A 57,671-nucleotide genomic window follows, 5' to 3' on the forward strand; every position below is an offset into this window, starting at 1 on the left:
TGGTCAAGCTGGGCCGCACGTACGGGAACAAGATGATCGAGATGTCGGCCATGAACAGCAAGCTCGCCGGGCGGGCCATGCGCATCGTCGCCGACATCACCGGGGCCGACCGCGAGACGGCGGGCGCGGCGCTGGACGCGGCCGGGGGCCAGGCGAAGGTCGCGGTGCTGATGATCCAGCACGGGCTCGACGCCGACGGCGCCAGGGCGCTGCTGGAGTCGCACGGCGAACGCCTCAGCGACGCGCTCAGCGGCTGACCGCCCGGGGTACGGGTTCGAGCGACGGGATGGGGCGACGGGGTGAGGGGGACGGGCTGGAGACCATCGGCGAGGGGACCGGGCTGGAGGCCGTCGCGGCCGGCGGGGCGATGAGCGGCCCGCCGGAGGCGATGAGCGGCCCGCCGGGGGAGATGAGCGGCCCGCTGGAGGCGATCCTGGCGGGCGCGGTGCCGCGGGTGTGCGCCGCCGCGGTCGCGACGATCGCCGTGGACGGGGCCGTGGTGGCCACGGCCGCCGCCGGGGAGCTCGTCCGCTACGCCGACGCCCGCGGGAGCCTCGCGCCGGAACGCCCGCCCGCGAACGCCGGCTCGATCTTCGACCTGGCCTCGATCAGCAAGCTCTTCACCACGGTGGTGCTGCTGTCGCTGGCCGAGGAGGGGCGGCTGGGCCTCGACGAGCCGGTCGCCCGCTGGATCGGCGGGACCGATCCGCGCATCACGCCGCGCCGCCTGCTCACCCACACGGCGGGCCTGCCCCCGACCCGCCGGATCGACCGGGAGCTGCCCGACGCGGACGCCGCGACCCGGATGGCGGCCATGGTGCGCACGCCGATCACCCACCCGGTCGGCGGGCCGTACCTGTACAGCGACGTCGGCATGGTGATGGCGGGCCGGCTGGCCGAACTGGCGGGCGGCGCGCCGCTGGACGAACTGGTCCGCACCAGGATCACCGAGGTGCTCGGGCTCGCGGACACGTGCTACCGTCCCGCCGCGAACCGCGCGGCAGCCTCCGGGCGGAGGGCTGCCGTCGTGGATCGTGTCGCGGCGACCGAGTGGAAGGCCGAACGGCCCGGCGCCGAGCAGGGCTGTGTGCGGGGCGAGGTGCACGACGAGACCGCGTACGCGCTGGGCGGCGTCGCCGGGCACGCCGGGGTGTTCGCCACCGCCGCGGACCTCCTGACGTTCGGCGAGACGCTGCGGCGCGGCGGCGGGCCCGTGCTGAGCCCGGCCGGCGTGGCCGAGATGACCCGCGACCAGGGGGCGCGGGGCGCGCCCTTCCGGCACGGGCTGGGCGTGCGCATCGGCGACCCCGGCCTCGTCGGGCCGCTGGACGGCGCGTACGGCCACTCGGGTTTCACCGGCACGTCCCTGGTGATCGATCCCGCCCATCGCCTCACCGTGGTGCTGCTGACGAACGCCGTGCATCCCGTACGGGGCCGCGACGGCATCAGGGACCTCCGGCACGCGGTGGCTTCCGAGGCGCTGCGGCTGGTTGACCTCACCCGTTGACGGCTGGTAATTGCCGCACCACAAATAGCTTATTGCTCGCGCTCGAAACTGTGTGTGAAGGTAAAAGTGAGGCGGCCGTGAGAAACGGGGCGTCGTCTCGCAGGTTCCTTTTACTCAGAAGGGCCTCGGGCACCTATGGGCGAACCTTCAGCGTCCCAGAAAACAGGCTTTTTCCAGCGGTTCGCTGGAATGGGCAGATTCGGCTTGGTGTGGTGCGGCCAGGTCGTCACGCTGATCGGTAATTCCGTTCTCCGCTTTTCCCTCGTCATTCAGGCGTGGACCGTCGATCATCAGGCCACGCAGGTCGTCGCGCTCTCGCTGTGCGCGCTGCTCCCGCAGATGTTGCTGAGCCCCACGGCGGGCGCCCTCGTGGACCGCTGCCGCAAGCGCACCGCGCTGCAACTGGCCGACCTGGGCGGGCTGGTGGCCGTGGCCGCGATGGCGGCCGTGTACTTCCTCGGCGACCTGCGCCTGTGGCAGGTGTACGTGACGGTCGCGCTGCTCGGGGCCTGCGCCGCCTTCCAGTTCCCCGCCCTGTCGTCGGCGGTGCCGCTGCTGGTCGGCAAGGAGCAGTTGCAGCGGGCCAACGGGCTGCTGGCCACCGCCAAGAGCGTGGCCGACGTGGGCGGGCCCGCGCTGGCGGGGCTGCTCGTGGTGACCGGAGGGCTCGGCGCGGTGCTCTGGATCGACCTGGTCAGCTTCGCCTTCGCGCTCGTCACCGTACGACTGGTGCGCATGCCGGGCGACCGGCCGGGCGAGGCGGGCACGCGCAAACGGCTCGGCGCCGACTCCCTGGAGGGCCTGCGCTACCTGTTCGCCCAGCCCAGCCTGCGCGGCCTGATCCTGGTGTTCTTCGCGGTCAACCTGGTGATGGTGTTCGGGTTCGCCGTCGTGCAGCCCATGATCCTGGCCAGGACGGGCAGCGACGTCTCCGCCCTGGCCAGTGTCAACGCGGGCATCGGCGCCGGCGGCATCGCGGGCGGGCTGCTCCTGGCGGCCTGGGGCGGCCCGAAGAACCGGGTGCGCGGCATGATGCTCGGCGTCGTCGGCATGTGCGTGAGCGCGCAGATCGTCATGTCCGTGGTGCACGGCGTGGTCGCGTGGACCGCCGCCATCCTCGCCGGGGCGCTCATCATGCCGATCGTGAACGGCTCGATGCAGTCGATCATCCAGACCAAGGTGCCGGAGGAGCGGCAGGGGCGGGTGTTCGGGGCCGTCATGTTCGTCTCGCAGATCTCCTCACCGGTCGCGATGGCCTGCTCCGGGCCGCTCGCCGACCACCTCTTCGAGCCCCAGGCGGCGGCCGGCACCGGCCTGCCCGGCCTGCTGCGTCCCCTCGTGGGGACGGGGCCCGGCAGCGGCATGGCCACCATGCTGCTGCTCGCCGGCCTGCTCGGCGCCGGCGCCGCCCTGTGGGGGCTGGCCCGCCGCACCGTACGCCACCTCGACGTGCTCACGCCCGACCTCGAGAGACAACCCGCGGGAGGCTGACATGACGACCAACCCCTTCGAGGACGACAACGGCGCCTACCTGGTGCTCGTGAACGACGAGAACCAGCACTCGCTCTGGCCGTCTGACCTCGACGTGCCCGCGGGCTGGCGGGTCGCGCTGGAGGCCGCACCGCGGGCCGTGTGCCTGGAGCACATCGAGACCCATTGGACGGACCTGCGCCCGGCGAGCCTCACCCGGGCGTGACCGTGACCGTGAGCGGGGACGCCGATCGCGTACACGAGGCCTTCGCCGCCCAGGCGGCCCGCACCCCCGGCAGGACGGCGCTCATCTGCGGCGCCGACCGCCTCACCTACGCCGAACTGGACGCGCGCGCCGGCGAGCGGGCGGCCGAGCTCGGCGACGTGACCGGCCGGCTCGTCGGGGTCCGCATGGAACGCGGCGTGAACCTGGTGGTCGCACTGCTCGCGGTCCTCAAGGCGGGCGCCGGCTACCTGGTGCTCGACCCGGCCTTCCCCGCCGAACGGCTGCGCGTCATGGTCACCGGCACCGGCGCCACCGCCGTCCTCTCTCCCACCGGCCTGGAACACCCACCTGGCGTCGCGGCCCGGCAGCACGACGGGATCGCGTGCGTGATGTTCACCTCGGGCTCCACCGGCGCCCCCAAGGGCGTCGCCGCCCCGCACCGGGCGATCACCGCCACGGTCACCGGGCAGCAGTACGCACCCTTCGACACGGTATGGCTCCAGACCTCCCCGACCTCCTGGGACGCGTTCGCCCTGGAGCTGTGGGGTCCGCTGCTGTCCGGCGGAACGTGCGTCCTCTACCCCGGGCCGCGCCCCGACCCGGTCGTGCTCGCGCGGCTGGCCGCCGAGCACGGGGTGAGCGCCATGTACCTGTCGGCCGGCCTCTTCAACGTCATCGTGGACGAGTACCCGGACGCGCTGACCGGGCTCCGCCACCTGATCGTCGGCGGCGAGGCCCTGTCGCCCGCGCACGCCCGCCGCGCCCTCGACCGGCATCCCGGGCTGCGGCTGCGCAACGGCTACGGCCCCGTCGAAGGCATGATCTTCCTGACCACCCACCCGGTGACCCGCGCGGACGGGCCCGTCCCCATCGGCACGCCGCTGCGGGGCAAGCGCGTGCACGTCCTGGACGCCCGCCTCCGGCCCGTCGCCGACGGCGAGACCGGGGAGCTGTACGCGGCAGGGGACGGGCTGGCCCTCTACTACGCCGGCCGCCCGGGGCTCACGGCCGAACGCTTCGTGGCCGACCCCTTCGGCGCGCCGGGCGAACGCATGTACCGGACCGGGGACCTGGTGCGGCGGGGTCCGGGCGGGGTGCTGGAGTTCGTGGGGCGGGCCGATGAGCAGGTGAAGGTCCGCGGGTTCAGGATCGAGCCCGCGGAGGTCGAGGCCGTGCTGGCGCGGCATCCCGGGGTCGCGCAGGCGTGCGTGGTGGCCAGGGAGGACGCGGCCGGGGAGCGGCGGCTGGTCGCGTACGTGGTGGCGCGGGCCGGGGGCGGCGTCGAGCCTGAGGCGTTGCGCGGGCAGGTGGCCGCTGTGCTGCCCGAGTTCATGGTGCCGTCGGCGGTCGTGGTGCTGGAGTCCCTGCCGCTCACCGGCACGGGGAAGCTCGACCGGGCCGCGCTGCCCACGCCCACGCTCGGGCGGGGTGGGGTGAGTGAGCCGCGTTCGCCGGTGGAGGAGGTGCTGTGCGGGCTGTTCGCGGAGGTGCTGGGGGTGGCCGGGGTCGGGGTGCGGGACGACTTCTTCGCTCTGGGCGGGGATTCGCTCCGGGTGGCGCGGCTGATCAGCCGGATCCATGTCGAGATGGGGGTGGAGGTGGGGGTCAGGACGTTGTTCGAGACGCCGACCGTGGCGGGCGTCGCCAATCACCTCGCACGCTCCGCCGCGCCACCGCCGGGGGGTGATGAGCCGCAGGCCGTGGGGACCACTGCGCTCTCAGCGGGCGACGGCGCGCCGCTGTCGGCGGCGCAGCGCAGGCTGTGGTTCCTCGACCAGGTGGACGCGGGCGTGGCCTACAACATGCCCATGCTGGTACGCCTGCGCGGCCCCGTGGACGTACCCGCGCTGCGCGGCGCGCTCGAAGACGTGGTGGCCCGGCACGAGCCCCTGCGAACGGTCTTCACCGTGCACGACGGCGAGCCCGGCCAGCGAGTGCTGCCCCTCACCGAGATCACCTCCACCGGCCTGCCCGCCTTCACGGCCGTCGACGTCCCGGCCGCCGAGCTGGACGAGCGGGTCACCGAAGCGGCGCGGCACCGATTCGACCTGAGTGCGGAGCCGCCCATCCACGCCGTGCTGTTCACGACGGCGCCGCACGAGCACGCGCTGCTCCTGGTCATGCACCACATCGCCACCGACGGCTGGTCGCTGCCCCCGTTCATGCGCGACCTCTCCCTGGCCTACCGCGCACGACTCGACGGCACACCCTCCGCCTGGCCACCCCTCCCCCTCCAGTACACCGAGTACGCCGCCCGCCACCGGGAGCGGGTGAGCGCGATCGCCGGCGCGGAGCTGACGTACTGGCGCAAGGCCCTGAAGGGCATGCCGGAGCGCCTGGCGCTCCCCCGCTCCTCCCACCCGCCCTCGGGCGCCACCGCGGACACCGTGATCCGGCACATCGGCGCCGAGCTGCACGCGCGGCTGGTGGAGCTGGGGAGGCGGCGCGGGGCCACGCTGTTCATGGTGCTGCACGCGGCGCTCGCCGTCGTGCTGGAACGGGCGGGCGCGGGCACCGACGTGGCCATCGGAGCACCCGTCGCCGGGCGATCCGCCGCGTTCCTGCCGGGCGGCTCCACGCCCGGCGGCGCCGCGTCCGGCAATGCCACGCCCGGCGGCTCCGTGTCCGGTGGCTTCGTGTCCGGTGGCTTCGTGTCCGGTGGCTTCGTGTCCGGTGGCTTCGTGTCCGGTGGCTCGGTGGACGACCTCGTGGGGTTCTTCGTCAACCTGCTCGTGCTCCGTACCGACCTGTCGGGCGACCCGGCCGCCGGGGAGCTGGTGGAGCGGGTGCGGGAGGCCGACCTGGAGGCGTTCTCGCATCAGGAGGTGCCGTTCGAGCGGGTCGTGCACGAGCTGAACCCGGCCCGGCACCCGGGGCGGCATCCGCTGGTGGACGTGGTGCTGGCGCTGCAGAACAACCTGCGGGCCGAGCTGGCGCTGCCGGGGGTCGAGTCGCGGGTGGAGGTGGTCAGGACCGGGGCCGCGCGGTTCGAGCTGCTGGTGGACGTGACCGACGACTACCTGCCCGGCGGGGTTCCTGCCGGGGTCGTGGTGACGCTGGAGTACCGGGTGGACGCCTTCGAGCGGGGGGTGGTGGAGTGGCTGGGCGACGCGCTGGTGCGGGTGCTGGAAGGCATGACGGCGTCACCCGGCACGCCCGTCTCCCTGATCGCGCGCGATGCCTCGCCGCCCGAGGCTGCGGCACGGCCGCTGACCGGCACCGCGCCGTCCCCACACGAGGCCGTCCCGGTCGCGGACGGAGCGCCGTCCTGCGACGACGAGCTCGAACGGCGGATCGCCGCCGTCTGGGCCGACGTGCTCGGCGTGGCGCGGGTGGGGCGGGACGACGGCTTCTTCGCGCTGGGTGGCAACTCGCTGAGCGCCGTACGGGTCGCGGCCCGCCTGTCCGCCCAGGGCCTCCCCGCCACCGCCACCCACCTCTTCGCCTCCCCCACCGTCGCCACGCTGGCCGCCACGCTCGCCACCGAACACCCCGCAGAGCCCCCAAAACCCGTCGCACAGCCGGCCATCACCCGCCTGCCCAGAACCCCGCGCGCCCACCCCCGGTGAGGAGCACGCCCATGGACCTCAGCGTGATGTTCTTCGGCGCCGACGACGCCAGCGCCGGACACGCCGCGAAATATGCCGACATCCTGGCCATCGCACAAGCCGCCGACCAGCTCGGTTTCACCGCCGTCTGGACCCCCGAACGCCACTTCCAGCAGGTGGGCCAGCTCTTCCCGAACCCGGCCCTGCTCAGCGCCGCCCTGGCCACCGCCACCGAGCGCATCCACCTGCGCGCGGGCAGCCTGGTGCTCCCCCTGCACCACCCACTCCGGGTCGCCGAGGACTGGGCCGTCGTGGACAACCTGTCGCGCGGCCGGATCGGCGTGTCGGTGGCCACCGGCTGGCATTCCAGGGACTTCGTGCTCGCCCCCGCCGCGTACGAGGACCGCAGGGAACGCGCGTTCCGCGACCTGGCGCTGCTCCGGCGGCTGTGGGCGGGCGAGGCCGTGGAGTTCACCGACGGCACCGGCGGGCGGGTCGCGGTGACGTCCCAGCCGAGGCCGTACTCCGCGACCCTGCCGCTGTGGACGACCACCTCCGGCAGCCCCCGGACGTGGGAGGCGGCGGGACGCATGCGGACGAACATCCTCGGCGCCACCATCGGACAGACGCGCGACGAGCTGGCCGCGAAGATCCGCCTCTACCGCGACGCCTACGCCGCCGCCCCTGACCAGCCCGGCGCCCCGCCCGAAGGCACGGTCACGCTCATGGCCCACACGTTGGTGGCCGCCACCGATGAGCTGGCCAGGGAGCAGGCCGGTGGGCCGCTCATGGCGTACCTGAGGTCGTACGTGGCGCAGACCGCCGCGAACAAACAGAGCGGCGCGGACAGGCAGGGGACGCGCATGGCGCGGGGCGTCGCGGACGACAAGGGGACGCGGGTGGCCGCGCTGAATGAGGAGCAGCTCGGCGCGCTGACCGCGTTCGCCTTCCAGCGGTACCTGACCTGGGGCAGCCTCATCGGCTCCCCTGAGACGTGCCGCAAGAGCCTGGCGGACCTGGCCGACCTGGGCTGCGACGAGGTGGCCTGCTTCGTCGACTTCGGGCTCGGCGCCGACGACGTCCTGACGAGCCTGACACGACTGGCCGACCTGAGCCGGGAGGACCGATGACGAGCCTGACACGGCCGGCCGACCTGAGCCGGGAGGACCGATGACGAGCCTGACACGGCCGGCCGACCTGAGCCGGGAGGACCGATGAGCGCCGTTGACCGACCGGTTCGCCGCGCTGAGCCCGGAGGGCCGGTGAGTGCCGCTGACCGGTTCGCCGCGCTGAGTGCCGGGCGCCGGGTGGAGTTGCTGCGCCGCCTGGTCGAGGCGGGCCGGCTGGAGGCGATTCCCGACATCGTGCCCCCGCGCGACCCCACCGCCCCGGTGCGGCTCAGCCCGGCACAGGAGGACCTGTGGGTGTACGAGTCGCTCTATCCGGACACCGCCGCCCTGAACCTGTGCTGTTCCTACCACTTCGACACCCCGGTGGACCCGGCCGACCTGGAGGCGGCGCTGACCATCGTCCAGGGGCACCATGACAGCCTGCGCATGCGCATCACGGGCGAGGTGGGCGGGCTGCGGGTGGAGTCCGCGCCGGCGGAGCCGTTCAAGCTGGAGCGCCTGGACCTGCGCGGCACCGGCGTCGGCCTGCGCGAGGCGCTGCACGCCTTCAGCCGCCGCACGTTCGAGCTGGACGGCGGGCCGCTGATCAGGGGCCAGTACATCACCGTGGACAGCACGCGGGCCACGCTCGTGCTGGCGCTGCACCACATCGCGACGGACTGGTGGTCGTTCGACGTGCTGCACGGCGAGCTGACCGAGGCCTACCGGGCGGTGCGCGACGGGGTCCCGCCGCGTTCGCGCAGGCCCGCCCTCCAGTACGCCGACTTCGCGTGCTGGCAGCGGGAGCTGGAGGCGGCCGGGGTGTTCGAGGCCCAGTTGGGCTGGTGGCGCGACTACCTGGCGAACCCGCCCCGCCCCCTCACCGTCGGTCCTGCGGTCAACCCTCCCGCATGCTGCACGACATCGGGCTTCGGTGTCGAGCAGGTGGTCTTCCGGGTCGGCGCGCGCGTGGAGGCCGCCGTGCGCGCGCTGGCCAAGGAGCGCGGCGCCACCGTGTACGGGGTGCTGATGACGGCGTTCGCGGTGTTCGCGCACCGCCTGTCCGGCGAGCCGGACCTGATCACCGGCACGCCCGTCGCCAACAGGTCCGCCAGGGGCCTGGACCGGGTCATCGGGTACGTGATGAACTCCGTGCCGGTCCGCTGGCGCTTCGACGGCCGCACCACGTTCGCCGAGTCGCTGGCCCGCTTCACCGCCGGCTTCCCGCAGGTGCTCGCGCACGCCGACGTGCCCGTGGGCCGGATCGTGCGGGCGGTGGACCCGGAGCGGGTGGCGGGGCGGTCGCCGTTGTTCCAGTGGGTGTTCATGCATCTGCCGCGCCAGGAGAGCGTGGCCGGGCTGCGGGAGATCGCCGATCCCGAACGGGTGCACACCGGCGGGGAGCACGACCTGATCGGGATCGTGCGTGACGCGGACGACGGGTTCGAGGCGAGCCTGGAGTTCCGTACCGACGTGTACGCGCCCGAGGTGGTGCGGGCGTGGGCCGCCGCCTTCACGACGCTGCTCGGCTCGCTGGTCGCCGAGCCGGACGAGCCCGTGTCCCGGGCCCTGCTGCTGGCCGGGGAGCCGCCGGTTTCGCGGGGCTCCTCGGCCGGGGTGCCCGCGACCACGCTGTACGGGCTGGTGGCGCGGCAGGCCGAGTGCAGGCCAGGGGCGGTGGCCGTCGAGGCCGAGGACGGGCGGCTCACGTACGGGGAGTTGCTGGGGCGGGCCGACACACTGGCCGGGGCGTTGGTGGAGCGGGGGGCGGGGCCTGAGCGGGTGGTGGCGCTGGGGCTGGGGCGGTCCATGGCCATGGTGGTGGCGATGCTGGCGGTGCAGCGGGCGGGTGGGGCGTACCTGCCGGTGGATCCGGACGATCCGGTGGAGAGGGTGGCCTACCTGATCCGGGACGCCGGAGCTCACCTGCTCGTCGCGGAACGAGGCACGCTGCCGGGGCTCGGTGTGGAGCGCGTTTCGCCTGATGCCACCCCCACCTCCATCCCGAAATTTCCGGATATCGACCCGCTCAGCGCGGCATGGGTGATCTACACCTCAGGCTCCAGCGGCCACCCCAAAGGCGTCGTGGTGAGCCACACGGGCGTCGCCTGCCTCGCACACTCCCTGGTGACGTCGTTCGGCCTCACCGAGGACAGCCGCGTCCTGCAGCTCGGCGCGCCCACGTTCGACATCTCGGTGGGCGAGCTGTGCCTGGCGTTCGGCTCCGGCGGCACCCTCGTCATCCCGCCCACCGGCCCCCTGGCCGGGGACGAGCTGGGGCGGGTGCTGCGGGAGCGGCGGGTCACGTTCGGGCTGATCCCGCCGGCGGTGCTGGCCACCGTGCCGCCCGGCGACTACCCCGGCCTGCGCGGCGTCTGCGCCGGGGCCGACGTGTGCCCGCCGGAGCTGGCCGCGAGATGGGCGGACAGGGGCTTCTGGAACGCGTACGGCCCGACCGAGACCACCGTCGGCTCCAGCGTCAGCGACCCGCTCCCCCCGGACGTGGCCCTCCCGCCGATCGGCCGCCCGATCACCGGCACCCGCCTGTACGTCCTGGACGCCCGCCTGCGCCCGGTGCCTGTGGGGGTGCCCGGGGAGCTGTACGTCGGGGGCGCGGGGGTGGCGCGCGGTTACCTCGGCCGGCCGGGGCTGACGGCGGAGCGGTTCGTGGCGGACCCGTTCGCGGCGGGTGAGCGGATGTACCGGACGGGCGATCTCGTGCACCGGCGTCCCGACGGCCAGCTCCAGTTCCTCGGCCGGGCCGACGACCAGGTCAAGGTGCGCGGGTTCCGCATCGAGCCGGGCGAGGTCGAGTCGGTGCTGGCGGGGCACCGGGCGGTCGCGCGGGCGGCGGTCGCGAAGCACGGCGACCGCCTCGTCGCCTACCTCGTGCCGCGCCCGGCCAGCAAGATCGACATCGCCGACGTGCTCGCGCACGCGATGGCCGGGTTGCCGGCGCACATGGTGCCGGGCGAGTACGTGGTGCTCGACGCGTTGCCGCTCACGCCGCGCGGCAAGCTGGACCGGGCCGCGCTCCCCGCGCTCCCCGCGCCCCGCGTGCCCGCCGGGGTGCCGCGGGAGCCGGTCACCGAACGCGAGTCCGCCCTGTGCTCGCTCTTCGCCGAGCTGCTCGGCCTGCCCGGGGTGGGCGCCGAGGACGACTTCTTCCGGCTGGGCGGTGACAGCGTCGCGGCGATCCGGCTGGTCAGCCGGGCACGGGAGCTGGGGATCGGGCTCACGCCGCGCGAGGTGTTCGTCGCCAGGACCCCGGCGGCGCTGGGCGCGCTGGCTCGCGTGGCGGCGCGTGCCGTCGCCGACGTCCCGGCCGGGCGGTTCCCGCTGACGCCGATCATGCACTGGTGGCGCGAGCGCGGCGGCCCGCTGGACGGCTTCACCCAGTCGCTGGTGGTGACCGTCCCCGAGGGGTGCGGTGAGGAGCGCGTCAGGGCGGCGCTGCGCACGCTGACGGCGCGGCACGCCGCCCTGCGGATGCGCCTGCTGCGGCACTCGGAGGACGACTGGGAGCTGGAGGTGCTGGAGGACGCGGCGGAGGTCCCGTTCAGCCGATCCACACCCCAGGAGCCCGACCCGGACCGGGACCGGGCCGCGCCGCCCCCGAAGCCCGACCCGGAGCGTGGCCAGATGCTCACCGCCACCTGGACGCCCCCGGACCGGCTGCTGCTCACCGCCCACCACCTCGCCGTGGACGCCGTCTCCTGGCGCATCCTCGGCCCCGAGCTGACCGCCCTCCTCAACGCCCCCGCCCCCGCTCCACCCCGGGGCACGTCGTTCGCCCGATGGTGCCGCCTCCTGACCGCCGAGGCGCGGCGGCAGGAACGGGTGGCGGCGGAGCTGCCGCTGTGGGAACGCATGGCGACACAGGGGCAGCCCCTCCTCCCCCCGACCGGGCACAAGAGCTACGGCAAGCGCGCCGTCCTCACCAGAACCCTCCCCCAAGACCTCACAGAACAGGCCATCACCCACCTCCCCGCCGCCTTCCACTGCGGCCCGCAGGAGGTGCTGCTCACCGCGCTGGCCATCGCCGTGACGAGGTGGCGCGGCGGCACGAGCATCCTCATGGAGGTCGAAGGCCACGGCCGCGAACCCTTCACGGACGACATCGACGTCTCCGCCACGGTCGGCTGGTTCACCACTCAGTACCCCGTGAGCCTCGACACCTCAGGCACCCCCGCCGCCGCGCTCGAACGCACCAGGGAAACCCTCCGTTCCCTCCCCGGATCAGGCCTCGGCCACGGCCTCCTGCGCTACCTCAACCGGGAGACGGCCGCCGAGCTCGCCCGGCTCCCCATCCCCGACCTGCGCTTCAACTATCTGGGCAGGTTCGAGGGCGACCTGGTGGGCACGCCCGACGCCCCGATGGCGTACGCGCTGGAACTCGACGCCGTGGCTCTGCCGGGCCCCCGCCTGACGGCAAGCTGGTCCCACGCCGCGAACCTCCTCGCACCCCGCCACGTCACGGAGCTGGCCGACCACTGGGAGGCGGCGCTCGCCGAGCTGGCCGCCCAGCACCACGAGGGCGGCGCGACCAGCTCCGGCTTCCCCCTGGTCGACCTGACCCAGGCACAGCTCGAAGAGCTCGAAGCGGACCTGGACGGCGACTGGTGACCGGCAGGCTGGCCGACGTGCTGCCGCTCTCCCCCGCCCAGGAGGGCCTGCTCTTCCACGCCCTGTACGGCGGCGGCGACGTCTACGTGGTGCAGGCCAGGTTCACCGTCGAAGGTGAGGCGGACCCGGCCAGGCTGCGCACGGCCGTGGAGTCCCTGCTCGAACGCCACCCCAACCTGCGCGCCTGCTTCCGCCACAAGGGCCTCGACCGTCCGGTGCAGCTCGTCCCGCGCCGCGTCCGCCTGCCCTGGACGGAGGTGGAGCCGCCGTCGGACGCCGACCTGGAGCGGATGCTGGAGGCGGACCTGCTGCGCCCGTTCGACGTGACGAGGCCGCCGCTGGTGCGCGCCACGCTCGTGCGGCGCCGCGAGCTGGTGCTGACGATGCACCATCTGCTGGTGGACGGCTGGTCGATGCCGATCCTGGCCCGCGAGCTGGCCACCCTGTACGCGGGCGGCCCCGCGCTGCCTCCCGCGCCCCCGTTCCGCGACTACCTGGCGTGGCTGCGCTCCCAGGACGGCGCCCAGGCCCTGGACGCGTGGCGCGAGGCCCTCGCGGACCTGCCGGGATCCACGCTCCTCAGGCCGGGTGCGGGCGTGGCGAGCCCACGGCAGGAGGCGGTGGAGCGCGAGCTGTCGCCGGAGGCGGGCGAGGCCGTGCGGCGGCGGGCGCGGGCCGCCGGGGTGACGGTCAACACCGTGGTGCAGGCGGCGTGGGGGCTGGTGCTGGCGCGGATGACCGGGCGGGACGACGTGGTGTTCGGGGCGGTGGTGTCGGGGCGTCCGCCGGAGGTGGCGGGCGTGGAGTCGATGGTGGGGCTGTTCGCCAACACCCTTCCTGTACGTGTCCGCACCGGGTCCCCCGAGCCGCTGCGGCGGTTGCAGGACGAGCAGGCGCGGCTGTCGCCCCACCACCAGGTACGGCTGGCGGACGTGCGGCGCGACGCCGGGGAGCTGTTCGACACCCTGGTCGCCTTCGAGAACTATCCGCGCGACGGGCTCGACGCCGCGGGCGGGCTGCGGCTGACCGGCGTGCACGACGCCACCCACTACCCGGTGACGGTGACGGTGGTGGCGGGCGAGCGGCTCTGGCTGCGTCTCGGCTACCGTCCCGACCTGGTGAGCCGCGCCGAGGCCGAGGCGATCATCGCCCGGTTCGCGCGGGCGCTGGAGGGGGCCGGCGATCTGCCGTCCGAAGAGCACCGGCTGCTGACGGACTGGGGCGGGCCGCGGAGGGCGGGGGCCCTCGGGTCGGTGCCGGAGCGGTTCGCGGCGCAGGTGGCGCGGACGCCGGACGCGGTGGCGGTCGAGCACGGCGGGCACCCGCTCACCTACGCCGAGCTGGACGCCCGCTCCGACCGGGTGGCCGCGCGCTTGGGCCTGGCGCCGGAGACGCGGGTCGCGCTGCTCATGGAGCGCTCACCCGACCTGGTGGTGGCGCAGCTCGCGGTGCTCAAGGCGGGCGGCTGTTACGTGCCGCTGGACCCGGGCCTGCCGCGGGCCCGGCTGGCGTGGCTGCTGGAGGACAGCGGCGCGCAGGTCGTCCTGACGAAACCGGACGACAGCGAGCCGGACGACCGCGAGCCGGACGACAGCGAGCCGGACGACAGCGGGCCGGACGACAGCGGGCCGGACGGCAGCCCGGCCGCCGCCGTGCACCCGCACGCCGCCGCGTACGTCATGTACACCTCCGGCTCCACCGGCACCCCCAAGGGCGTCGTCGTCACCCACGCCGGCATCCTCGATCTGGCCACCGACCGGCGCTTCTCCGGGCACCGCCGGGTCCTGCTGCACAGCCCGCACACGTTCGACGCGGCCACGTACGAGCTGTGGGCCCCGCTGCTCAACGGCGGCACCGTCGTCATCGCGCCGCCCGGCCCCCTGCGCCCGGACACCGTAGAGCGGTCCCGGCTCAGCGCGATGTGGCTGACGGCCGAGCTGTTCCGCACGCTGGCCGACCTCGCGCCGGACGCGCTCGCCCGCGTCCCCGAGATCTGGGCGGGAGGCGACGTGCTCGCGCCGGAGCCGGTGCGGCGGCTGGCGCGGCGCGGGGTGCGCGTCGTGAACGGGTACGGGCCCACGGAGACCACGACGTTCGCCACCAGCCACCACGCAGGGCCTGAGCCGGGGAGCGGGCCCGTCCCGATCGGCCGCCCGCTGGACGGCACGCGCGTGTACGTCCTGGACGCCCGCCTGCGCGTCGCCCCGATCGGCACCGTCGGCGAGCTGTACATCGCCGGGGACGGGCTGGCGCGCGGCTACCTGGGGCGGCCGGGGCTGACGGCTGAGCGGTTCGTGGCGGACCCGTTCGCGGCGGGTGAGCGGATGTACCGGACCGGGGATCTGGCGCGGTGGACGTTCGGCGGGGAGCTGGAGTTCGCGGGGCGGGCGGACGGCCAGGTGAAGATCCGGGGGTATCGCGTCGAGCCGGGGGAGGTCGAGAGCGTCCTGGAGTCCTGCCCTGACGTGGAACGCGCCGTGGTCAGCGCCGTCCGTGGTGAACGAGGGGGATGGAGGCTGGTCGCCCACGTCGTCCCGCGCGGCGGCGGGGCGCCGGCACGGGTGCGCGAGCACGCCGCGTCCCGCCTGCCGAAACACCTGCTGCCCGCCCAGTACGTCCTCCTCGACCGCCTCCCCCTCACCCCGCACGGCAAGCTGGACCGCGCCGCGCTCCCCGCCCCGGCGGCCCCGCCGGCCCGCCGCCCGGCCGCCGCACCGGGGACGCCTCGCGAGAAGGAGCTGTGTGACCTGTTCACCGAGGTCCTGAGCAGCAGCGCGGGAGCGGACACGGACTTCTTCGAGTCAGGTGGCGACTCGCTGCTCGCCATGCGCCTGACGGCCGCCATCGAGTCCAGGCTCGGCCTGCGCACCTCCATCGCCGCCCTGTTCGAGGCCCCCACCCCGGCGGCGCTGGCCGTCCGCCTCGACAGGGCGGCGCCGGAGCTGGACCTGTCGCCGCTGCTGACCCTGCGCGCCGAGGGCGACGGGCCGCCGCTGTTCTGCGTGCATCCTGGACGGGGCATCGGCTGGTCGTACACCGCGCTGCTGCCGCACCTGGCGCCGGGACGGCCGGTGCACGCGCTGCAGTCGCCCGTGCTCCAGGACCCCCGCCACAGGACGCCGGAGAGCATGCGGGAGATGGCGGACGACTACCTGACGCGGGTGCGGGCCGTCCGTCCCGAGGGGCCGTACCTGCTGCTGGGGCACTCGTTCGGCGGGCTGCTGGCGTACGAGATGGCCGCCCGCCTGCGCGCCGGCGGGCAGGAGGTCGGGCTGGTCGCCTCGCTGGACGCGGTCCCGTGGCCGGCCGGGACGCGGGCCGGCCCTGCGGACGCCGAGCAGGAGGCCCTGACCATCCTGCTGCGCACCCGCACCCTGCACCCGTACGCCCAGCCGGGGCCGCTGGAGCGGGCGCGGGTGTTCGCCGCCGTGCGCGGGAGCGAGGGGCCGCTGTCCGGGCTGGACGACGAACGGCTGTCGGCGGTCGCGGACGCGGTGGCCGGGCATCTGCGGCTGGCCGTCACGTACCGGCCGCCGGCGTTCGACGGGACGGTGGTGCTGTTCTCGGCCACCGCCCAGCCCGGCGGGCTCGCGTCGGCGGTCAAGGCGGAGCGGTGGGCGCCGGCCCGAGTGCGGGTGCACGACCTGGACTGCGGCCACAGCGACCTGCTCAGGCCCGGCCCGGCCGCCGCGATCGCGCGGGTCCTCGAACCGATCCTGGGGAGTGTGTGATGGCGCCGGTCGTCGAGTACGAGTTCCCCCTGTCGCCGGCGCAGGCCAGACTGCTGGTGCTGGACCGGCTCAACCCGGGCACCGCCCAGTACAACGTGCCCGTGGCCTTCGCCGTGCGCGGGCCGTTCGACGTTGCCGCCTTCCGCGCGGCGCTGGACGTGGTGGTGGCGCGGCACGAGTCGCTGCGGACGGTGTTCCGGCCGGGCGACGGCGCGTACGTGCAGGTCGTGGCCGAACAGGCGCGGGCGGCGCTGCGGGTGGCGGAGCGGGACGTGCCGGTGGACGGCGCGGACGAGGTGCTGCGGGCGGAGGCGGCGGCGCCGTTCGACGTGGAGGCGGGACCGCTGCTGCGGTGTGCCGTGTTCAAGGTCGAGGACGGCAGCCATCGGGTGCTGCTCACGGCGCATCACCTGGTGTGCGACGGGTGGTCGCTGGGGCTCCTCCTCCAGGAGCTCTCCGCCGCCTACCGGCCCGGCGCCACCGTCCCAAGCCCTGGCGCCGCCGCGGCTGAGCCGCCCCCGATCCAGTACGCCGACTACGCCGCCTGGCAGCGGGAGCGCCTCGACGCGCACGCCCTGGACGCGGCCATCGCCTACTGGGCGGACACGCTGGCCGACGCGCCCGGGACGCTCGCCCTCCCCACCGACCACCCCCGTCCCGCCGTGCAGTCCACGGCGGGCGGCGTGCACCGGCTGAGCCTCCCTCCGGACACCGGGGCCCGTCTCGCCAAGGTCGCCGCCGAACGCGACGCGACCCCGTTCACCGCCATGTTCGCCGCGTTCGCCGCGTTCCTGTCCAGGATCACCGGCCGGCGCGACCTCCTCGTGGGCGTGCCGGTCTCCGGCCGCGACCACCCCGACGTGCAGAACCTCATCGGCCTGCTGGCCAACACGCTCGCGTTGCGCGCCGACGTGACCGGCGAGCCGTCGTTCCTGGACCTCGTGACCCGCGTGCGCGACCACCTCCTGGAGTCCCGGCCCCACCACGAGGCCCCGTTCGAGGCGGTGGTCGAGGCGCTGGCCCCCGGCAGGGAGCTCAGCCACGACCCGCTCGTGCAGGTCATGCTGGCCTACGACGACGACACCCGGCTCGCGCTCGGCCTGGACGGCTGCGTCACGGAACGCGTGGAGCTGCTGCTGGACGACGCCAAGTTCGACCTGCTGCTGAACGTGCAGCGGGACGGCGACGGCCTGGCCGCCCACTTCGTGCACCGGACGGACCTGTTCGAGCCGGCCACCGTCCGCCACTGGGCGCGCGCGTTCGAGACGCTGCTGGACGGCCTGCTCGACCGCCCCGGCCTGCCCGTCACCGCCCACGACCTGCTCCCGCCCGGCGAGCGCCACCGCGTCCTGCACGACTGGAACGACACCTTCGCCCCCACCCCTGCCGGGCTCGTCCCCGACCTGGTGGCCGAACGCGCCGCCGAGCGGCCCGATGCGACGGCGCTGGTCTGCGGCTCGACCAGGCTCACCTACCGCGAGCTGCTGGAACGCGCGGACCGGCTGGCCGCGCAGTTGCGGGCGGCGGGCGTGGGCCCCGAGGTGCCCGTCGGACTGTGCCTGGCGAGGGGGGTGGAGATGGTGGTGGGCGCGCTGGCGGTGCTGCGGGCGGGGGGCGCGTACGTGCCGCTGGATCCCGGTCATCCGGAGGCGCGGCTGCGGTTCATGGCCGAGGACGCGGGGGTGCGGCTGCTGATCGCCGACGAGCCTCGGGACCTCGGGGTGCCGGTGGCCACGGCCGGCGGGCCGATCCCTGTCGTCGGGGCCCCGCTGGACGCCCGGCCCGCCCTCGCCGACACGGCGTACATCCTTTACACCTCCGGCTCCACGGGCACCCCCAAGGGCGTCGCGGTCGAGCACCGGGCGCTGCTGAACCTCGCGACCGCCGTCCGGCCGCGGTTCCCCGTGACCGGGGAGGATCGGGTGCTGCAGTACGTGTCGTTCGGGTTCGACGTGGCCGTGTCGGACCTGTTCTTCGCGTTCGTGGCGGGGGCGGAGCTGCACGTGGCGGGCGAGTGGGAGCGGCTCGGGGACGATCTGTACGCCCGGCTGCGCGACTCCCGGATCACCTACGCGTTCCTGCCGCCGTCGGCCGCCATGTCGCTACCGCTGGAAGCGCTGCCGGATGCCCTGCCGGAAGCGCTGCCGGAAGCGCTGCCGGAAGCGCTGCCGGAAGCGCTGCCGGAAGCGCTGCCGGAAGCGCTGCCCGACCTGCGCACGCTGGCCATCGGCGGGGAGGCGTGCCCGCCGGAGCTGGTGGACCGCTGGTGGGCGCCGGGGCGGCGGGTGGTGGACGCGTACGGGCCGAGCGAGAACACCGTCTATGCCACCACGGCCGACCTCCAGCCCGGACGCCCTGTGGTGATCGGCCGCCCGGTGGCCAACACCCGCGCCTACGTCCTGGACGAGCGGCTGCGCCCGGTGCCGGTCGGCGTGACGGGCGAGATCTACCTGGCGGGGTCGAGCCTGGCACGCGGGTACGTCAACCGCCCCGCCCTGACCGCCGAACGGTTCGTGGCCGACCCGTTCGGGCCGCCGGGCGAGCGCATGTACCGGACCGGCGACCTGGGCCGGTACGACGCCGACGGGGTGCTGTCGTACCTGGGGCGGGTGGACACGCAGGTCAAGCTGCGCGGGTTCCGCGTCGAGCTGGGCGAGATCGAGACCGTGCTGGCCGCGCACCCGGGTGTGACGGTGGCGGCGGCGGCCGTGCGCGGCGGCCGCCTGACCGTCTACGCGCAACCCGGCGAGCGGCGCCCCACCGTGGCGGAGCTGCGCTCGTGGCTGGCGGCGCGGCTGCCCGGTTACATGGTGCCCGACGCGATCGTGTTCGTCCCCGGGCTGCCCCTCAGCAAGTCCGGCAAGCTGGACCGGGGACGCCTGCCCGACCCGCCCCTCACCCGTCCCGAGCTGGACAGCCCGTACGCGCCCCCGTCCACCCCCACGCAGCGACGAATCGCCGCGATCTGGGCGGCGGCGCTGGACCTGACCCAGGTGGGCCTGCACGACAACTTCTTCGACCTGGGCGGCAACTCCATCCGCCTGCTGTCCGTCCTGACGGCGCTGCGCGGCAGCGGCCTGAGGCTGGTGGACCTGTTCCGGCACCCCACGGTCGCCGCGCTGGCCGCCTACCTGGACGGCACGGTCCCGGACACGGAGCGGGACGAGCCAGGGCAACGGGGGCGGAGCAGACGCGAACGGCTGGCCGCTCGCAGGAGCGCGCAGAGAGGCGAGATGCGATGAACGACGTACCGGCGGCGGCGATCGTGGGGATGAGCGGCCGTTTCCCCGGGGCCCGCGACGTGGGCGAGTTCTGGCGCAACCTCCTCGACGGCGTCTGCTCGATCATCGACTTCACCGAGGAGGAGCTGCTGGCGGCCGGGGTGGACGCGGCCGAGCTGCGCGGCCCCGGGTACGTGGCGTCGAAGGGGTTCCTGGCGGAGGCGGACCGGTTCGAGCACGAGCTGTTCGGGTTCAACTCCACGGAGGCGGCGGCGCTGGACCCGCAGCACCGGCAGCTCCTGGAGACGGCCTGGTCGGCGCTGGAGGACGCCGGGTACGACCCGCGCCGCACCGGCCTGCGCACCGGCGTGTACGTGGGCGGCGGGCCGAGCGAGCACGCGGTCGCGGCCCAGGTGGACGGGCGGTTACGGGCCCGGCTGGGGCCGATGCGGGTGCGGGTGTTCACCGATCGGGAGTTCCTGGCGGGCTGGCTGTCGTACCGGCTGGGGCTGACCGGGCCGAGCCTGACCGTGCAGACGGGCTGCTCCACGTCCCTGGCCACGGTGCACGTGGCCGTGCAGGCGCTGCTGAGCGGGGAGTGCGATCTGGCGCTGGCGGGCGGCGTGTCGATCGACTCGCCGTACCCGCGCGGCTACCTGTACGAGCCCGGCGGCATTTCCTCCCCCGACGGGCGGTGCCGCCCGTTCGACGAGAAGGCGGCGGGCACGGTCGGCGGGGACGGGGTCGGGCTGGTGGTGCTCAGACGCCTGGAGGACGCCGTGGCGGACGGCGACCCGATCCACGCCGTCATCCGGGGCACCGCGGCGGGGAACGACGGGGCCGGGCGGGTGGGGTTCACCGCGCCCGGGGTGGACGGGCAGGTCTCCACCATCGTGGAGGCCTGGGCGGCGGCGGGGCTGGACCCGGCGTCCGCGCAGTTCCTCGAGGCGCACGGGACGGGCACGGACCTCGGCGACCGCATCGAGGTCGCGGCCGCCACGGAGGCCTTCCGCGGGGCTCGGCGGTGTGCGATCGGGTCGGTGAAGTCCAACGTCGGGCATCTGAACGCGGCTGCGGGCGTGGCGGGGCTGATCAAGGCGGTGTTGATGCTGCGGCACCGCACGATGGTGCCCACGGTGAACGTCACCCGCCCGCACCCGGAGCTCCGCCTGGACGCCACCCCGTTCCGGCTGCTCACCGGGGTGGAGGAGTGGGAGCGTCCGGCTTGGGGGCCGCGGCTGGCGGGGGTGTCGTCGCTGGGCATCGGCGGCACGAACGTGCACGTCGTCCTGGAGGAGCCGCCGTCGCCACCGATCGCCACGGGTGGCGCCCGCGAGGCGGTCCTGCCCCTGTCGGCGCGGACCGGCGCGCAGCTCGCCACCGCCGCCCGGCGCCTGGCCGCCGCGCTGCGAGCGCCCGGCGCGCCGCCACTGGCCGACGTCGCCCACACCCTCGCCCACGGCCGCGCCGCCCTGGAGGCCCGCGCCTGCGTGACCGCCACCACCCGCGAGGACGCCGCCACCGCCCTGGAAGCCCTCGCCACCGACCTCGCCACCGGCGGCACGGCCGGATCGGCGTGGGCGGCAGGTGAGGAGGTCGCCTGGCCCGGCACCGGCGGCCACCGCGCCCACCTCCCCACGTACCCCTTCGCAGGCGACCCCCACGAAGCCCTGACCCTGACCGCCCGGCCGGAACCACCGCCCCCCACGCCCCAGCCCTCGGAAGCGGCCGTGACGGCCCTGTTCCTCTCCACCCTCGCCCTGACCACCGACCAGGACCTCGACCGCACCTACTTCGCGGCCGGCGGCGACTCCCTGACCGCCGTCTTCCTGGTCAGCGAACTACGCGACCGCTTCGCCCTGGACGTCCCCATCGACCTGTTCCTGACCGAACTCCCCTTACGCGAGCTGATCGCGAGAGCCGTCCAAGGCGAGGACGACGACCTGCTCACCGGCCTCCTCGACGAGCTGGAACCATGACCCGCCCCCACCCGGACCCCGCCCGGCTCGACACCCTGAACCTCCTCGACCCGCACCTGCACGCCACCACCGACCTGACCCCCCTCTGGCGCCACCTGCGCACCACCGACCCGGTACGCAGGCACGACCGCTTCTGGAGCGTCACCCGCCACGCCGACGTCCTGCACGTCATCCGCGACCCGGCCACCTACACCTCCCTGCACGGCAACATGCTCCGCACCCTCCTGCGCGGCCACGACCCGGGGGCGGGCAAGATGATCGTGGTCACGGACGGCCCCCGCCACGCCGCCCTGCGCCGCCTGCTCACCCCCGGCTTCGGCCCCCGCGCCCTCGGCCCCGTCACCCACTCGATCACCGAAGCCACCAGGGACCTGCTCAAGGCGTTCGTCCGCGAGGGCGGCGGCGACTTCGTCGCGGGGGTGGCCGCCCAGGTGCCGCTGCGCGCGATCTGCGAGCTGCTGGGCGTGCCGGAGCGTGACCGTCAGCGCGTCCTGGAGCTGACCGCGCAGGCCATGCTCGGCGAGGAGGACACCGATCTGGCCGCCAGGATCGCGCAGAGCGAGATCCTGCTCTACTACACCCGCCTGGCGGCCGGACGCAGGTCCGCCCCCGGCGACGACGTCGTCAGCCTGCTCGTCTCGGCGGACCTCACCGAGGAGGAGGTGCTCCTCAACTGCTACAACCTGATCATCGGCGGGGACGAGACGGCCAGGCTGGCGATGGCCGGCGGGCTGCTGGCGCTGGCCACGTACGAGACGGAATGGGCGCGCCTGCGCGCGGACCCCGGCCTGGCCGGGACGGCCGTCGAGGAGGTGCTGCGCTGGACCACGCCGGCCGCGCACGTCGGCCGGGTCGCCACCCGCGCGGCCGGGCTGGGCGGGCGGCGCGTCGAGGCGGGCGACGTGGTGGCGCTGTGGACGGTGTCGGCCAACCGCGACGAGGCGGTCTTCGGCGACCCGGACCGCTTCGACGTGGGCAGGCGGCCGAACAGGCACCTGACGTTCGGCCACGGCCCGCACTTCTGCCTGGGCGCGCAGCTCGCCCGCGCCGAGATCGGGGCGCTGCTGGCGGAGCTGCGCGCGACGGTGACCACCATCGAGGTGACGGGCCCGGTGACGTGGCTGCCGTCGAGCTTCGTCAACGGCGTCGCGACGCTCCCCGTCGCGCTGGCGTAGCCTGCGGGTATGTCCGTCCACTTGAACCACACCATCATGCCGGCCAGGGACAGGGACGCGACCGCCGCCTTCCTCGTCGAGCTCCTCGGCCTGGAGCCGGCGCCCGAGTACGGCCCGTTCCGCGTCGTCTCGCTCGGCAACGACGTGTCGATCGACGTCGTGCAGGCGGGCGAGGAGCTGCCGTCGCTGCACTACGCGTTCCTGGTCGGTGAGGATGAGTTCGACCAGATCTGGGGCCGGATCAAGGAGCGCGGGCTGACGTACTGGGCCGATCCATACCACCGGCACGCGGGGCAGATCAACACCAACGACGGCGGGCGCGGCCTCTACTGGTCCGACCCCAACGGGCACAACCTGGAGATCATCACGGTGCCGTACGGCGGCGGTTAGGGCGCGAGGGCCTCCAGCGCCTCCTCGGCCCGGCGCATCGCCTCCTTCGCGTCGGACGCGGGGATCTCGCGGTCGAAGTTCAGGTCGTGGAAGACCTCGGTGACGCCCCGCTCCGCCAGCGCCCGCACGTCCCGCCTGATCTTCTCGTACGTGCCGGTCAGCGGACGTTCCTCGTCGTGCGCCCGCACCTGCGTGGAGCCGCGGCACACGAACCGGAACGTGCCCGCGTCCCGCCCCGCCCCGGCCAGCTCCGCCTTGATCAGCTCGATCCTGGCGGCGATGGACGCCAGGTCCTCCCTGCTGGAGCTGACCCACCCGTCGGCCAGCCGGGCGGCGCGGCGCAACGCGACCTCGGCCGTGCCGCCGAGCAGGAGCTGCGGCGGCCCTGGCACCGGCTTGGGGTCGATGTGCGCGGGCGGCACGCGGTAGAACTCGCCGTCGTGCCGCACCGGGTCGTCGCGCCACACCTTGCGCAGCACCTCGACGAACTCCTCGCCCCTGCGCCCGCGCCGCGCCATGTCCACGCCGGTCGCCTCGAACTCCTCGGGCAGCCAGCCCAGCCCGATCCCGGCGGTCAGCCTGCCGCCCGACAGCGTCTGCAGGGTGGCGAGCTGCTTGGCCAGCGGCACGGGCTGCACGTACGCGTTGATCACCGCGACGCCGAGCCGGATGCGGCTGGTCACGGCCGACACGTGGGCCAGCGTGATGAGCGGGTCGTGCACGGCGCGGTAGGTGGGCCCCATGTCGTGGCCGACCGGGTAGAGGAGCCGCTGGAACGTCCACAGTTCGTGATAGCCGAGCTCCTCGGCCCGGACGGCGATGCGACGCAGATTCTCGGGCGTGGCCCAGGGGCCTGATACGGGTACGGCGAAACCGACTCTCATGCCACTCAGTCTGACGGACACGATCTCGTCACGGTGTGCCCGGCCCGCGTGCACGTCACACTCCGCGCGGCCACTTCTTGCAGGAGGACGCGGGGCCGGAACTCGCGGCGGTGATCGACCGTTTCATCCGGTCCTCCGTCGTCTGAAGGGGCCGGGCCGACGCCGGGCGGCACTCGCCCCGAATACCCTGTACGGGTGGGTCTTGAAGCGGAGCTGGCGGTCATCGCCTCGGCGTACGGCGGCACGGGCGAGCCGGTGTTACATCCGACGCGGACGGACGTCGTGGTGTTACGCATGGGCGAGGTCGTCGTCAAGGCCCATTCGGCGCGCGACGAGGCCGGGGAGCTGCGGCCGAGGTTGCGGGCCGCCGCGTCGGCCGCGGTGAGCGGGGTGATGCTGACCCCGCTGGAGCGTGAGGTGCTGTCGGCGGGCGGGCGGGCGGTGACGGTGTGGCCGGCGGGCCGGCCGGTGTCGCACGACGACCCCGGCTCCGCGCCGTGGGAGGAGGGCGCGAGGCTGCTGGCCAGGCTGCACGCGACCCCCCTCACGGTGGTGCCCGCGCTGCCGCCCGCCGGTGGGCCGGCGAGGGCGCTCAGGGCGGTGGGGAGGATGACCGGCGACGGGCCGGTGGAGCAGCTCGTGCGGCGGGCGTTCAAGGAGCTGCCCGAGCCGCCGCCGCTGCCCGCCCTGCTCACGCACGGCGACTGGCATCTGGGGCAGCTCGTGCACCGTGACCGGTGGCTGCTGATCGACGTGGACGATCTGGGCGTCGGCGATCCGGCGTGGGATCTGGCGAGGCCGGCCGCCTGGTACGCGGCCGGGCTGCTGGAACCGGCCGTGTGGGAGCGGTTCCTGGGCGCCTATCTGGCGTCCGGCGGTCCGGCGCTCGGGCAGGGCGACGACCCGTGGGAGCGGCTGGACCTGCCCGCCCGCGCGCTGACCGTCCAGCTCGCCGCCGTGGCCGTGGTGAACGCCGATGGCGAGGGACGGGAACTCGACGAGGTCGAGCACTCGTTAATCGAGTCGTGCAACAGAATCGTCCGAGCATGACGGGGGTTGCGCGCGGTAGGTTTCACCCTGAGACCTCGAAGTCAAGGAGAGCGACTTAGATGCAGTGCCCCAAGTGCCGCGGGAACATGCGGACCTATGAGCGCAACGGCGTGCACATCGAACAGTGCGACAACTGCCGTGGGATCTTCCTCGACTACGGTGAGCTGGAGACGCTGACCCGGATGGAGACGCAGTACCACGCGGCTCCCCCGCCTCCCCCTGCCGCCCCCGGCCCGGCCTGGGGCGCTCCGCACCACGGCGGCGGCCACTACGGCGGCCACCACCGTCAGCGCAGCTGGGTGGGCATGCTGTTCTCGACCTGATCTGACGAGGGCCGCGCACCGGCGGGGTGCGCGGCCTTCTCCGCTCATTCCGGCGGGGTTCAGCCCGGGAAGTCGTCCGGGTCCACGGGTGAGGTGCGGACGTTGCCGCCCGCGATGGAGTGCAGGGTGATCCGCCAGTCGTGCCAGAGGATCTGCGTGGCGGTGAACGTCGTCTTGAACTTCACGTTCTTCTCGAAGCGCTCGAAGCTGCAGTCGCGGGTGAACGCCTTGTTCTTGCCGTCCCAGTCGGCGCCGTGCGTGAAGTAGATCTTGTAGCTGCCGTCCCGCACGCCCCTGACCTTGAACTTCGCCTTCTTGCGCACGTAGACGCTGAACACCTTGCTCTTCCCCTTGACCACGGTGATCACCGCGTCGAGGCTCGAACCGTTGTCGATCTCCAGCGAGCTTCGCCCGTTCAGCGTGCTCTTGCGGATGAACGAGCCGTTGCGCAGCCGCCTGCTCTGCCGCTCCCCCGCCTTCACCGACACGACGTCGGCCGGGTAGTCGCCCGCGCTCTGCAGCTCCTTGCCGGCCTGGTCGAGCGCGTTCAGCTTGTCGCCGAGGTCGGCCAGCACGGCGGAGGACGTGCACAGGTCCCGCGCGCCGACCTTGTCGGTGGTGGCGCCCAGCTCGGTGGCGACGTCGCGCAGGCTGGTCACGTACGTCTCGTGCTGGGTGCGCACGGCCTCGGGCGGGGTGAGCGCGGCCAGCGCGTCGGCGGCGCCGCTCAGCTCCTCCTCGGCCCGCCCGACCCGCTGGTCCAGCGCCTTGACGCCGCGCGCGCCGGCCAGCCCGGTGATCGCGTCGGTCATCGCCTCGCGCCGGCTCTCCAGCTCTCCCTTGTACGCCTCCGGCGTCAGCGCGGCGGACGTCTGGCCGCCGCCGGTGCCTTCGCTCCCTGTCTGGGGCACGGCGCCGCCGCCGCCCGCGACGCCCGACACCGTGGACTCGCCACCGGCCGGGGACAGCGCGCCTGAGGAGCACGCGCCGAGGGTGGTGAGCGTCGCCAGTGCGAGAACGCTGGAGATCAACCGGGGTGTAGCCACCTGCCACACTATCGTCCGGTTGATCCCCAACCGTCAATTACGATTCGGTCAGTCCCTTCTCCCGATCCTGCCGCAGCCAGCGGGTGATCCCCAGCGTCTCCAGGAACGGCACGTCATGGCTGGCCACGATGAGCGCGCCCCGGTACGCCGACAGGGCCTGGGCGAGCTGGCGGACGCTGGCCAGGTCCAGGTTGTTGGTCGGCTCGTCGAGCAGGAGGAGCTGCGGCGGCGGCTCGGCCGACAGCAGCGCGGCGAGCGTCGCGCGGAAGCGCTCCCCGCCCGACAGCGTCCCGGCGGGCTGGTTGGCCCGGTCCCCGCGGAACAGGAAGCGGGCCAGCCCCGCCCGTACGTCGTTCACCGAGGCGGACGGCGCCACGGCGCGCACGTTGTCCAGCACGCTCAGCCTGTCGTCCAGCACGTCGAGGCGCTGGGGCAGCAGGCGGACGGGCACCTGGGCGCCGCCCTGCGCGACGATGCGTCCGAGCAGCGTGGTCTTGCCCGAGCCGTTGGGCCCGAGCAGCGCGATCCGCTCGGGACCGCGCACGACCAGCGTCTCCAGCACGATCCCCACGGCCTCGCACACGGCCTCGCACACGGCCTCGCACACGGCCTCCGCCGCCGCCCCCGGCGGGGGCTCCAGCGGGAGCGTGAGCACCGTGCGGCCCGCGGGCACCTCGGTGCCCGGGAGCTGGACGCGGATCTCCGCGTCGTCCCGCACCCCCTGCTCGGCCTCGGTGAGCCGCTCGCGCGCCTCCTCCAGCTTCTCCAGGTGCAGGGTGCGCTGCTTGCCCGCCGACACCTGGGCCTTCCCCTTGAGCGTGTTGGCGACGATCTTCGGCACCTTCTTGTTCTCGAACGCCTTCCTCCCGGTGCGCAGCCCCCGGTCGATCCTGGTCCTGGCCTCGACGAGCTCGCGCCGCTGCCGGCGCACCTCGCCCTGGGCGGTGCGCACCGACCGCTCGGCGGCCTCCTGCCCGGCGGCGACCTGCTCCTCGTACGCGCCGAGGTTGCCGCCGTACATGCGCACGGCGCCGTCGCGCAGCTCGGCGATCTGGTCCACCAGCTCCAGCAGCGCCCGGTCGTGGCTGACGACCAGGAGCACCCCCTGCCAGGCGGCGACGGCGGCGTAGAGCCGGCGGCGCGCGTCCAGGTCGAGATTGTTGGTGGGTTCGTCGAGCAGCAGCACGTCGGGCCGCTTCAGCAGCTGCGCGGCGAGCGCGACCATGACGGCCTCGCCGCCGGACAGCGTGCCGACGGTGCGGTCGAGGCCGAGGTGGCCGAGCCCGAGCCGGTCGAGCTCGGCGCGGGCGCGCTCCTCGACGTCCCAGTCGTCGCCGACGGCCGCGAAGTGCTCTTCCGCGACGTCGCCGCTCTCGATGGCGTGCAGCGCGGCCCGTGTGCGGCTGATCTCCAGGAGGTCCGACACGGTACGTCCGGCGCCGAGCGGCACGTTCTGCGGCAGGTAGCCGGCCACGCCGGAGACGGACACCGAGCCGGTGCGCGGCGTCAGTTCGCGGGCGATGATCCGGAGCAGGGTGGACTTGCCCGACCCGTTGACCCCGATGAGCCCGGTGCGTCCGGCGGGGAAGGCGGCGTCGAGCCCGTCGAGCACGGTGGTCCCGTCCGGCCAGGTGAAGGAGACGTGATCGACGACAATGGAAAAAGACATCAGGCGGCTCCCATCACGGAATTCGAAATTTCGTGACTTGGCGGGAAATCACCGCATGTACGCGCAACCCACGAAGTCCGTGGCAAGGAGGCGAGGATGGCCTCGAGGTCCAGGTGATGCGCGCATGCCCATGACAGGGCCGAACGGCGCGGTGCCCGCGACCTCAGATCCTCACGTCAGCTGCCCCCGGGGGTCGGCGATAAGACGTCCGGCAGTCTACGTGACGCGCCGATCACCTGACAAGGCGCCGGGCCCGATGCGCCGCCACGTTCACCCTGTTGGCGCAGCCCGGGGAGCAGAACCGGCGCCGCCCGTTGCGCGAGGTGTCCACGTAGACGGTCGCGCAGCCCTGCCTGCCGCACCGCCCCAGCCGGTCGCCCCCGGCGAACGACAGCGCCATGGCCAGCCCGCCCGCGGTGGTGTCGCGCGTCCTGGCCACGATGTCGGCGTCGACGGAGAAGAAGTGCAGGTGCGGCTCGCGTCCGTCGTGGGCGCTGACGTACGGCTTGGACGTGGTCAGGTCGAGCAGCGCGTTGACCAGCTTGATCTGCGTCTCCTGATCCTGCTCCCCGAACACCGGCGCCAGCCTGGCCGCCCACGCCCGCAACCGCACGGCCTGCCCGGCGGTCACGGCGGCGCGCACCATGCGGTGCTCGACCAGCATCGCCTCGACGGCCTCAGGGCTGAAGTCGGTGGCGTTGACCAGCGCCGCCGCGAGAGCCGCCCCGTTGCCGCCGTAAGCGTTGAAATGCATAAGGCCATTACATCAAGTTGGAGTCATGCACACCAGAGAGCCGCACGACCCCCTCGACCTGACCCTCGTCTCCTCCCACCGCACCTCCGAAGGGGTGGTGTCGTACCTGAGGTGCTCGTGCGGCGTCTGGGAGGTACGCACCGCGCTGCTGGTCGGAACCGCCACGCCGCGGGGGCACGATCGAAGATGACCATCGACTGGGACGGTGCCCGCGTCCTAGAGTCGGGGCCAACACCCCCAGGAGGTCAGGCATGTCCAGCATTCCCTCCCTGTTGCGCGACCGGATCGCCGCGACCCCCGACGCCGAGGCCTATCGTGTGCCTTCGGACGGCGGGTGGACCTCGCTGTCATGGCGGGAGGTGGGCGAACGGGTCCGCGGCCTGGCGCTGGCGCTGTCGGGCCTGGGCTCGGGCTCCGGCACCCGCGTGTCGATCCTCTGCTCGACCCGCCTCGAATGGATCGTCTGCGACCTGGCCGTGCTGGCGACGGGGGCGGCCACGACCACGATCTATCCGTCGAACACGGCCGCCGAGTCCGCCTACGTCATCACCGACTCGGGCAGCACGATCGTCATCGCCGAGAACGACGAGCAGGTGACCAAGCTCAGGTCCGTGCAGAAGGAGATCCCGGACGTCACGCATGTGATCGTCATCGACGGCGCCGCGAGCGACGACGGCTGGGTGATCACCCTCGACTCGCTGAGCGGCGGCGAGGCCACCGGCGACTACGACGCCATGGTGGACGCGATCGCCCAGGACGACCTGGCGACCCTCATCTACACCTCCGGCACCACCGGCCGCCCCAAGGGCGTCGAGCTGACCCACGACAACTGGCTCTACGCCGCCGGCGCGGTGCGCGAGCTCGACCTCATCTCCCCGGACGACCTGCACTTCCTGTGGCTGCCGCTGTCGCACTCGTTCGGCAAGCTGCTGGAGGTCGTGATGATCGGGATCGGCGTGCCGACCGCGATCGACGGCCGCCTCGACAAGATCGCCGACAACCTCGGCGAGGTCAGGCCGACCATCATGGCCGCCGCGCCGCGCATCTTCGAGAAGATCCACAACACGGTCGTGGCGAACATGCAGCGCGAGGGCGGCCTCAAGCTGCGCATCTTCGGCTGGGCCCGCAAGACCGGCCAGCGCGTCGTCAAGGCCAGGCAGCACGGCGCCGCCATCCCGGTGACCAGCCGCGCCGAGTACGCCCTGGCCGACCGGCTGGTCTTCGCCAAGCTGCGCGAGCGGTTCGGCGGCCGGATCCGCTTCTTCATCTCCGGCGCGGCCCCGCTCAACCAGGAGGTCGCCGAGTTCTTCGACGCCGCGGGCCTGACGATCCTCGAAGGGTACGGGCTGACGGAGTCGTCCGCGGGCAGCTTCCTCAACCGGCCCGAGTCGGTGCGGTTCGGCACGGTCGGCCCACCGCTGCCCGGCACCGAGGTGCGCATCGCCGACGACGGCGAGATCCTCATCGGCGGGCGCGGCATCATGCGCGGCTACCACGGGCTGCCCGGGGAGACGGCCGAGGCGCTGGACGACGGCTGGCTGCGCACGGGTGACATCGGCGAGGTGGACGAGGCCGGCCGGCTGCGCATCACCGACCGCAAGAAGGAGCTGATCAAGACCTCGGGCGGCAAGTACGTCGCGCCCACGTACCTGGAGGGCAGGATCAAGGCGGCCTGCCCGTTCGTCTCGCACGTGTTCGTGCACGGCGACCGGCGCAATTACGTCACCGCGCTGGTCACCCTCGACATGGACGTGGTCAAGCCGTGGGCGCAGGCCGAGTCGCTGCCCCTCGACCCGGAGGAGCTGCGCGAGCACCCGCGCATGCGCGCCGAGGTGGACAAGGCGATCAAGCAGGTCAACGCGGGCGAGGCCAGCTACGCCACGGTGAAGAAGTTCGCCATCCTGGCGGAGGACTTCTCGGTGGAGACGGGCGAGCTGACGGCCAGCCTCAAGATCAAGCGCAAGGCCGTGGAGGAGCGGCACGGCTCGACGCTCGACTCCTTCTACGACTGAGACGGCTGAGACGGCTGAGACGGCTGAGACGGCTGAGACGGCTGAGACGGCTGAGACGGCTGGCCGGTGTAGGCGGTCACGCTCACGGTGTGGCCGCCCGCCTCGATCGTCACGGTCGTCGGGCCCGTGGTGATCACGGCTCCCATCCACAGGGCCGGGGCGCCCGCGCAGCCGGTGAAGCGGTAGGAGGGCGTGCCGTCGGCCAGCGTGTAGGAGTTGTCCGCCCGGTACCGGGACTCGTCGAACAGCAGGGCCGTGCCCGGTGTCCTGGTCGCCAGCGTGACGTCCGCGCCGGGCGGCAGGCGTACGGCGAGTTTGAAGGTGCGGGCGCGGGCCCGCTCGGGCGCCGGGGAGAGGCGGTAGGCGGCCATCGCGGCCGGTCCCGCGGTGACGACGCGCGCCCCCATGCCCGCGTCGAAGTCGCGCTGGGCGGCGCCGGCGCAGCGGCGCTGCCCCGGAGGGTCGGCCGCCGCGACGGGCGGAGCCGCTGCGCAGGCCGACACGAGCAGCAGGGCGACCACTGGAGTCGTTCTCATGCCTGCGTTACACCGGCGGCACGCGTAGGGTTCCTGACGTGATCTCCCACTTACCGGTCCGTCCACGGCACTGCGACGCGCAGGCCATGATGCACGCGACCCGCTACTACGAGTACTTCGAGGACGCCTTCCTCGACTGGCTCGGCGCCAGGGGCGGCTACGGCAGGCTCCGGGAGGAGGGCGCCGACCTGGTGGTCAAGGTCAGCGGCTGCGAGCACCACGCCCCCGCCCGGCTGGGCGACGTGCTGGCGGTGGAGAGCGCGCCGGCCAGGGTCGGCGCCACCTCGCTCACGATGACGTTCACGATGCGGCGCGGGGAGGAGCTGGTGGCGGTCGGCACGGTCACGTACGTGTGCGTGCGCGACGGCCGCCCCTCCCCGCTGCCCGCGATGCTCGTTCAGAGCACCCGCTTGGCCCCCGGCAGCGACCGCACCAGGTAGGCCAGCCACCAGCACAGCGGCAGCGCGAGCACCAGCATGGCGGCGAACTTGACGATCGCGATCGTCTGCAGGCCGCTCAGCGCGAAGCCGAGGCCGACCAGGACGAGCGGGTGGATGATGTAGACGGTGAAGGCGTGCTCGGCGAGGAACCGGCCGCGCGGCCCCTGCGTGTTGTGCCGCTCCCTGAACCACACGGTGAAGCCGATGATCATGCCTACGGCGAACGCGGACTCCCAGGCGGCCGTCAGCGCCCCCGACAGCGCCCCGGTGGTGAACAGCGACGGCACCAGCAGCACCGGGGTGGCCACCGCGGCCAGGCCGAAGCCGAGCCCGGCGGCCCGCGCGGGCAGCGTCTCGAACCAGCCGCGCCTGAAGGCCACGCAGCCGAGCACGAACATGGCCACGTACTGGGGCAGGAAGCTCGGGGTCGGCAGCCCGATCACCGGCCAGTAGGTCCCGGTGGGCACCAGGAGCCGCCACAGGAACGTGACCGCCGCCAGCGCCACCGTGAACACCACGACCGAGCGCGCCGTGAGCGTGGCGGGGCGCTGGTCGAGCGGCGCGCGCAGGGCCCGCCAGCCCGTGTAGGCCAGCGCGAGGACGAGCAGCACCTCGACGAACCACATGGGACCCGGGTCCCAGGAGAGCAGGTAGTACTCCCAGAACGGCGTGTCACCGCGGCCCAGCACGCCCCCGATGCCGGCCAGCGGCCGCAGCAGCAGGAGGTAGACCAGCAGCGGGATGCCGAGCCGCACGAGCCGGTCGCGCACGAACAGGCGGGCGCCCTTGCGGTCGTGGGAGCCCGGGGTGAAGAAGCCGGACAGCAGGAAGAAGAACCCCATGAAGAACGCCTGGTCGGCGACGACCAGGACGTCGAGCACGATGCCCGTGGGGTCCTTGGCGGGCTCGACGTAGTACCACAGGGGGATGTTGCCGTAGGTGAGGGCGACGTGGTGCGTGACGACGAGCGCGGTTAACATCACGCGCAGGTTGTCGATGGCGTAGAGCCTCGTTCTGGTTTCCGCCTTCATGCGCGGCATGCCCTTTCGATGAGGTCGGCGAGCTCTTTCGCGTGCGCCTCGAGGTCGTGGTCGGGATGCGTGATCCAGTAGGCGAACATGCTGTCGACGGCCGACTGGTGGGTGACGGCCATGACGCGCAGGTCGAACGACCTGAACTCGCCGGTGCTCTGGCCGAGGCGGTAGATCGCCTCCAGCGCCTGGTAGAGCTCCTCGTTGGTGTGCATCCCGTAGCGGAGCCTGCCGTCGGAGGTCCTGAGGTTGGCGAAGATCTCCCCCAGTGCCTTGTTCTGGCTGCGGTGGCCGCGCATGTGCTCGGCGACGGCCGTGATCTGCGTCCTGAGCAGCTCGGTGGCGGTCGTGAGCCCCTCCATCTTGGCCATCACGGCCTCGATGATCGCCCCGTAGGTGTGCTCGACCACCTGCTCCATCAGCTCGTCCTTGCCGGCGAAGTGATAGGAGATGACGCCCTTGCTGATGCCCGCGTGCTGCGCGATGCGCGCCAGGGACGCCTGGGCGAAGCCGACCTCGGCGATGACCTCGATGGTGGACGCCATGATCTGCGCCCGCCTGGCCTCCTCGATGAACGAGCGCCCTTTCTGGCCGACTGGCTCATTTTCTGACCGCATGGCCAAAATCTAGCACATGCGGATGCCGAGTTGGCCGGGCGGCCAGATTCTCAGAAGGGCAGCCAGCCGACGCGGCCGTACCAGGTGCCGCCGGAGGCCAGGTGATCGGCGATCGCGCGCTCCAGCCGCGTGCGCCGGGGCAGCGCGTCCGGGTCATGCTCGCCGTACACGAAGCCCAGCACGTCGCCGTCGTCGAAGCGCTCCAGCAGGCGGAAGCGCCGCTGGAAGGCGAGGATGTTGGAGTCCGCAGGCAGGTACGCGCGCAACTGGTCGTCCAGCAGCCACGACCCGCACGTCATCACCCTGACCCGCTCGCCGGGGAAGTGCCGCGGGAAGAACTGCCTGGCCAGCGCGAACGACGCGTCGCAGGCCGCCGGCGACAGCGGCCCCAGGAAGTCCGGGACGTGCACCCCCAGCGACGGCGACCCCGGCCCCGCCGGCGCCCCCGACGCCCGGACCGCCTCGCCCACGCTCCCGCCCAGCGTGTCGCGGTTGAACTGGAGCCGCCCCAGCGCGTACAGGACGCCCCTGGCGTGCAGCATCAGCCAGTACGGCGCGTGCAGCCCGCCACGGCCGTACCGCTTGCGGTGCACGGCCATGGAGCGGCCCACGTCGGCGAGGGTCGCCTGCGACACCTGCGGCGCGATGCCCAGCTCCCGGTGGTAGGCCAGGGTGTGCGGAAGCGCGCCGAGGAAGACGTAGGCGTAGAAGTACGGCCCCAGCTCCGGCAGCGGCGGGAAGAACGGCGGGCCGTCCAGGCTGCCCATCGCCGACACCAGCGAGCGCACGCACCGCTCGGCCAGCCACCACTGCCCGCCGCCCGGCTCGGGCCGGGCGGCGACGACCGGGCCGACGTCCTCGTGCGGCACTGTGAGGCGCAGCAGCTCCGTCGTCGGGTCGGCGGGCAGGACGAGGTCGGGACCGTCGACGGACTCCAGGTGGGCGAGCCACGCGGGATGGGCGCTCAGCACGGCCTTGACGTCCATCCGCTCAGCCTAGCCGTCCGAGGTAGACGGCCCTGGCCTGCTGCAGCAGCGACATGTGGTCGCCGAACTGGTAAGGGCTGGCCAGGCGGCCGTGCTGCCTGATGAGGTTCTCCAGGCCGTCCAGCCACTCCAGGCACCAGCGCACGTCCTCCTGCCTGGCGACCTGCCTGCCGTCCACGTCCACGTACACGGGACTGGTCAGGGCGTAGCCGGTCGCGGTGAGCGTGCGCGGGTGCGGGTCGCACAGGACCTCCGCCACCACGTACGTGGGCGCGTCCACGCGCAGCTCGGCCGTCACCGTCAGGAGGTCCTCGCCCCGGCCGTGACCGTCGGCGGGCAGCCGCTCGGCCCCCGCCCGCACGCCCTCGGCGGTGCGGATGCGCACGGCCGCCACCTCCGGGCCGATGGCGGTGGCCGTGACGCTGACGCGCTCCCCCGGCCGCGCGTGCAGCACGTGCCCGGGGCCGTGGCCGTTCACCGACAGCTCCAGCCAAGGGCCGGTCGTGGCGAACGTGCGGCCCGCGCGCACGGCCGAGGCGAACGAGCGGGCGGTCAGCTCGCCCTCGACCTTGGCGTAGACGCGGGCCCAGCCGGGCGGGTTCGACTGGTTGTCGGAGCGGGTGAAGGAGATCATCGCGTCCGTGCCCGCCGTCACCGCCAGCCGGTTGCCCGCCCCCAGCAGGCGGCGGTAGACCGACGCCGTGGCCGGGATCGAGGCGTGGGTGAGCACGTCCAGGCTGTCCACCAGGCCGAGCGCGGCGTCGGCGACCAGCTCGCGGGCGGCGCAGTTGCGCGGCACCGGCGAGACGATGCCCTGGGGCGGGTCGCCGTCGCCGATCGGCGTGCGGAAGGGGTGGCTGTAGCCGACGAGCGCGCCGAGGCCGCGCAGCTCGCGCAGCCCGTCGGCGTTGGGCGGCCAGTCGGCGTCGCCGTCGAAGCCGGTGTGGTAGCGGCCGGGGGCCGAGCGGGGCGCGAAGGCGTAGATGTGGCCGAGCAGGTCGTTGCGGTACTCGACGCCCATCCTGGCCAGGTGCGTGCCGTCCGACCAGGGCAGGTCGCGGCCCGTCCAGTGCTCCAGCGCCTCCCTGTCGTACACGCGGCGGCCCGAGACGTTGCCCGCCAGCAGGTTGAGCACGTGCAGGTCCTCGCCGTGCTGGGCGGCGGCCGCGTCGGCGGGCACGGCCACCAGGTCGCCCGCCCAGTTGAGGTGCACGTGCAGGTCGCCGCCGTACCAGCCGCGGGCGGCCGCGTCGTACAGGCGGGCCGGGGCGAGCTCGATCAGGTGCTCGGCGCCGGGATGCGGCACCAGCCTGGTCCTGGCCTCGTCGTACTCCATGCCGCGCGCGGCCGTGACCGTCAGGTCCAGGCAGGGGACCTCCAGGCGCAGGTCGTCGCCGTGGAAGTACGGGCGGCCGTGGTAGTCGTAGCGGTGCGGGACGTCGGGCGGGAACCAGCCGCTGCCGTCGCCCGCCACCACGCTCCACCGGCACGGCATGCCGGCCACCAGGCGCAGCGTGGCCGACGGGATGGGGCGCAGCAGCGTGTCCAGGCGGACGCGGACGCCGTCGACGATGACCATGCTGTCCTCGTCCACCTCGACCAGCCAGGCGCCGTGCGGGGGGAGCAGGCGTTGCGCGTCGTCCACGCTGACCAGGCAGGGGGTGTCCCGGCTGGAGTCGATGAGCAGCGAGATGCGCTCCTCACCGCGGCCGGGGAGCGGCGCGGGGGGCATGAGCTCCTCCCGCACGAACGGCGGAGCGGGCGGGGCGGGCGCGGGCTCTTGCCTGGGGAAGGATGCGATGCCCTCGCCGGGAAGCGATGCGATGCCCTCGCGGGAAAGCGGTGCGGCGCCTTCACCGGGGAGGGGTGCGGCGGCTCCGCCCTGTTCGGCGGTGTGCGCGCCGCCCGGCAGCACGACGAACGGCGCGCTGCCGCTCCAGCGCCTGGGCCCGCCGCCGCCCCGGTGCGGCCCCTTCGTGGGCGGCTCGGAGGGCAGCAGCACCGTGCGCGGCGCCCCCTGCAGCGCGACGCCCTCCGGCTCGATGCGCACGGCGACGAGGTGACCGGGCAGCTCGCCGTCGAGGGTGTCGCGCAGCACGCGGTCGTAGTCGGGCTCGGCCAGCCGGGCGGCCATCTGGTCGCTCGGTTCGTCCGGATGCTCCTCGGCCACCGCCTCCATGACGAGCTGCCAGAACCGGTCGAACAACGCGGGCGGCAGCACCCTGCGCCTGGCGAAGAACTTCACGTAGTGGATCTCCGGCTCCCCCCAGGTGATCCCGTGGTCGTCCAGGAGTTGCCCGTACTCCTCAAGCGCCTGCGTCACCCTGCCGGGCAGCATCGATTCCGCACTCATATGAGCCCCTCCCCAGTCGGTTGCGCGACATCGTGACACGCATCACGCGACCGCTCGGTCCGGCGGCCCTCCCGGGAGGGGGGATTCCTCACCCCCGGGGGATGTATCTCCACCCGGGGAGTACCGATGCCGCTTACCGGAGGGGGCTCAACCTAGGTCAAAGCCTCTTGAACACCGACAAAACTTTTTCCGCGGCGAGGGCCGGCGTGAGCTCCCCCGCGAGCACCGCGCGCTCGACCTCATCGGTGATCGCCGCCACCTCCGGGTCGTCGCGCAGCTCCGCCAGGAGCCGGTCCTGGACCAGCGTCCACGTCCAGCGCACCTGCTGGCGGCGGCGCCTGGCCGCCAGGTCGATCGACTCCTGGTGGGACAGCACGCGCCGCCACAGCTCGTCCAGGCCGTCGCCGCTGAGCCCGCTGCAGGTCAGCACGGGCGGCGGGGCCGTGTCGGAGCGCAGCAGCCGCAGCGCGCCCGCCAGCTCGCGGGCCGCCTTCCTGGCCGGCAGCTCGTACTCGCCGTCCGCCTTGTTGACGGCGACCACGTCCGCCAGCTCCAGCACCCCCTTCTTGATGCCCTGGAGCTGGTCGCCGGTGCGGGCCAGCGTGAGCAGCAGGAACGTGTCCACCATGTCGGCCACCGCCGTCTCCGACTGACCCACGCCGACCGTCTCCACCAGCACCACGTCGAAGCCCGCCGCCTCCACCACCACCATGGCCTCCCTGGTGGCCTTGGCGACGCCGCCGAGCGTCCCCGAGGTCGGCGAGGGGCGGATGAACGCGGCCGGATCGACGGCCAGCCGCGCCATGCGGGTCTTGTCGCCGAGGATGCTGCCGCCCGTCCTGGTCGAGGAGGGGTCCACGGCCAGCACCGCCACCCGGTGCCCGGCCGCCGTCAGGAGCGTGCCCAGCGCGTCGATGAACGTGGACTTCCCCACCCCCGGCACGCCCGAGACACCGACCCTGCGAGCCTGTCCGGACAGCGGGGTGAGCTCGACCAGGAGCCGCTGCGCGAGCGCGTGGTGGTCGGGTCTGGTCGACTCGACCAGCGTGATCGCGCGGGCGATCCAGGTACGGGAGCCCGCCCGTACACCACGGGCGTAGTCCTCCAGCGAGTGCACCCCACAAACCCCTTTCTTCGCAGTTGATCAGCCTAACTTCTGACAAGTCTTGACTTTTGCCAGTAGGGTGCTCGATGTTCTGTCTCAGCCGTCACAGGAGTCACTCCCCTCATGCCCAACGTCGAACCCCTCCGCGAGGGCGACCCGGCAGCGGTGGGGCCCTACCGGCTGGTCGGGCGGCTCGGCGCGGGCGGCCACGGTGTCGTCTACCTCGGCCAGGCACGCAACGGAACCCCCGTCGCCGTCAAGGTGCTGCGCGAGGGGCTCGCCGTGGGCGAACGCCTGGTCAAGGACATCGCCGCCGCGCGCAACGTCGAGCCGTTCTGCCTCGCGCAGGTGCTCGACGCCTCGACCAGCGGCAGGCCGTACATCGTGTCCGAGTACGTGGACGGGCCCTCGCTCCAGCAGGCGGGCCGGCGCGGCAAGGCGGAGCTGCAGCGGCTCGCCGTGGCGACCGCCACCGCGCTCGACGCGATCCACCAGGCCGGCGTCGTCCACGGCGACTTCACGCCCGCCAACGTCCTGCTCGGCGCCGACGGGGCCCGGGTCGTGGACTTCGGCATCGCGGCGGCGCTCGGCTCGGGCATGAAGGCGACCAGCAACATCGTCGGGACGCCTGCGTACATGGCGCCCGAACAGCTCGCGGGGCAGCCCGTGGGGGCGGCGGCGGACGTGTTCTCCTGGGCGTCCGTGCTGGTGTTCGCCGCGACCGGCGTGCCGCCGTTCGGGGACGACTCGCTGCCCGCGGTGATCAACCGCATCCTGCGCGAGGAGCCGGTGCTCGGGGATCTGGGACGGCCGTTGCGCGAGGTCGTCGCGGTGTGCCTGGCCAAGGAGCCGGGGGCTCGGCCGTCGATGCGTGATGTGCTGCTGCGGCTGGCGGCGCCGTCCCGGCAGACCTCGGCGCCGTACGCGGCCCCGGCCCCTGCTCCGGCTCCCGGGCCTGGTGCGGCGGCCCGTTCCTCCGACGCGGACGACGCCTGGCAGGACACCGTCGATCATCCGCCCGTCCGGCCCCCGGCGGCCGGCGGGGCGAGCGAGCCGTTGCGCAGGCGCGGGCCCCTCCAGGCGCACGAGCAAGCGCGCCACCCGCACGAGCACGCGCAAGGGCACGCGCAAGGGCACGCGCAGGGGCAGGCGCAAGGGCAGGCGCAAGGGCACGCGCAGGGGCACGAGCGCACGGGCGGCGCCGCTCAGACGCACGAGCACCCTCGCGACCTCGGCCTGGGGCGCGGCTTCGCCACTCAGCACGGGGCGGGTCCCGCGCAGGACGGCCCCGGCCCGGCGACCTCGCCGTTGCAGGCGCTGTTCGACCTCTCCTCGCCCGTCGAGCAGCCCACCGCCACGCACGACCGGCCGGGCCCGCCCACGGCGCAGGCCCCTGAGCCGTTCGGCGCGCCGGCCGCGTTCGACGACCCGGCGACGGCGCAGTACCCCTCCGCGGGCGAGCCGCCGCCCCCTCCCGGCGACGAGCCCCCGGCGCCCCGGCCGCGCAAGGGCCGCACGCTCAAGAAGGCAGCCATCGCGGCCGTCTCCGGCGTGTGCGTGTGCGCCCTGGCCGGCGCCATCGTCTGGCTCACCCCCACCACCCCCACTCCCAAGACCAAGAACGTCGCCGTCACCACCGGCGCCCCCACGACGTCCGCCGCCACGTCCGCCCCCTCGCCCCGGCGCACCCGTACGACCAGGCCGACCCCGCAGACGGAGGGCACCCCCAGCACCGTCCCGAGCGACGGCGAGGGCGTCTCCGGCACCCCGTCGCCGGCGGCGGACCGGCTCAGGGTGATGTACGTCCGCCCCGGCGGCACCCTGAACGGCGAGTGCTGGGCGGGCGGCGAGGTGACGCTCCAGGCGCTGGTCCGCCGCACGGGCGCCCCGGTGACGTTCACCTACACCTGGCTGATCGACGGCGCCGTCGCGGGCCGCGCGACGGCCACCGTCACCGAGGACGGCCAGCGGTACCTCACCGCGCCCCGGACCCTGACGAGCACCGGCGGGACCCACTCCGTCACCCTGCGCATCACCGCCCCCGTGCCCGCCAAGCGGACGATCTCGGTCACGATGTGCGACGAGGCGACGGCCTACTGACGGCCCCGGCCATCCCTCATCGGCGGTTCTTGAGCTGCTCCAGCAGGTCGAGGGCGGCGTCCGCGATCACGGTGCCCGGCGGGAAGATCGCGGCGGCGCCCGCGGCGCGCAGCTCGTCGTGATCGCCGGGCGGGATCACCCCGCCCACCACGATCATGATGTCTGGGGCGTCCAGCCCGGCCAGCGCCTCCCGCAGCGCGGGCACCAGCGTGAGGTGCCCGGCGGCGAGCGACGAGACGCCCACGATGTGCACGTCGGCCTCGACCGCCTGCCTGGCGACCTCCTCGGGCGTCTGGAACAGGGGGCCGACGTCCACGTCGAACCCCAGGTCGGCGAACGCGGTGGCGATCACCTTCTGGCCGCGGTCGTGCCCGTCCTGCCCCATCTTGGCGACCAGGATGCGCGGCCGGCGCCCCTCGTCCCGTTCGAAGCCGGCGCAGGCCGCGCGGACCCGCTCGATGTTGCCCGCCGGCCCGGACTCGTCGCGGTACACGCCAGTGATGGTACGCACCTGCTCGGCGTGCCGGCCGAACACCCGCTCCAGCGCGTCGGAGATCTCGCCGACGGTGGCCTTGGCGCGGGCGGCGTCCACGGCCAGCTTGAGCAGGTTGTGCTCCAGGCCGGGCGCGGGGTGGCCGGCGGCCTTGGTGAGCGCGTCGAGGGCGAGCCGGACGGCCTCGGGGTCGCGTTCGGCACGCAGGCGGGCCAGCTTGTCGAGCTGCTGGGCGCGTACGGCGCTGTTGTCGACCTTCAGCACCTCGATGTCCTCGTCGGCGTTCGCGCGGTACTTGTTGACGCCGATGACCGGCTGGCGGCCGGAGTCGATGCGGGCCTGCGTGCGCGCGGCGGCCTCCTCGATGCGCAGCTTGGGCAGCCCCGCCTCGATCGCCTTGGCCATGCCGCCGGCGGCCTCGACCTCCTCGATGTGCGTCCAGGCGCGTTCGGCCAGGTCGTGGGTGAGCCGCTCGACGTAGTAGGAGCCGCCCCACGGGTCGATGACCTGCGTGGTGCCCGACTCCTGCTGGAGCAGGAGCTGGGTGTTGCGGGCGATGCGGGCGGAGAAGTCGGTGGGCAGCGCGAGGGCCTCGTCCAGGGCGTTGGTGTGCAGCGACTGGGTGTGGCCCTGGGTGGCCGCCATGGCCTCGACGCAGGTGCGGGCGACGTTGTTGTAGACGTCCTGCGCGGTCAGTGACCAGCCGGACGTCTGGCTGTGCGTACGCAGGCTGAGCGACTTCGGGTTCTTCGCGCCGAACGCCGAGACGAGCTTGGCCCACAGCAGCCGGGCGGCGCGGAGCTTGGCGACCTCCATGAAGAAGTTCATGCCGATGCACCAGAAGAACGACAGGCGCGGCGCGAACCGGTCGACGTCCATGCCCGCCGCGACGCCCGCCCGCAGGTACTCGACGCCGTCGGCGAGCGTGTAGGCCAGCTCCAGGTCGCAGGTCGCGCCGGCCTCCTGGATGTGGTAGCCGGAGATGCTGATGGAGTTGAACTTCGGCATCTTCTCGCTGGTGTACGCGAAGATGTCGGAGATGATCCGCATCGACGGGCCAGGCGGGTAGATGTAGGTGTTGCGGACCATGAACTCCTTGAGGATGTCGTTCTGGATGGTCCCGGAAAGCTGCTCCGGCGCGACGCCCTGCTCCTCGGCCGCCACGATGTAGAGGGCGAGGATGGGCAGGACGGCGCCGTTCATGGTCATCGACACCGACATGCGGTCCAGCGGGATGCCGTCGAAGAGCTGCCGCATGTCGTAGATCGAGTCGATCGCCACCCCGGCCATGCCCACGTCACCGGCGACCCGCGGATGGTCGGAGTCGTAACCGCGGTGGGTGGCCAGGTCGAACGCCACCGACAGGCCCTTCTGCCCGGCGGCCAGGTTACGGCGGTAGAAGGCGTTGGAGTCCTCGGCCGTGGAGAAACCCGCGTACTGGCGGATCGTCCAGGGCTGGTTGACGTACATGGTGGGGTACGGGCCGCGCAGGTAGGGCGCGGCACCGGGGTAGGTGCGCAGGAAGTCGAGGCCGTCCAGGTCTGCGGCCGTGTAGAGGGGCTTGACCGCGATGCCTTCCGGCGTCTCCCACGGCTCGCCCGCCGGTTCTGGGCCCTCCTGCGAACGTAGGGGGTCGAGCGGGATGCCGGAGAAGTCCGGGATCATCGGGTCACCTCCAGGTCGTCGAACGTCTCGCTGAGCACGGCCAGCACGTCGCAACCGGCGTGCAGGTTGGCGTCCACGCCTTCGTACCGTCCCCTACCCGCCAGCCACACCTTTCTCGCGCCCGCCCTGTGCAGGGCGGCGGCCACGGCGGTGGCGTGCTGGTCGTACAGCTTGTCGCTGGAGCACAGGCAGGCCACGGCGGCGCCGCTGACGGCGAACGCGGTCGCGATCTGCTCGGGGTCCGTGCCGGGGCCGGCCGTCTCGGTGGCCAGGCCGCCCGCCTGGAACAGGTTCGCGGCGAACGCGGCTCTGGCGGTGTGGGCGGCCAGGGGGCCGATCGTGGCGAGGAACACCTTGGGGCGGTCGGGCCGGGCGTCGGCCAGGGCGCGCAGGCGTTCGAACGGCTCGGCGTACCGCACCGAGGGCAACGCGCTCGCCTGCGCCGTATCAGGACCGGCCGGGGCGGGGCGGCTGCGCAGGGGCTTCTCGTTGACGTCGGGGTACTCGCTGACCCCGGTGATGGGCAGGCGGCGGCGGGCGATGTCGTCGGCGCGGCGGGCCCGCGTGGCGGCGATCCGCCCGGACACCAGGTCGCCGGCCGCCACGATCCCGCCGGCCGCCTCGATCTCCTGGAAGAACGCCCAGGCGGCTTGCGCGAGGTCGGCGGTGCGGCGCTCCACGTACCAGGAGCCGCCCGCCGGGTCGATCACCCGCCCCAGCCCCGACTCCTCCAGCAGCAGCGACTGGGTGTTGCGGGCGATGCGGCGGGAGAAGGCGTCCGGCAGCCCGAGGCAGGCGTCGAACGGCTGCACGGTGACCGCCTCCGCCCCGCCCACCCCGGCGGCGAAGCAGGCGACGGTGGTGCGGAGCATGTTCACGTACGGGTCGCGGGAGGTCATCATGGCGGAGCTGGTGACGGCGTGCTGCCGCTGGCCGCCCGCGCCAGGGGCGCCGCACGCCTCGGCGACCCTGGCCCACAGGCGGCGCGCGGCCCGCAGCTTGGCGATGGTGGCGAACTGGTCGGCGGTGGCGGCGTACCGGAATTCGAGCTGCCCGAGCGCCTGCTCCACGGACAGCCCGCCACCGGTGAGGGCGCGCAGCTCGGCGACGCCCAGGGCGGTCGAGCAGGCCAGCTCCTCGGCGTCGCTGCCGCCCGCGTCGTGGTACGGCGTCGCGTCCACGGTGACGGCGCGCAGCCCGGGGTGCCCGGCGGCGCAGCGCAGGGCCAGCTCGACGCCGCCGGTCCCGAGCACGGCGGAGGCCCCGAGGTTGCCGCTCGGCCCGTTCCCGTCGCCCGCGAGGGCGAACAGGGCCCCGGCGGCCTCCAGGGTGCGCTCCCCCGCCTCCAGCACGATCGGCGCCAGGTCCAGGTAGACGTCCTTGAGCACCGCGCCCAGCTCGCCCACCGGGATCGCGCCGTCGCCGACCACCAGCCAGAGCGAGGTGACCCCGTTCTCCAGATCGGCGAGCACGGCCTCGGGGTCGGCCACGGCGTGCCGCTGCCGCACGTCCCACCCGGCGACGGCGCGAGCACCGCGCACGTAGGGGGCGGCGCCGGGCGACCCGGGATCGCCTGGCAGGTCGTCGGCGTCGTAGAGCGGCGCGACGGTCACCCCGTCGTAGGTCCGCCGCGACAGCACCTCCTCAGGCGCCCCGCCCTCGGCTCCGGACTTGCGCAGCACCTCCGCCGCCAGCGCGCGCCAGTCGTCTCGTGAGATGGACGCGAACCCCGCTGCCAGTTCCATGGTTCGGATAGTAGGCGGAACGGCGGCGCACCAGTAACCCCGGGGCCGCCCGACATGATCGCGCCGGGATCGCGCCGTGACCCGCCCGCCACCCCGGGCGACGTGTCAGGTGAGGGGCGCCTCCCAGGACAGCCGCCACGTGACCGGCCCGACGATCCCGTCGGCGGGCACGTTCTGCTCCCGCTGGAACCGCAGGCACACGTTGCGCGACTCGGCCCCGTAGGCTCCGTCCACGTCCAGCGTGTAGCCGCGTTTCTTCATCTGCCCCTGCCACGCGCGCACGTCCGGGCCCCGCATGACCGGCGGGTACTTCAGCAGCCGTCCGGGGAACGGCGGCGCGGCGGGCGGTTCCGGGGTGCCGTTGTCGCCGCCCGGGCGGGGCGCGCCGCGTTTGACCCAGGCGTAGAGGGGCTCGCCGGGACAGTCGGTGGAGTAGCCGTCGCGGTGGCCCTTGATCTCCTTGCCCGCGCGGCCGTAGTCCTTCACGTACTGGACGGCGTCGAGGATGCCGTGCAGGATCCCGTCGGGCGGCTCGACGAGGCCGCTGTTGCCGACCAGCCCGAGCACCGCGTAGTGGCCGGCGTTGAGCCCTGAGCCGTTGGCGGCGGGCAGGTGGTGGAGGCCGCGTCCTTCGAACACCGTCCGGTGCGGGCAGCAGACGTAGGAGTTGCCCGTGAAGTAGACGGTCCCGGCCCTGCGAGCCAGCCAGCTCTGGTTCTCGGTGCGGGGGCACCAGATCTCGCCGTGGTACAGCTCGCGCGTGATGCTGAAGCGCCCCCGCCGGTGCGGGGCGAAGGACTGCTGCCGCCCGACGCGCACCTGCCACCCGCCGCCCGGCGCTTTCTCCCGCAAGGACGCCGGCGCGCCCGTCAGCAGCACGGCGAACATGAACGCCTCGGCGGCGGCCCGGTCTTCCAGCGTCAGGTGGTTCCTCGTGCCGAACGAAGCCTCCATGAACAACGCGAGCTGCGCCCTGGTGAGGGAGAGCAGAAAGTCGTGGCTGGGCACGCCGCCGGGCGCCACCTCGCTCAGCCGTCGCCCGGCGTCCGCCGGCAGGTGGAATCCGTCCGAGGTCTCCCGCCAGCCGGGCCCGACGGCTGACGTGAGCGCCGCACGCATTCTGGCCACACCGATGGAGTCCTTCCGCCCGCCCGTGGCGAGCCAGGCGACGACCTCCACGACGGCGTCGGACCACTTCGCCTCACCGGGCAGATCCGCGCACGGCGCCGCCAGCGCGACCCGGTCCGCGTGCCCCATCGTCTCCGTGGTCACCCACAACCGCTCGGAGTCCGCGCCCGCGCGCCGCCGCTCGACGGGCCAGCGGTGCTGAGGGGTGGTCAGCGAGGAGTGGCCTGCGCCTTCCATGCGCACCATCTCCCGGGGACGGGCGGGGAAGACGCACACCTCCAGCACGGGCTGCCACTGCGACATGCCGGTCCCGTGGTCAAGGGTGAGCACCAGGTCGCCGGCGCGCAGGCGCGTGTAGGACGTCCAGCCCCGCCGCGTCAGGATCTCGGTCTCCTCGTCCGCGCAGTAGCCGATGTCGATCCAGCCGTTGCCGTCCATGTGGTAACCCTGGATGGAGCGGACCATGGCGACGCATTGGTCGTGGTCCGCCACGATGCCGGGCGAGACCAGACCGCCCGTGTAGTGGACTTTGACTCCCTTGGTGGAGTCGAGCTGTGTGTAGTCGCCGCGCGGCGGGCGTGCCAGCCAGTCGCGCCGCATGACCAGGTCGATGGCCACGGTGCTCTCCGGGGGTCGAGAACATGATGACCGAGCGTAACCCGATCGATGCGGCGCGGTCCTCGTGATCCGCTATTTGCTACGGCCTGATCACCCGCTGTTCCGTCACGATGGCGCTGATCAGGTCGTGCGGGGTGACGTCGAACGCCGGGTTGAGCGCCCGCGTGCCCTCCGGGGCGACCCGCACGCCCCTGACGTTGACGATCTCCTCGTCGCCGCGGTCCTCGATCTCGATGTGGTCGCCGGACGGGGTGCCGGGGTCGATGGTGGACTCGGGCGCGACGACCACGAACGGCACCCCGGCCCGTTCCGCGCCGAGGGCGAGCGCGTACGAGCCGATCTTGTTGGCGGTGTCGCCGTTGGCGGCGATGCGGTCGGCGCCGATGAGCACCGCGTCCACCTCGCCCCTGGCCAGCAGGTACGGCCCGGCGGAGTCGGCGATGAGCCGGTGCGGCGCGCCCATCCTGGCCAGCTCCCAGGTCGTGAGCCTGGCGCCCTGGAGCAGGGGCCGGGTCTCCAGCGCGAGCACCTCGGCCAGCCGCCCGCGCTCGTGCAGGGTCTGGACGACGCCGAGCGCGGTGCCGCGTTCGACGGCGGCCAGGCCGCCTGTGTTGCACACGGTCATGATCCGCAGGCGGTCGCCTTCGAGCAGGCCGGCGCCGCGTTCGCCCATGGCACGGCAGGCGGCGAGGTCGTCGTCGCGGACCTTCAGCGCCGCGGCGAGCACGGCTTCGCGGCCTTCCGCCAGGCGGGCGGCGGCCCGGTCGACGCCCCAGGCGAGATTGACGGCGGTGGGGCGGGCGGCGCGCAGCGCGGCGATCTGGGCGCTGTCGCCGTCGGCCAGCACGACGCCGAGCGCTCCCGCCACCCCGAGCGCCGGCGCGCCGCGCACGGCCAGCCGCTGGATGGCCTCCACCAGCTCGGCGACGGTGTGGATGCGCAGCATGACCAGCTTGTCGGGGAGCAGGGTCTGGTCGACGAGCTCGACGGCGTCATCGACCCAGTCAATGGTCCTCACACGCAAACGCTAACTTAATCCGGCGAAAGCGGTCAGCGTTCCGCGAGGACGATGACCGAGTCCCGGCGGCCCAGCACGATCGGCTCGGACTTGTCGGGGTTGAGCACGATGCCGTAGTGGGGCGGGTCGTTGCGCGCGGTGGCGTTGCGGTAGCCGATCGCGGTCTCGCCCCTGCGCCGCGCCGACTCCACGACGGTGGCGAACGACACGCGGGTGCCGGTCTTGACGTAGTCGCCGGCGGGGCGGGGGTAGATCTCCGAGCCGGTCGAGTCGAAGAGGTAGGCGAAGACGTCGGCGAGGTGCCGGTTCTCGGCGAGCTGGGCCAGGAGCAGGCCGATGACGGTGTCGCTGATCACGATGTCGTCGGCCTCGGTGACCTCGGCCAGGGCGCGGTTGTTCTCGTCGTGCATCTCGCTGACGATCGAGTAGTGCTCGCCGAGCGTGCTCTGCATGTCGCGCAGCTGCAGCAGCGTCATGAGGGTGCGGGTGTCGGCGTGGTGGGGGTCGAAGCGGTCGTCGGAGAGCACGATGACGTGCTGGAAGAGGCCGACGCCGAGCGACTCCAGGGCGAACCTGTCGGTGGTGTCGCAGTCCTTGACGTTCACGGTGAGGTTGCGCAGGCCCGTGAGTTCCGTGCCGGCCTTGGGGTGGTCGGCGGCGACCTCCAGGACGGAGCCGGGGGCCACGTAGCCGTCGAGGTAGCGGATGATCTGCTCGGCGCGGCCGTTCCAGTTCAGCAGGAGGGTGCGCTCGGGCTCGGTGGGCACCGTACCGGTGGTGACGATGGCCGACTCGTCGATGGCGGGCTTGCCGACGGCCAGCCGTACGTGGGAGTCGTCGTGGGCGATGACGATGACCTCGTCGTCGGCGTTGACGACGGTGTCGGCGGGCGGGTTCAGCACGACGCCGGAGGGGCGGCGCAGGCCGATCGCGGAGGCGGTCTGGTAGGCGTGCAGCGCCTCGCCGTAGGTGACGCCGACGAGCTTCTTCGGGGTGCGCAGGTAGATCTCGCCGCCGTCGAAGTTCAGCAGGTCCATGCAGACGACGGACATCCCGGACTGGCGGGAGGACTGCACGATGAGCCGGGAGGCGGTGTCGTCGGAGTCGACGAGGTGCACGTCCGGGCCGCCTGCCAGGCGGGCGGCGGCGGCGTTGCGGCTGGAGGTGAGGCCGGCCACCACCGGCGGGTGGGCGCCGCGCCGCTTGGCGAGCGCGAGCAGGATCTTGATCACGTGGGCGTCGGGGTCCTCCTTCTCGGGTGAGAGGACGACGACGGAGCGGGCCGCGGCGAGGTTCATCAGCGCGAGGTCACGCGGCTCGGTGGGGCGGCCGGTGCGGCAGACGACGCGGGTCCTGCCGAGGTCGCCGACGTGCTCGCGGATGGCCTCCTCCATCTCGAGCTTGTCCCGTTCCGCCAGTACGGCGATCACGGAGCCCTTCTGGCTGGCGTGCGCCTTGACCAGCTCGGCGACGATCGTGAACACCTGGTCGGACCAGCCGAGGACGACCGTGTGCCCGGCCTCCACGATCCGTGAGCGCCCCCTGCGCAGCCGGTCCACCCTCTGCTTGAGGCCGTTGGAGAGCAGGCCGACGAGCATGCTGACGATGAACAGGCCGCCGAGCGAGCAGGCGAACATCACGGTCATGTACGCCAGCGAGCCCTTGTCGCTGGCGACCTTGCCGGGGGTCAGGGCGTGCATGAGGGCGATCCAGAGCACCTCGCCCGCGTGCCTCACGCCTTCGGGCTCGCCGGGGGCCAGCCACATGGTGAGCGTCGCCACGACCACGATCAGCCCGACCGACACCACGGCGAGCCAGCCGATCAACGACGCCGTGCCCCTGGACATGGTGTTGTCGAACCAGTACCGCGCCCGCTCGCGGAACGTGATCTTCGACACTTCCCCGATACCTCCAAGTAAGGAGTGATTTGGCCCGAAGACACGGTACCGGGCGATCTTCCCTTCCGCATGGCGACGAGCAACCATCCCGCACCGCCAAAATCCCCGACACGCCCCGATAAACCCGAAACATACCGACGCCACCCACGCTCCGGCACCGGCCCCGGACGACACACCCCCGCAGCCGGTACGCTGAGGACGAAACCCAGCGGATCCCCAGCCAAAATGCTTCGACATCCGGCCCAGAGACGGAGATCATTAACGGTATGTCTGTGATCAGGGAGGTGCCGTTCTCCAGCCCCGAGTCCTCTGAGCTCCCGATGAACATCTGGATCGACGACGCCGACTCGGCCATCGACGTCATCGACGCGCTGGCACTGTCACCGTTCGCGACGGGCGCGCAGCCGTGGTCGCGCCTGGCCAACCTGGAGCGCGTCCGCCCGGAGGCCACGCTCACCCCCGCCGGCGGGCAGGTGCTGCGCACCGCGCGGGTCGAGGACGGCTCGGAGTCGCGGCTGATCAGCGGCGACGGCTGGACCCTGCGGGTCATCCGGCACCGCAACCGCACCGCGACGGTGAGCGTCACGGCGGTCAACGAGGACCTGGCCAAGACCGTGCTGGCGGAGAGCATCGAGGGCGCCGAGGAGCCCGTGCCCGAGGCCGACCACGTCGAGATGGGCTTCTGGTGGCGGGGCATGCACGGCGGCACCCGCTCGGAGAAGCCGATCACGGCGCAGCCCTGGGACGAGATCAGCTCCAACTACTCGGCCAAGGTCCGCCCGGCGCTCGACCGGCTCATGTCGATCACCCCGGCCGACGTCAACGGCCGCCTCATCCTCCTGCACGGCCAGCCGGGCACCGGCAAGACCACCCTGCTGCGCTCGCTGGCCAAGCAGTGGCGCGACTGGTGCCAGGTCGACTGCGTGCTCGACCCGGAGCGGCTGTTCAACGAGCCCGGCTACCTGATGGAGGTGGCGGTCGGCTACGACACCGACGAGGACGCCCAGCGCTGGCGCCTGCTCGTGCTGGAGGACTGCGACGAGCTGATCAGCTCGGGCGCCAAGGCCCAGGCGGGGCAGGGGCTGTCGCGCCTGCTCAACCTGACCGACGGCCTGCTCGGGCAGGGCCGCGACGTCCTCGTCGCGATCACCACCAACGAGGACCTGACCCGCCTGCACCCCGCCGTCGTCCGGCCCGGCCGCTGCCTGGCGCAGGTCGAGGTGGGGCCGCTGAGCAAGGAGGAGGCGGTCACCTGGCTCGGCTCCTCCCAGGGGGTCGGGCCGTCGGGGGCGACGCTGGCGCAGCTCTACGCGCTGCGGTCCGGGCGCGAGATCACGCCGGTGCCCGGCGACGAGTCCACGGGCCTGTACCTCTGACCGTGCCGGCTGGGCCCGCCCGCCCGGGCCCAGCCGCGATCAGGTCAGGTACGTGTGCAGCCTGCGCGCCTCCCGGACGAAGTTGTTCGACGCCCGCCGCTGGGCCGGCTCCGCGACGCACGGCAGCGCCCCGCGCGCCCCGGCCCACCGCGCCGCCCGCGACGCGAACGTGAGGCCCTGCGTGTGCCGGCTGTGCGGCCGCTCCCCCGGCCCCGGCAGGAACACGGCCAGGAAGCCCGTCATGACCCGCCACACCTCCCGGTGCGCGCCGAGCGCCGCCGCGCTCTCCAGCGTCTCGAACACCGGCCCCGGCTTCAGGTCCGACCTGCGCACCAGCAGCGCGAGCTGCCGCCCCACCTCCTCGGCGGCCAGCTCCCCCCGCGCGGCCAGCTCCACCAGCGGCCTGGCCCGCTCCTCCGGGCCGGCGCACCGGGACCGGTCGGCCACGAAGTACGCCTGCACGAGCGCGGCCGCCTCGCCCATCGGCCCGTCCGCCAGCGCCAGCGCCCACGCCTGCGCGTGCTCGGTGCGGGCCCGCTGCCATCGCTCGGTCAGGTGCGGGACCAGATGCGCCGCGACGGCCTCCCTGTCGGACGGCATCAGGTACGGCCACCAGCGCAAATAACCGTCGTGCTCCTTCAGCCGATGCGCCACGGGGCCGTCCATCGGCGTCGTGGCGAGGTGGGCCGTCAGCTCGTGGAGCACCGCGCCCGTGCCTGCCTGCTCCCGGTCCTCGCGGTAGGCCTGCCTGTCGCCGCATTCGGGTGTCCCGGCGGGCGGGTAGTACCACCAAGTGATCTCGGCGACGGGTTCCGGGCGTTCGCCGCTCATCCAGCGGGCCGCCTCCCGTCCCGCTGAGGACGTCAGCCGCCCGGCCCGCGCCAGCGCCTCGGGCGTCGTGTCGCGCGGCAGCCGCAGGAGTGCCTGCCTCAGGTCGGCCGGCAGGGCCTCGACGCCCGCGCGCTCGTAGCCCGCCAGCCGGTCCACCAGCACGCCGGGGTCCAGGTGGCCGGTCGCCGAGGTGGGCTCGGCCAGCAGGTGCGGGGGCAGCGTCCCGGCCTCGATCGCGTCACACACCTCGGCCCAGCGGCGCAGCAGGAACAGGTGCGGGCCTGGCACGTCACCGGCCTCGGGCAACCGCGCAGAAGCACGCCCCTCGCCCGGATGCCCCATCACCAGGCGCGCGATCTCCCACGCCCAGTGCCAGACCGCCTGCCACGCCCCGGCCGGCGGGGTCACGCCGGGCCACAGCTCCGCCAGCCGGGCCGCCAGCCCGCCGCGGTCGCTCCCGTACAACCGCACGACCCCGGCCAGCCACAGCTCGGCGGCCTCCCACCGGCCTCCGTCCGGCAGCCCTTCGACGTCCCCCGCCACCACGACGGGCCCGGGGAACGCGGCGGCGGGCACCGGCGCGGGCAGCGGCACCGGCACGAACCCCTCGGAATCCCGTGAATCCTCGGCGGTCTCCCCGCCGAACACCGACGCCAGCGTCTCGCGCAGCTCCTGCGGCAGCACCGTGGCCGCCTCCCGCACGGCCCGCGCCCCCTCCTCGCCGAACCGCTTGCCGTGCTTGACGGCCAGCCGCACCGCCCGCCCCTGCACGTCGGCGGACTCGCACGCGAACGCGTACCCCACGGCCGGAGCCAGCGAGCCCAGCTCGGCGCCGGGGTCGCGGGCGATCTCGTCGAGCCAGGTCAGCCCGGCGGTCAGCAGCTTGCGCTCACCCCTCGACAGCAGCGCGGGCACCGCCTCCCGCACGTCGCCCGGGTCGAGGTCGTCCAGCCGCCGCAGGTGCCTGAGCGCCGGCTCCGCCACGGCGCCGGGCGCTACGGGCAGCAGCCGCAGGTAGTCGCGGCGGCGCTTGCTCACCTCGTCGTACGTGGGATCGAGCAGCTCGTGCAGGCGTACGAAGAAGCGCAGGTCGGCGGCCTGCCCGCCGCGCAGGAAGCGCCGCAGGCAGCCGTCGAGCAGCACGTCGCGCCCGATCCGGCCCTCGGCCTGCAGCTTCCTGAGCGCGGCCAGCCAGCTCCTGGGCGCGGGCGGGTCGGCGCGTTCGTCACGCAACAGGGCGCCGACGCCTTCCGCCTCGAACAGGCGGGGCAGGAGGTGGTCGAGCAGCGGGTCGTCGCGCAGCTCGGCCGCGATGGGGGTGGTGGCGGCCCAGGCCACGACGAGCGGGTCGTGCTCGGGCGGGGTGGCGGCGCCGCGGCGCAGCATGGCCAGCACCAGCCCGGCCATCGGGTCCCGTGCGCCGCGGCGGCGAGGGGTGGTGCGCAGCTTGAGCGTGGCGCGGGCGGCGAAGTCGGCCTGCCAGGCGGCCGGGCGAGCCGACAGGACGCGTTCGAGGACGGTGACGGTGCGCTGGTCCCAGGTCCAGCGGTCCTGGAGGTCGCGGCGGCTCAGCCAGGCGGCCACGGCCGCGGCGCCGCCGATCGCCGCCGCGCCCGCCACCCGCAGCGGCGCGGCCCAGCTCTCGCCGGGGCCCATGGTGGCGGTCCTGAACCAGTGGGCGTCCCACTGCCAGCGTTCGTGTTCCTCGACGCGCTGGCCTTCGCGTTCTTGCGCGCGTACGTAGGCGCGCCAGGCCGCCTCGTTCTCGCGCGCACGCCTGGCTTCGCGTTCGTGCCATCTGGTGGTGGCGCGTTCCTCCGCCACGAGGAGGTGGGCGGGCAGGGCGGCGGCCACCTCGCGGCGGGCTCGCTCGTCCAGGGCCAGGACGTGGTCCGCCACCAGGTCCAGGTCGCCGGTGTCGAGCACGGCCAGCACCGCCTCCCACACCGGCCCGCCCCCCACCCCCACGCCGGGCGCGGCGGCGCCGGGCGCCGTCACGGTGTGACCTCCACCGCCAAGCGCGCGGCGATCCTGGCCGACAGCACGTGCTTGCACGGCCCCCGAGACCCCCGATGATCGAACCACCACGCACACGTGCAGGCCCCTTCACCGATCCGCACCCGCCGCACCCCGCCCTCGGTGGTGACCTCCGCCTGGTCGTCGGGAAGCAACCGGACGGCCCCGGCGTCGACGAGGGCGCGGGCCGAGGTGAGGCGCGGGTTGAGCTCGGCCACCTGGTCCTGGTCGTAGGGCAGCTCGCGATGGAAGTGCGCGGCCTCGTGCAGGTCGTAGCCGACCCGGCCGGAGGTGCCGAGCTGGGTGAGCGCGGCGCGTACCCGCGAGATGGGCAGGCCGGAGCGGTCGGCGAGGAGGCCGAGCTCGACGGTGGGCTCGAAGTTGAGCAGCATGCCGATGACGTCGGCGTCGGCGGCGGCCTCGTCGGTGGCGAGGTCGTCGAGGACCTGGCCCTCGCCGGAGAAGCCGCGCGACGGCTGCGGCGAGACGGCGAGCGTGTAGCGCATGCCCGGCAGTTCCAGCTCCCACGCGCTCGCGGTGGACGACCCGTCGGCGGGCCCGTAGACGCGCAGCGCCTTGGCGAACCTGAGCAGGGGCAGCAGCGTGGCGACCCGCGTGGTGCCGGACAGGCAGACGCCGCCGCGCGCCGCGCCGGAGGACAGGCGCAGGTCGCGGCCGGCGGGGACGGCCCAGACGGTGGAGCGGGCGCCCTTGGGCAGGGACCGCAGGAACCGTACGGCCTGCGGCCCCGCCAGCTCGGCCCGCAGGTCCCATCCGGCGGCCATGACCTGCACCTCGGCGAAGCCGCGCAGCCATCGGGACGGCAGCGGCACCTTCTTCTCCACGACGGCGCCGTCGAGGGTGGTGACGGTCAGCTCGTCGGCGCCGACGCCGACGTGCAGCGGGTCCTTGCCACCGACCCTGGCCAGCGCTTCGCGGAGCGGGCCGTTGACGTCGACGTTCGTGGTGCCGCGGTCGAGCACCTCGCCGTCGAGGGCGGTCACGTCGAGCCGGGCGTAGACGCCGCCGCAGGCGGAGAACGACTCGAAGCGCAGCCGTTCGCCGTCGCAGGTCACGACAGGGTCGCGGGTCCAGCCGGGGCGGGGCTGGTGGTAGCGGGTGAGCGCCACGTCGGCCACCGCCAGCAGCCCGGCGGCGGCCGGCGCGGCCTGGGTGAGCAGCCCGCTGAAGAACTTGGGGTGGGCCTGCGGGCCGGATAACGCCGTGCCGCCGGAGGTCATGAGGCCGAGCTTGCCGTCGGCCAGCACGGAGGGCCCCGTGTAGGTGTATGCCTGTACCGCTGAAGTCATGTCCCGAACCTTAGAGTTGATCACCGACACAATCGGGGCCGGTACGTAAACCATCCGATGTGCGACATGGAGTGCGAAACCACAATGTGCCTGGTGCTCACCGTCGATCTGGCCCATGTCGCCTTCGCCCGCCTGACGGTCCCCGACGAGGCAGGCGTGTGGATCAGCGACGAGCGGGCGATCGGCTTTCCCGCGACCCAGCTCGTCCCGTCCTGGACGGCGCGCACCCCGCCGGGCACCTGGATCGAGGTCGCGCTGCGGGTCAGGACCGCGTCCGGTGATGTCACCAAGTGGTACGTGATGGGCCGGTGGTCCGAGCAGGGCAGTCCGCGCACCTCGGTGCCGGGGCAGGGGGACGAGCACGGGGACGTGGCGGTGGACACGTTCGTGGCCAGGCAGCCGGTGACGGCCTACCAGGTGCGGGTGACCCGCCACGGAGACGATGACAACGCCCGGATCACGGGGCTGGGGGTGATGGCCTCGGCGTTGCCCCGGCTGCCGCCCGCGCCGAGCGCGCCTGGCCCCGGCGGGGCCGTCGAGCTGGCGGTGCCCCGGCGTTCGCAGCACGCGCACGCCGGTCACCACGTGCGTTACGACGGCGGCGGCGTCAACTGGTGCAGCCCCGCCTCGGTGGCGATGGTGCTGGCGTACTGGGACCGCGGGCCGGCGCCGGGCGAGCTGGCCTGGGTGGGGGACGGCGATCCCGCGCCCGCCGTGGACCACGCGGCGGCCGGCACGTACGACGAGAGTTACCAGGGCACCGGCAACTGGCCGTTCAACGTGGCGTACGCGGGCCGGTTCGGGCTGGCCGGGTTCGTGACAAGGCTGCGGTCGGCGGCGGAGCTGGAAGTGTTCGTGCGGGCCGGGATCCCGGTGATCACGTCGCAGTCGTTCAAGGTGCACGAGCTGCCCGGTTCGTGCTACTCCACCAGCGGCCACATCCTGGTCGTCACGGGTTTCACAACCGGCGGCGACATAGTGGTCAACGACCCGGCCGCGCCTCGCGACGCCGAGGTCCGGCGGGTCTATCCACGGGCGGCGTTCGAGCACGTGTGGCTCAGGAGCTCCGGCAGCGGCGGCATCGCGTACGTGCTGCACCCCCCCTGCGTTCCTCTTCCTCCCTGTACCAACGGCAATTGGTGAGTTCATGAGCATTCGACCGATCGACGTGGCCCATATCGACGGCGGCCCGCAGTGGGTGGAGGCGGTGGCCACGCCCTCCGGTGCCGAGGTCTGGTGGGACGAGCCGCGCCCGCACGAGGGCGGCAGGCGCTGCGTGGTGCGCCGCCTGCCCGACGGCTCCCGCGTGGACGCGCTGCCCGCCGGGTGGAACGCCCGCAATCGCCTGGTCGAGTACGGGGGCCGCTCGTGGCGTCCGCTGCCCGGCGGCGGGCTGGTCTTCACGAACTGGGCCGACCAGCGCCTGTACCGGCTCGGCGAGAACGGCGGCGATCCCGTGCCGCTCACCCCGGAGGGCCCGTCGCGCTACGGCGACCTGTACCTGCCGCCGGGCAGGGGCGAGGTGTGGGCGGTCAGGGAGATCGCGGACGTGCGTGACCTGGTGGCGGTGCCGCTGGACGGCGGCCCGGTCAGGGTCGTCGCCAAGGCGCAGCACTTCCTGATGAACCCGCGCGTCTCCCCCGACGGCCGGTGGGTCTCCTGGATCGGCTGGGACCACCCGAACATGCCGTGGGACGGCACCGAGCTGTGCGTGGCACCGCTGGCCGGGGACGGCACGGCCGGGCCGTACGAGGTCGTCGCGGGCGGGCCGGACGAGTCGGTGTCGCAGGCCGAGTGGCGCGACGACGCGAGCCTGTACGCGGTGACGGACCCGACCGGCTGGTGGAACGTGCACGTCGTCCCCCTGGACGGCTCCCCCGGCCGCAACCTCACCCCGCTGGAGCTGGAGTTCGGCGCGGCGGCCTGGAAGCCGGGCCTGACCTGCCTGGCCGTGGCCGAGGACGGCCGCCTGGCCGTCGTCTACGGCACCGCCGACCACCGGCGCCTGGGCGTCCTGGACCCGGAGACGGGCGAGCTGCGCGAGCTCGGCGGCGCGGCCACCCACTGGTCGTCCACCGTGTCGGTCGCGGGCGGCAAGGTGGCGGCGGTGAAGGCGACGCCGTACACGCCGCTGGAAGTCACGCTCGTCGGCCTGGCCGACGGCGCGCACGAGGTGGTGTCGCCGCGCAAGGATCTGCCGGACCGCGAGCTGCTGCCCACCCCTGAGGCGCTGACGATCGAAGGGGTGCACACGCACCTGTACCCGCCGTCCGGGGTGCGGGGGCCGGGCCCGTACGTGATCTTCGCGCACGGCGGCCCCACCGGGAACCTGCCGGTCATGCTCGACCTGGAGATCGCCTACTTCACCAGCAGGGGCATCGGCGTGGCCGTGGTCAACTACGGCGGCTCGACCGGCTACGGCCGCGCCTACCGCGAGCGGCTGCGCCACCAATGGGGCGTGGTGGACGTGCAGGACTGCGCCAAGGTGGCGCGCGGCCTGGTCGAGCTGGGCCGGGCCGACGCCGCGAAGCTGGCCATCAGGGGCGGCAGCGCGGGCGGCTGGACGACGGTGGCGGCACTGGTGCACAGCGACGTGTTCGCGGGCGGGGTGGCGCACTACGCGATCACCGACCCGGAGAGCTGGGCCGCCGAGACGCACGACTTCGAGTCGCGCTACCTGGACGGCCTGGTCGGCCCGCTGCCGGAGACGCGGCAGCGCTACACCGAGCGCTCCCCGCTGCTGAACGCCTTCCGCGCCTCCGGCCCCTGCCTGATGCTGCACGGCCTGGAGGACGCCATCGTGGACGTCTCGCAGGCCGAGCGGTTCACCGCCGAACTGGACAGGCACGGCAAAGAGTGGGCCCTGCTGACCTTCCCCGGCGAGCAGCACGGCTGGCGCAGGGAGGAGACTGTCGTCGCGGTACTGGAGGCCGAGCTGGCCTTCTACGGGCTGATCTTCGGCATGGAGACGCCCGGGGTGCCGCCGCTGACCTTGAAGGGACGAGAGTGAAGAGCGTTGCCGAGATCTGCTCGGATCTGATCAGGTTCGACACCACCAACCCGGGCTCGGGAGAGCGCCCGGCCGCCGAGTACGTCGCCACGCTGCTGGCCGACGCGGGCCTGGAGCCGGTGGTGTTCGAGTCGGCGCCCAAGCGGACCACGGTCGTGGCCAGGATGGCGGGCGACTCCCCCGACGCGCTGCTCGTGCACGGCCACCTCGACGTGGTGCCCGCCGACCCGGCCGAGTGGCGGATGCACCCGTTCTCCGGGGAGATCGAGGACGGCTGCGTCTACGGGCGGGGCGCGGTCGACATGAAGGGCTCGTGCGCCATGACGCTGGCCACCGTGCTCGGCATGCGGGCGCGCGGCGAGCGGCCCAGGCGGGACCTGGTGCTGGCGTTCCTGGCGGACGAGGAGGCCACCGGCGACTACGGCTCGCGGCACGCCGTGACCGAGCACCGTGAGCTGTTCGACGGGGTGAGCGAGGCCATCAGCGAGTCGGGTGGCTTCAGCGTGGACTCCCAGGGGCACCGGGTGTACCCGATCGCGGTCGGCGAGCGCGGCACCGCCTGGATGAAGCTGACCGCGCACGGCGTGGCCGGTCACGGGTCCCGTCCCGCCGTGGACAACCCGGTCGCCACCCTGGTGCACGCGCTGTCGCGGGTGGCGGCGTACCAGTGGCCGG

At 73.6% G+C, this 57,671-nt stretch carries 39 protein-coding genes (2 of these 39 only partly in view); 22 read left to right on the forward strand and 17 right to left on the reverse strand.

What is annotated here, in order from left to right:
• The 12 genes from murQ to FXF51_RS33775 all read left to right on the forward strand — a co-directional run.
• Positions 1-257, forward strand: partial view of an N-acetylmuramic acid 6-phosphate etherase gene (gene murQ / locus FXF51_RS33720; RefSeq protein WP_148438749.1) — the end only. Its footprint begins 643 nt before the window's first position; the window shows 257 of its 900 coding nt (coding positions 644-900); its start codon lies off the left edge, out of view; the stop codon is at positions 255-257.
• 29 nt (positions 258-286) lie between these two features.
• A complete protein-coding gene (locus tag FXF51_RS33725) occupies positions 287-1,507 on the forward strand; it encodes a serine hydrolase domain-containing protein (RefSeq protein WP_262380018.1) in 1,221 nt (406 codons plus the stop codon).
• A gap of 189 nt (positions 1,508-1,696) precedes the next feature.
• On the forward strand, positions 1,697-2,998 hold the full coding sequence (locus FXF51_RS33730; RefSeq protein ID WP_187414708.1) for an MFS transporter: 1,302 nt from the start codon (positions 1,697-1,699) through the stop codon (positions 2,996-2,998).
• Between the two features lies 1 nt (position 2,999).
• Positions 3,000-3,203 (forward strand): MbtH family protein, encoded by a 204-nt coding sequence (locus FXF51_RS33735; RefSeq protein ID WP_148438751.1) that lies wholly within the window; start codon positions 3,000-3,002, stop codon positions 3,201-3,203.
• Positions 3,200-6,772 carry a condensation domain-containing protein gene (locus tag FXF51_RS33740; RefSeq protein WP_187414709.1) on the forward strand — a complete coding sequence of 1,191 codons (3,573 nt, stop codon included), beginning with the start codon at positions 3,200-3,202 and terminating at the stop codon, positions 6,770-6,772. The genes FXF51_RS33735 and FXF51_RS33740 overlap by 4 nt, the downstream gene beginning before the upstream one ends.
• A gap of 11 nt (positions 6,773-6,783) precedes the next feature.
• Positions 6,784-7,881 carry a MupA/Atu3671 family FMN-dependent luciferase-like monooxygenase gene (locus FXF51_RS33745; protein WP_148438753.1) on the forward strand — a complete coding sequence of 366 codons (1,098 nt, stop codon included), beginning with the start codon at positions 6,784-6,786 and terminating at the stop codon, positions 7,879-7,881.
• 132 nt (positions 7,882-8,013) lie between these two features.
• Complete coding sequence (locus FXF51_RS33750) at positions 8,014-12,486, forward strand: non-ribosomal peptide synthetase (protein WP_187414710.1); 4,473 nt, start codon at positions 8,014-8,016, stop codon at positions 12,484-12,486.
• Positions 12,483-16,217, forward strand: coding sequence for a non-ribosomal peptide synthetase (locus tag FXF51_RS33755; protein WP_148438755.1), 3,735 nt, complete (start codon positions 12,483-12,485; stop codon positions 16,215-16,217). The genes FXF51_RS33750 and FXF51_RS33755 overlap by 4 nt, the downstream gene beginning before the upstream one ends.
• Entirely contained in the window at positions 16,217-19,459 is a 3,243-nt protein-coding gene (locus FXF51_RS33760) for a non-ribosomal peptide synthetase (protein WP_148438756.1), read from the forward strand. Before FXF51_RS33755 ends, FXF51_RS33760 begins: the two co-directional genes overlap by 1 nt.
• Positions 19,456-21,417, forward strand: a complete 1,962-nt coding sequence (locus FXF51_RS33765) for a type I polyketide synthase (protein ID WP_148438757.1) — start codon at positions 19,456-19,458, stop codon at positions 21,415-21,417. Before FXF51_RS33760 ends, FXF51_RS33765 begins: the two co-directional genes overlap by 4 nt.
• Positions 21,414-22,592, forward strand: coding sequence for a cytochrome P450 (locus FXF51_RS33770; RefSeq protein ID WP_148438758.1), 1,179 nt, complete (start codon positions 21,414-21,416; stop codon positions 22,590-22,592). Before FXF51_RS33765 ends, FXF51_RS33770 begins: the two co-directional genes overlap by 4 nt.
• A gap of 9 nt (positions 22,593-22,601) precedes the next feature.
• Complete coding sequence (locus FXF51_RS33775; protein ID WP_148438759.1) at positions 22,602-22,982, forward strand: VOC family protein; 381 nt, start codon at positions 22,602-22,604, stop codon at positions 22,980-22,982.
• Here FXF51_RS33775 and FXF51_RS33780 read toward each other — a convergent pair.
• The gene (locus FXF51_RS33780) at positions 22,979-23,866 is read right to left on the reverse strand and encodes a TIGR03619 family F420-dependent LLM class oxidoreductase (RefSeq protein ID WP_148438760.1); all 888 of its coding nucleotides are present in this window, start codon (positions 23,864-23,866) and stop codon (positions 22,979-22,981) included. The genes FXF51_RS33775 and FXF51_RS33780 overlap by 4 nt on opposite strands.
• A gap of 195 nt (positions 23,867-24,061) precedes the next feature.
• Here FXF51_RS33780 and FXF51_RS33785 point away from each other — a divergent pair, with 195 nt between their 5' ends.
• Together FXF51_RS33785 and FXF51_RS33790 are read left to right on the forward strand one after the other, a co-directional pair.
• Positions 24,062-24,916: a phosphotransferase gene (locus tag FXF51_RS33785; RefSeq protein WP_148438761.1), complete on the forward strand. Its 855-nt coding sequence runs from the start codon at positions 24,062-24,064 to the stop codon at positions 24,914-24,916.
• Between the two features lie 59 nt (positions 24,917-24,975).
• Positions 24,976-25,239 carry a zf-TFIIB domain-containing protein gene (locus FXF51_RS33790; protein WP_148438762.1) on the forward strand — a complete coding sequence of 88 codons (264 nt, stop codon included), beginning with the start codon at positions 24,976-24,978 and terminating at the stop codon, positions 25,237-25,239.
• Between the two features lie 59 nt (positions 25,240-25,298).
• Here the strand turns inward: FXF51_RS33790 and FXF51_RS33795 are convergent, their stop codons facing one another.
• From FXF51_RS33795 to FXF51_RS33805, 3 genes are all read right to left on the reverse strand, one after another.
• The gene (locus FXF51_RS33795; RefSeq protein WP_148438763.1) at positions 25,299-26,285 is read right to left on the reverse strand and encodes a FecR domain-containing protein; all 987 of its coding nucleotides are present in this window, start codon (positions 26,283-26,285) and stop codon (positions 25,299-25,301) included.
• 37 nt (positions 26,286-26,322) lie between these two features.
• Entirely contained in the window at positions 26,323-27,954 is a 1,632-nt protein-coding gene (locus tag FXF51_RS33800; protein ID WP_148438764.1) for an ABC-F family ATP-binding cassette domain-containing protein, read from the reverse strand.
• Between the two features lie 232 nt (positions 27,955-28,186).
• Positions 28,187-28,708: a CGNR zinc finger domain-containing protein gene (locus FXF51_RS33805; protein WP_148438765.1), complete on the reverse strand. Its 522-nt coding sequence runs from the start codon at positions 28,706-28,708 to the stop codon at positions 28,187-28,189.
• Between the two features lie 25 nt (positions 28,709-28,733).
• Between FXF51_RS33805 and FXF51_RS61110 the strand changes: the two genes are divergently transcribed.
• Both FXF51_RS61110 and FXF51_RS33810 read left to right on the forward strand, forming a co-directional pair.
• Positions 28,734-28,898: a hypothetical protein gene (locus FXF51_RS61110; RefSeq protein ID WP_187414711.1), complete on the forward strand. Its 165-nt coding sequence runs from the start codon at positions 28,734-28,736 to the stop codon at positions 28,896-28,898.
• A 61-nt stretch (positions 28,899-28,959) separates the two neighbouring features.
• Entirely contained in the window at positions 28,960-30,720 is a 1,761-nt protein-coding gene (locus FXF51_RS33810; protein ID WP_148438766.1) for an AMP-dependent synthetase/ligase, read from the forward strand.
• Here FXF51_RS33810 and FXF51_RS33815 read toward each other — a convergent pair.
• Positions 30,711-31,256 (reverse strand): hypothetical protein, encoded by a 546-nt coding sequence (locus FXF51_RS33815; RefSeq protein WP_148438767.1) that lies wholly within the window; start codon positions 31,254-31,256, stop codon positions 30,711-30,713. The two genes, FXF51_RS33810 and FXF51_RS33815, sit on opposite strands and share 10 nt — an antisense overlap.
• Before the next feature lie 38 nt (positions 31,257-31,294).
• On the opposite strand from FXF51_RS33815, the gene FXF51_RS33820 reads away from it, so the two are divergent.
• Positions 31,295-31,696: an acyl-CoA thioesterase gene (locus FXF51_RS33820; RefSeq protein ID WP_148438768.1), complete on the forward strand. Its 402-nt coding sequence runs from the start codon at positions 31,295-31,297 to the stop codon at positions 31,694-31,696.
• Here FXF51_RS33820 and FXF51_RS33825 read toward each other — a convergent pair.
• The 5 genes from FXF51_RS33825 to meaB form a co-directional block, all read right to left on the reverse strand.
• Positions 31,654-32,727, reverse strand: a complete 1,074-nt coding sequence (locus FXF51_RS33825) for an acyltransferase family protein (protein WP_262380019.1) — start codon at positions 32,725-32,727, stop codon at positions 31,654-31,656. The genes FXF51_RS33820 and FXF51_RS33825 overlap by 43 nt on opposite strands.
• Positions 32,724-33,344 carry a TetR/AcrR family transcriptional regulator gene (locus FXF51_RS33830; RefSeq protein ID WP_148438770.1) on the reverse strand — a complete coding sequence of 207 codons (621 nt, stop codon included), beginning with the start codon at positions 33,342-33,344 and terminating at the stop codon, positions 32,724-32,726. The genes FXF51_RS33825 and FXF51_RS33830 overlap by 4 nt, the downstream gene beginning before the upstream one ends.
• 50 nt (positions 33,345-33,394) lie before the next feature.
• Positions 33,395-34,330 carry an acyltransferase domain-containing protein gene (locus tag FXF51_RS33835; protein WP_187414712.1) on the reverse strand — a complete coding sequence of 312 codons (936 nt, stop codon included), beginning with the start codon at positions 34,328-34,330 and terminating at the stop codon, positions 33,395-33,397.
• Between the two features lie 4 nt (positions 34,331-34,334).
• Positions 34,335-36,683 (reverse strand): CehA/McbA family metallohydrolase, encoded by a 2,349-nt coding sequence (locus FXF51_RS33840; RefSeq protein WP_148438771.1) that lies wholly within the window; start codon positions 36,681-36,683, stop codon positions 34,335-34,337.
• Between the two features lie 157 nt (positions 36,684-36,840).
• Positions 36,841-37,800 carry a methylmalonyl Co-A mutase-associated GTPase MeaB gene (meaB, locus tag FXF51_RS33845; RefSeq protein WP_148438772.1) on the reverse strand — a complete coding sequence of 320 codons (960 nt, stop codon included), beginning with the start codon at positions 37,798-37,800 and terminating at the stop codon, positions 36,841-36,843.
• Positions 37,801-37,911: 111 nt separating this feature from the next.
• On the opposite strand from meaB, the gene FXF51_RS33850 reads away from it, so the two are divergent.
• Entirely contained in the window at positions 37,912-39,888 is a 1,977-nt protein-coding gene (locus FXF51_RS33850) for a serine/threonine-protein kinase (protein WP_148438773.1), read from the forward strand.
• A 16-nt stretch (positions 39,889-39,904) separates the two neighbouring features.
• Here FXF51_RS33850 and scpA read toward each other — a convergent pair whose 3' ends face one another.
• From scpA to FXF51_RS33880, 5 genes are all read right to left on the reverse strand, one after another.
• Entirely contained in the window at positions 39,905-42,046 is a 2,142-nt protein-coding gene (scpA, locus tag FXF51_RS33855; protein ID WP_148438774.1) for a methylmalonyl-CoA mutase, read from the reverse strand.
• Positions 42,043-43,791, reverse strand: coding sequence for a methylmalonyl-CoA mutase subunit beta (locus FXF51_RS33860; protein WP_148438775.1), 1,749 nt, complete (start codon positions 43,789-43,791; stop codon positions 42,043-42,045). The genes scpA and FXF51_RS33860 overlap by 4 nt, the downstream gene beginning before the upstream one ends.
• Before the next feature lie 105 nt (positions 43,792-43,896).
• A complete protein-coding gene (locus FXF51_RS62910; RefSeq protein WP_262380020.1) occupies positions 43,897-45,537 on the reverse strand; it encodes a peptidoglycan-binding protein in 1,641 nt (546 codons plus the stop codon).
• A gap of 79 nt (positions 45,538-45,616) precedes the next feature.
• Positions 45,617-46,555 (reverse strand): S-methyl-5-thioribose-1-phosphate isomerase, encoded by a 939-nt coding sequence (gene mtnA / locus FXF51_RS33875; RefSeq protein ID WP_148438776.1) that lies wholly within the window; start codon positions 46,553-46,555, stop codon positions 45,617-45,619.
• 32 nt (positions 46,556-46,587) lie between these two features.
• Positions 46,588-48,453 (reverse strand): CASTOR/POLLUX-related putative ion channel, encoded by a 1,866-nt coding sequence (locus tag FXF51_RS33880; protein ID WP_148438777.1) that lies wholly within the window; start codon positions 48,451-48,453, stop codon positions 46,588-46,590.
• Positions 48,454-48,719: 266 nt separating this feature from the next.
• Here FXF51_RS33880 and FXF51_RS33885 point away from each other — a divergent pair, with 266 nt between their 5' ends.
• Positions 48,720-49,829, forward strand: coding sequence for a DUF5925 domain-containing protein (locus tag FXF51_RS33885; protein WP_187414713.1), 1,110 nt, complete (start codon positions 48,720-48,722; stop codon positions 49,827-49,829).
• Between the two features lie 39 nt (positions 49,830-49,868).
• Here the strand turns inward: FXF51_RS33885 and FXF51_RS33890 are convergent, their stop codons facing one another.
• Both FXF51_RS33890 and FXF51_RS33895 read right to left on the reverse strand, forming a co-directional pair.
• Positions 49,869-52,658: a DUF6493 family protein gene (locus FXF51_RS33890; RefSeq protein ID WP_148438778.1), complete on the reverse strand. Its 2,790-nt coding sequence runs from the start codon at positions 52,656-52,658 to the stop codon at positions 49,869-49,871.
• The gene (locus FXF51_RS33895) at positions 52,655-53,986 is read right to left on the reverse strand and encodes an SWIM zinc finger family protein (RefSeq protein WP_148438779.1); all 1,332 of its coding nucleotides are present in this window, start codon (positions 53,984-53,986) and stop codon (positions 52,655-52,657) included. The genes FXF51_RS33890 and FXF51_RS33895 overlap by 4 nt, the downstream gene beginning before the upstream one ends.
• Before the next feature lie 84 nt (positions 53,987-54,070).
• Here FXF51_RS33895 and FXF51_RS33900 point away from each other — a divergent pair, with 84 nt between their 5' ends.
• The 3 genes in view from FXF51_RS33900 to FXF51_RS33910 are tightly spaced (at most 4 nt apart) and all read left to right on the forward strand, a layout consistent with a single transcriptional unit that may run on beyond the window.
• Positions 54,071-55,129 carry a C39 family peptidase gene (locus FXF51_RS33900; RefSeq protein ID WP_148438869.1) on the forward strand — a complete coding sequence of 353 codons (1,059 nt, stop codon included), beginning with the start codon at positions 54,071-54,073 and terminating at the stop codon, positions 55,127-55,129.
• Positions 55,130-55,133: 4 nt separating this feature from the next.
• The gene (locus tag FXF51_RS33905) at positions 55,134-56,996 is read left to right on the forward strand and encodes a prolyl oligopeptidase family serine peptidase (protein WP_187414714.1); all 1,863 of its coding nucleotides are present in this window, start codon (positions 55,134-55,136) and stop codon (positions 56,994-56,996) included.
• Positions 56,993-57,671 carry the 5' portion of a M20/M25/M40 family metallo-hydrolase gene (locus FXF51_RS33910; protein WP_148438780.1) on the forward strand. Its footprint extends 584 nt past the window's final position, so 679 of the gene's 1,263 nt are visible here — the first part of the coding sequence; the start codon lies at positions 56,993-56,995; its stop codon lies beyond the right edge, outside the window. The genes FXF51_RS33905 and FXF51_RS33910 overlap by 4 nt, the downstream gene beginning before the upstream one ends.

The sequence above is a fragment of the Nonomuraea sp. PA05 genome (genome assembly GCF_008086045.1).
Taxonomy (GTDB): domain Bacteria; phylum Actinomycetota; class Actinomycetes; order Streptosporangiales; family Streptosporangiaceae; genus Nonomuraea; species Nonomuraea monospora.

Coding starts and splice junctions, on each gene's coding strand:
- FXF51_RS33725 (WP_262380018.1), top strand. CDS start 287: ATGGGGCGACGGGGTGAGGGGGACGGGCTGGAGACCATCGGCGAGGGG.
- FXF51_RS61110 (WP_187414711.1), top strand. CDS start 28,734: ATGCACACCAGAGAGCCGCACGACCCCCTCGACCTGACCCTCGTCTCC.
- scpA (WP_148438774.1), bottom strand. CDS start 42,046: ATGATCCCGGACTTCTCCGGCATCCCGCTCGACCCCCTACGTTCGCAG.
- FXF51_RS33765 (WP_148438757.1), top strand. CDS start 19,456: ATGAACGACGTACCGGCGGCGGCGATCGTGGGGATGAGCGGCCGTTTC.
- FXF51_RS33730 (WP_187414708.1), top strand. CDS start 1,697: ATGGGCAGATTCGGCTTGGTGTGGTGCGGCCAGGTCGTCACGCTGATC.
- FXF51_RS33900 (WP_148438869.1), top strand. CDS start 54,071: ATGTGCCTGGTGCTCACCGTCGATCTGGCCCATGTCGCCTTCGCCCGC.
- FXF51_RS33760 (WP_148438756.1), top strand. CDS start 16,217: ATGGCGCCGGTCGTCGAGTACGAGTTCCCCCTGTCGCCGGCGCAGGCC.
- FXF51_RS33800 (WP_148438764.1), bottom strand. CDS start 27,954: ATGTCTTTTTCCATTGTCGTCGATCACGTCTCCTTCACCTGGCCGGAC.
- FXF51_RS33860 (WP_148438775.1), bottom strand. CDS start 43,791: ATGGAACTGGCAGCGGGGTTCGCGTCCATCTCACGAGACGACTGGCGC.
- FXF51_RS33885 (WP_187414713.1), top strand. CDS start 48,720: ATGTCTGTGATCAGGGAGGTGCCGTTCTCCAGCCCCGAGTCCTCTGAG.
- FXF51_RS33805 (WP_148438765.1), bottom strand. CDS start 28,708: ATGCATTTCAACGCTTACGGCGGCAACGGGGCGGCTCTCGCGGCGGCG.
- FXF51_RS33810 (WP_148438766.1), top strand. CDS start 28,960: ATGTCCAGCATTCCCTCCCTGTTGCGCGACCGGATCGCCGCGACCCCC.
- FXF51_RS33790 (WP_148438762.1), top strand. CDS start 24,976: ATGCAGTGCCCCAAGTGCCGCGGGAACATGCGGACCTATGAGCGCAAC.
- FXF51_RS33780 (WP_148438760.1), bottom strand. CDS start 23,866: ATGAGAGTCGGTTTCGCCGTACCCGTATCAGGCCCCTGGGCCACGCCC.
- FXF51_RS33745 (WP_148438753.1), top strand. CDS start 6,784: ATGGACCTCAGCGTGATGTTCTTCGGCGCCGACGACGCCAGCGCCGGA.
- FXF51_RS33835 (WP_187414712.1), bottom strand. CDS start 34,330: ATGGACGTCAAGGCCGTGCTGAGCGCCCATCCCGCGTGGCTCGCCCAC.
- FXF51_RS33905 (WP_187414714.1), top strand. CDS start 55,134: ATGAGCATTCGACCGATCGACGTGGCCCATATCGACGGCGGCCCGCAG.
- FXF51_RS33770 (WP_148438758.1), top strand. CDS start 21,414: ATGACCCGCCCCCACCCGGACCCCGCCCGGCTCGACACCCTGAACCTC.
- FXF51_RS33850 (WP_148438773.1), top strand. CDS start 37,912: ATGCCCAACGTCGAACCCCTCCGCGAGGGCGACCCGGCAGCGGTGGGG.
- FXF51_RS33840 (WP_148438771.1), bottom strand. CDS start 36,683: ATGAGTGCGGAATCGATGCTGCCCGGCAGGGTGACGCAGGCGCTTGAG.
- FXF51_RS33825 (WP_262380019.1), bottom strand. CDS start 32,727: ATGAAGGCGGAAACCAGAACGAGGCTCTACGCCATCGACAACCTGCGC.
- FXF51_RS33830 (WP_148438770.1), bottom strand. CDS start 33,344: ATGCGGTCAGAAAATGAGCCAGTCGGCCAGAAAGGGCGCTCGTTCATC.
- FXF51_RS33895 (WP_148438779.1), bottom strand. CDS start 53,986: ATGACTTCAGCGGTACAGGCATACACCTACACGGGGCCCTCCGTGCTG.
- FXF51_RS33735 (WP_148438751.1), top strand. CDS start 3,000: ATGACGACCAACCCCTTCGAGGACGACAACGGCGCCTACCTGGTGCTC.
- FXF51_RS33815 (WP_148438767.1), bottom strand. CDS start 31,256: ATGAGAACGACTCCAGTGGTCGCCCTGCTGCTCGTGTCGGCCTGCGCA.
- FXF51_RS33775 (WP_148438759.1), top strand. CDS start 22,602: ATGTCCGTCCACTTGAACCACACCATCATGCCGGCCAGGGACAGGGAC.